The sequence below is a fragment of the Aquitalea palustris genome (genome assembly GCF_003693445.1).
GTDB lineage: Bacteria > Pseudomonadota > Gammaproteobacteria > Burkholderiales > Chromobacteriaceae > Aquitalea > Aquitalea palustris.
On the sequence record NZ_RFAR01000051.1, the window covers coordinates 1 to 55,663 of the forward strand.

55 protein-coding genes (1 of these 55 cut by a window edge) are annotated in these 55,663 nt (G+C 60.6%); 37 read left to right on the top strand and 18 right to left on the bottom strand.

Going from position 1 to position 55,663, the window contains the following annotated elements; translation table 11 throughout:
* Positions 1-96: 96 nt before the first annotated feature.
* The 3 genes from EAY64_RS12215 to kynB form a co-directional block, all read right to left on the bottom strand.
* A complete protein-coding gene (locus tag EAY64_RS12215) occupies positions 97-1,473 on the bottom strand; it encodes an amino acid permease (protein WP_059287532.1) in 1,377 nt (458 codons plus the stop codon).
* Positions 1,474-1,603: 130 nt separating this feature from the next.
* Entirely contained in the window at positions 1,604-2,854 is a 1,251-nt protein-coding gene (gene kynU / locus EAY64_RS12220; protein WP_103525036.1) for a kynureninase, read from the bottom strand.
* Entirely contained in the window at positions 2,854-3,522 is a 669-nt protein-coding gene (gene kynB / locus EAY64_RS12225) for an arylformamidase (RefSeq protein WP_103525037.1), read from the bottom strand. Before kynB ends, kynU begins: the two co-directional genes overlap by 1 nt.
* A gap of 132 nt (positions 3,523-3,654) precedes the next feature.
* On the opposite strand from kynB, the gene EAY64_RS12230 reads away from it, so the two are divergent.
* From EAY64_RS12230 to arfB, 4 genes are all read left to right on the top strand, one after another.
* Positions 3,655-4,125: an Lrp/AsnC family transcriptional regulator gene (locus EAY64_RS12230; protein ID WP_059287363.1), complete on the top strand. Its 471-nt coding sequence runs from the start codon at positions 3,655-3,657 to the stop codon at positions 4,123-4,125.
* Between the two features lie 165 nt (positions 4,126-4,290).
* On the top strand, positions 4,291-5,535 hold the full coding sequence (locus EAY64_RS12235; protein ID WP_103525038.1) for a nitronate monooxygenase: 1,245 nt from the start codon (positions 4,291-4,293) through the stop codon (positions 5,533-5,535).
* A gap of 137 nt (positions 5,536-5,672) precedes the next feature.
* Complete coding sequence (locus EAY64_RS12240; RefSeq protein WP_103525039.1) at positions 5,673-6,248, top strand: hydrolase; 576 nt, start codon at positions 5,673-5,675, stop codon at positions 6,246-6,248.
* Positions 6,249-6,252: 4 nt separating this feature from the next.
* Entirely contained in the window at positions 6,253-6,660 is a 408-nt protein-coding gene (arfB, locus tag EAY64_RS12245; protein ID WP_103525040.1) for an alternative ribosome rescue aminoacyl-tRNA hydrolase ArfB, read from the top strand.
* Between the two features lie 19 nt (positions 6,661-6,679).
* On the opposite strand, the gene EAY64_RS12250 is transcribed toward arfB, so the two are convergent.
* Both EAY64_RS12250 and infA read right to left on the bottom strand, forming a co-directional pair.
* Positions 6,680-7,879: an EAL domain-containing response regulator gene (locus EAY64_RS12250; RefSeq protein WP_103525041.1), complete on the bottom strand. Its 1,200-nt coding sequence runs from the start codon at positions 7,877-7,879 to the stop codon at positions 6,680-6,682.
* A gap of 371 nt (positions 7,880-8,250) precedes the next feature.
* Positions 8,251-8,514, bottom strand: coding sequence for a translation initiation factor IF-1 (gene infA, locus EAY64_RS12255; protein ID WP_059286936.1), 264 nt, complete (start codon positions 8,512-8,514; stop codon positions 8,251-8,253).
* 697 nt (positions 8,515-9,211) lie between these two features.
* Here infA and EAY64_RS12260 point away from each other — a divergent pair.
* Together EAY64_RS12260 and EAY64_RS12265 are read left to right on the top strand one after the other, a co-directional pair.
* Positions 9,212-10,735: an amino acid permease gene (locus EAY64_RS12260; protein WP_103525042.1), complete on the top strand. Its 1,524-nt coding sequence runs from the start codon at positions 9,212-9,214 to the stop codon at positions 10,733-10,735.
* A gap of 195 nt (positions 10,736-10,930) precedes the next feature.
* Positions 10,931-11,626 (top strand): MarC family protein, encoded by a 696-nt coding sequence (locus EAY64_RS12265; protein WP_226034160.1) that lies wholly within the window; start codon positions 10,931-10,933, stop codon positions 11,624-11,626.
* A gap of 106 nt (positions 11,627-11,732) precedes the next feature.
* Here EAY64_RS12265 and EAY64_RS20400 read toward each other — a convergent pair whose 3' ends face one another.
* The 3 genes from EAY64_RS20400 to EAY64_RS12275 are packed head-to-tail and all read right to left on the bottom strand — an operon-like array spanning position 11,733 to position 13,080.
* Positions 11,733-11,897 (bottom strand): hypothetical protein, encoded by a 165-nt coding sequence (locus EAY64_RS20400; RefSeq protein WP_158604685.1) that lies wholly within the window; start codon positions 11,895-11,897, stop codon positions 11,733-11,735.
* The gene (locus EAY64_RS12270) at positions 11,894-12,493 is read right to left on the bottom strand and encodes an acyl carrier protein phosphodiesterase (RefSeq protein ID WP_103525044.1); all 600 of its coding nucleotides are present in this window, start codon (positions 12,491-12,493) and stop codon (positions 11,894-11,896) included. The genes EAY64_RS20400 and EAY64_RS12270 overlap by 4 nt, the downstream gene beginning before the upstream one ends.
* Positions 12,490-13,080 (bottom strand): HutD/Ves family protein, encoded by a 591-nt coding sequence (locus EAY64_RS12275; RefSeq protein ID WP_158604687.1) that lies wholly within the window; start codon positions 13,078-13,080, stop codon positions 12,490-12,492. Before EAY64_RS12275 ends, EAY64_RS12270 begins: the two co-directional genes overlap by 4 nt.
* Positions 13,081-13,288: 208 nt before the next feature.
* Here EAY64_RS12275 and yiaY point away from each other — a divergent pair, with 208 nt between their 5' ends.
* Positions 13,289-14,419: an L-threonine dehydrogenase gene (gene yiaY, locus EAY64_RS12280; protein WP_103525045.1), complete on the top strand. Its 1,131-nt coding sequence runs from the start codon at positions 13,289-13,291 to the stop codon at positions 14,417-14,419.
* 57 nt (positions 14,420-14,476) lie between these two features.
* Here the strand turns inward: yiaY and EAY64_RS12285 are convergent, their stop codons facing one another.
* Positions 14,477-15,400: a LysR family transcriptional regulator gene (locus EAY64_RS12285; protein ID WP_103525046.1), complete on the bottom strand. Its 924-nt coding sequence runs from the start codon at positions 15,398-15,400 to the stop codon at positions 14,477-14,479.
* A gap of 92 nt (positions 15,401-15,492) precedes the next feature.
* On the opposite strand from EAY64_RS12285, the gene EAY64_RS12290 reads away from it, so the two are divergent.
* On the top strand, positions 15,493-16,269 hold the full coding sequence (locus EAY64_RS12290) for a sulfite exporter TauE/SafE family protein (protein ID WP_199052548.1): 777 nt from the start codon (positions 15,493-15,495) through the stop codon (positions 16,267-16,269).
* A 75-nt stretch (positions 16,270-16,344) separates the two neighbouring features.
* Here EAY64_RS12290 and EAY64_RS12295 read toward each other — a convergent pair whose 3' ends face one another.
* Together EAY64_RS12295 and EAY64_RS12300 are read right to left on the bottom strand one after the other, a co-directional pair.
* The gene (locus tag EAY64_RS12295) at positions 16,345-16,653 is read right to left on the bottom strand and encodes a YMGG-like glycine zipper-containing protein (protein WP_113024031.1); all 309 of its coding nucleotides are present in this window, start codon (positions 16,651-16,653) and stop codon (positions 16,345-16,347) included.
* Between the two features lie 287 nt (positions 16,654-16,940).
* Positions 16,941-17,273, bottom strand: coding sequence for a DUF2249 domain-containing protein (locus EAY64_RS12300; RefSeq protein ID WP_103525048.1), 333 nt, complete (start codon positions 17,271-17,273; stop codon positions 16,941-16,943).
* A gap of 151 nt (positions 17,274-17,424) precedes the next feature.
* Here EAY64_RS12300 and EAY64_RS12305 point away from each other — a divergent pair, with 151 nt between their 5' ends.
* Genes EAY64_RS12305 through EAY64_RS12325 form a run of 5 tightly spaced genes read left to right on the top strand, consistent with a single transcriptional unit; the run spans position 17,425 to position 21,272 of the window.
* Positions 17,425-17,748, top strand: coding sequence for a helix-hairpin-helix domain-containing protein (locus EAY64_RS12305; RefSeq protein ID WP_103525049.1), 324 nt, complete (start codon positions 17,425-17,427; stop codon positions 17,746-17,748).
* A 6-nt stretch (positions 17,749-17,754) separates the two neighbouring features.
* Positions 17,755-18,390 carry a paraquat-inducible protein A gene (locus tag EAY64_RS12310; RefSeq protein ID WP_103525050.1) on the top strand — a complete coding sequence of 212 codons (636 nt, stop codon included), beginning with the start codon at positions 17,755-17,757 and terminating at the stop codon, positions 18,388-18,390.
* The gene (locus tag EAY64_RS12315; protein WP_103525051.1) at positions 18,372-19,013 is read left to right on the top strand and encodes a paraquat-inducible protein A; all 642 of its coding nucleotides are present in this window, start codon (positions 18,372-18,374) and stop codon (positions 19,011-19,013) included. Before EAY64_RS12310 ends, EAY64_RS12315 begins: the two co-directional genes overlap by 19 nt.
* A complete protein-coding gene (locus EAY64_RS12320) occupies positions 19,006-20,664 on the top strand; it encodes a PqiB family protein (protein WP_103525127.1) in 1,659 nt (552 codons plus the stop codon). The genes EAY64_RS12315 and EAY64_RS12320 overlap by 8 nt, the downstream gene beginning before the upstream one ends.
* Positions 20,661-21,272 carry a PqiC family protein gene (locus EAY64_RS12325; protein WP_103525052.1) on the top strand — a complete coding sequence of 204 codons (612 nt, stop codon included), beginning with the start codon at positions 20,661-20,663 and terminating at the stop codon, positions 21,270-21,272. Before EAY64_RS12320 ends, EAY64_RS12325 begins: the two co-directional genes overlap by 4 nt.
* Here the strand turns inward: EAY64_RS12325 and EAY64_RS12330 are convergent.
* Complete coding sequence (locus tag EAY64_RS12330) at positions 21,269-22,774, bottom strand: amidase (protein WP_103525053.1); 1,506 nt, start codon at positions 22,772-22,774, stop codon at positions 21,269-21,271. The genes EAY64_RS12325 and EAY64_RS12330 overlap by 4 nt on opposite strands.
* Positions 22,775-22,996: 222 nt before the next feature.
* Between EAY64_RS12330 and EAY64_RS12335 the strand changes: the two genes are divergently transcribed.
* The 4 genes from EAY64_RS12335 (at position 22,997) to EAY64_RS12350 (ending at position 27,455) form a co-directional block, all read left to right on the top strand.
* Positions 22,997-23,950 carry a DMT family transporter gene (locus EAY64_RS12335; RefSeq protein ID WP_103525054.1) on the top strand — a complete coding sequence of 318 codons (954 nt, stop codon included), beginning with the start codon at positions 22,997-22,999 and terminating at the stop codon, positions 23,948-23,950.
* Between the two features lie 459 nt (positions 23,951-24,409).
* Positions 24,410-25,138 carry a pseudouridine synthase gene (locus tag EAY64_RS12340; protein WP_103525055.1) on the top strand — a complete coding sequence of 243 codons (729 nt, stop codon included), beginning with the start codon at positions 24,410-24,412 and terminating at the stop codon, positions 25,136-25,138.
* 100 nt (positions 25,139-25,238) lie between these two features.
* Positions 25,239-26,180 (top strand): alpha/beta fold hydrolase, encoded by a 942-nt coding sequence (locus tag EAY64_RS12345; protein ID WP_158604689.1) that lies wholly within the window; start codon positions 25,239-25,241, stop codon positions 26,178-26,180.
* A 216-nt stretch (positions 26,181-26,396) separates the two neighbouring features.
* Complete coding sequence (locus tag EAY64_RS12350; RefSeq protein ID WP_103525057.1) at positions 26,397-27,455, top strand: hypothetical protein; 1,059 nt, start codon at positions 26,397-26,399, stop codon at positions 27,453-27,455.
* Here EAY64_RS12350 and EAY64_RS12355 read toward each other — a convergent pair.
* Both EAY64_RS12355 and EAY64_RS12360 read right to left on the bottom strand, forming a co-directional pair.
* Entirely contained in the window at positions 27,447-27,827 is a 381-nt protein-coding gene (locus EAY64_RS12355; RefSeq protein WP_103525128.1) for a putative zinc-binding protein, read from the bottom strand. The genes EAY64_RS12350 and EAY64_RS12355 overlap by 9 nt on opposite strands.
* A gap of 56 nt (positions 27,828-27,883) precedes the next feature.
* Complete coding sequence (locus EAY64_RS12360) at positions 27,884-29,101, bottom strand: alkaline phosphatase family protein (protein WP_103525058.1); 1,218 nt, start codon at positions 29,099-29,101, stop codon at positions 27,884-27,886.
* Between the two features lie 55 nt (positions 29,102-29,156).
* Between EAY64_RS12360 and EAY64_RS12365 the strand changes: the two genes are divergently transcribed.
* Complete coding sequence (locus tag EAY64_RS12365; RefSeq protein ID WP_324255867.1) at positions 29,157-29,525, top strand: YkgJ family cysteine cluster protein; 369 nt, start codon at positions 29,157-29,159, stop codon at positions 29,523-29,525.
* A gap of 238 nt (positions 29,526-29,763) precedes the next feature.
* Here the strand turns inward: EAY64_RS12365 and EAY64_RS12370 are convergent, their stop codons facing one another.
* Positions 29,764-30,945, bottom strand: coding sequence for an acetyl-CoA C-acetyltransferase (locus EAY64_RS12370; RefSeq protein WP_103525060.1), 1,182 nt, complete (start codon positions 30,943-30,945; stop codon positions 29,764-29,766).
* 84 nt (positions 30,946-31,029) lie between these two features.
* Positions 31,030-32,733 (bottom strand): PHA/PHB synthase family protein, encoded by a 1,704-nt coding sequence (locus EAY64_RS12375; protein WP_411267232.1) that lies wholly within the window; start codon positions 32,731-32,733, stop codon positions 31,030-31,032.
* Between the two features lie 446 nt (positions 32,734-33,179).
* On the opposite strand from EAY64_RS12375, the gene EAY64_RS12380 reads away from it, so the two are divergent.
* The 3 genes from EAY64_RS12380 to EAY64_RS12390 are packed head-to-tail and all read left to right on the top strand — an operon-like array spanning position 33,180 to position 35,484.
* Entirely contained in the window at positions 33,180-33,833 is a 654-nt protein-coding gene (locus EAY64_RS12380) for a fumarylacetoacetate hydrolase family protein (RefSeq protein WP_103525062.1), read from the top strand.
* On the top strand, positions 33,830-34,237 hold the full coding sequence (locus tag EAY64_RS12385; protein ID WP_103525063.1) for an RNA-binding S4 domain-containing protein: 408 nt from the start codon (positions 33,830-33,832) through the stop codon (positions 34,235-34,237). The genes EAY64_RS12380 and EAY64_RS12385 overlap by 4 nt, the downstream gene beginning before the upstream one ends.
* A gap of 56 nt (positions 34,238-34,293) precedes the next feature.
* Positions 34,294-35,484 carry an MFS transporter gene (locus EAY64_RS12390; RefSeq protein ID WP_103525064.1) on the top strand — a complete coding sequence of 397 codons (1,191 nt, stop codon included), beginning with the start codon at positions 34,294-34,296 and terminating at the stop codon, positions 35,482-35,484.
* Here the strand turns inward: EAY64_RS12390 and EAY64_RS12395 are convergent.
* Positions 35,468-36,250: a helix-turn-helix transcriptional regulator gene (locus EAY64_RS12395; protein WP_103525065.1), complete on the bottom strand. Its 783-nt coding sequence runs from the start codon at positions 36,248-36,250 to the stop codon at positions 35,468-35,470. The genes EAY64_RS12390 and EAY64_RS12395 overlap by 17 nt on opposite strands.
* 231 nt (positions 36,251-36,481) lie before the next feature.
* On the opposite strand from EAY64_RS12395, the gene leuC reads away from it, so the two are divergent.
* From leuC to EAY64_RS12475, 16 genes are all read left to right on the top strand, one after another.
* Entirely contained in the window at positions 36,482-37,888 is a 1,407-nt protein-coding gene (gene leuC / locus EAY64_RS12400; RefSeq protein ID WP_103525066.1) for a 3-isopropylmalate dehydratase large subunit, read from the top strand.
* A gap of 21 nt (positions 37,889-37,909) precedes the next feature.
* Positions 37,910-38,062: an entericidin EcnAB gene (locus tag EAY64_RS12405; protein ID WP_103525067.1), complete on the top strand. Its 153-nt coding sequence runs from the start codon at positions 37,910-37,912 to the stop codon at positions 38,060-38,062.
* A gap of 25 nt (positions 38,063-38,087) precedes the next feature.
* Positions 38,088-38,726, top strand: coding sequence for a 3-isopropylmalate dehydratase small subunit (leuD, locus tag EAY64_RS12410; protein ID WP_103525068.1), 639 nt, complete (start codon positions 38,088-38,090; stop codon positions 38,724-38,726).
* A 15-nt stretch (positions 38,727-38,741) separates the two neighbouring features.
* Entirely contained in the window at positions 38,742-39,302 is a 561-nt protein-coding gene (locus EAY64_RS12415) for a pyridoxamine 5'-phosphate oxidase family protein (RefSeq protein ID WP_103525069.1), read from the top strand.
* A gap of 19 nt (positions 39,303-39,321) precedes the next feature.
* Positions 39,322-39,606: a hypothetical protein gene (locus EAY64_RS12420; RefSeq protein WP_059285084.1), complete on the top strand. Its 285-nt coding sequence runs from the start codon at positions 39,322-39,324 to the stop codon at positions 39,604-39,606.
* A 70-nt stretch (positions 39,607-39,676) separates the two neighbouring features.
* Positions 39,677-40,741 carry a 3-isopropylmalate dehydrogenase gene (gene leuB / locus EAY64_RS12425; protein WP_103525070.1) on the top strand — a complete coding sequence of 355 codons (1,065 nt, stop codon included), beginning with the start codon at positions 39,677-39,679 and terminating at the stop codon, positions 40,739-40,741.
* Between the two features lie 142 nt (positions 40,742-40,883).
* Entirely contained in the window at positions 40,884-41,990 is a 1,107-nt protein-coding gene (gene asd / locus EAY64_RS12430; protein WP_103525071.1) for an aspartate-semialdehyde dehydrogenase, read from the top strand.
* 136 nt (positions 41,991-42,126) lie between these two features.
* The gene (locus tag EAY64_RS12435) at positions 42,127-43,128 is read left to right on the top strand and encodes an aspartate-semialdehyde dehydrogenase (protein ID WP_103525072.1); all 1,002 of its coding nucleotides are present in this window, start codon (positions 42,127-42,129) and stop codon (positions 43,126-43,128) included.
* A 198-nt stretch (positions 43,129-43,326) separates the two neighbouring features.
* Positions 43,327-45,669 (top strand): motility hub landmark protein FimV, encoded by a 2,343-nt coding sequence (locus EAY64_RS12440; RefSeq protein ID WP_500784350.1) that lies wholly within the window; start codon positions 43,327-43,329, stop codon positions 45,667-45,669.
* 149 nt (positions 45,670-45,818) lie between these two features.
* Entirely contained in the window at positions 45,819-48,494 is a 2,676-nt protein-coding gene (locus EAY64_RS12445) for a type IV pilus assembly protein FimV (RefSeq protein WP_147456220.1), read from the top strand.
* A 224-nt stretch (positions 48,495-48,718) separates the two neighbouring features.
* Positions 48,719-49,507 carry a tRNA pseudouridine(38-40) synthase TruA gene (truA, locus tag EAY64_RS12450; protein ID WP_103525075.1) on the top strand — a complete coding sequence of 263 codons (789 nt, stop codon included), beginning with the start codon at positions 48,719-48,721 and terminating at the stop codon, positions 49,505-49,507.
* A gap of 1 nt (position 49,508) precedes the next feature.
* Positions 49,509-50,132: a phosphoribosylanthranilate isomerase gene (locus tag EAY64_RS12455; protein ID WP_103525076.1), complete on the top strand. Its 624-nt coding sequence runs from the start codon at positions 49,509-49,511 to the stop codon at positions 50,130-50,132.
* Entirely contained in the window at positions 50,119-51,321 is a 1,203-nt protein-coding gene (gene trpB / locus EAY64_RS12460; protein WP_103525077.1) for a tryptophan synthase subunit beta, read from the top strand. The genes EAY64_RS12455 and trpB overlap by 14 nt, the downstream gene beginning before the upstream one ends.
* Positions 51,322-51,339: 18 nt before the next feature.
* On the top strand, positions 51,340-52,128 hold the full coding sequence (trpA, locus tag EAY64_RS12465; RefSeq protein WP_103525078.1) for a tryptophan synthase subunit alpha: 789 nt from the start codon (positions 51,340-51,342) through the stop codon (positions 52,126-52,128).
* 82 nt (positions 52,129-52,210) lie between these two features.
* On the top strand, positions 52,211-53,080 hold the full coding sequence (gene accD / locus EAY64_RS12470; protein WP_103525079.1) for an acetyl-CoA carboxylase, carboxyltransferase subunit beta: 870 nt from the start codon (positions 52,211-52,213) through the stop codon (positions 53,078-53,080).
* Positions 53,081-53,198: 118 nt separating this feature from the next.
* A complete protein-coding gene (locus tag EAY64_RS12475; RefSeq protein ID WP_103525080.1) occupies positions 53,199-54,599 on the top strand; it encodes a D-2-hydroxyglutarate dehydrogenase in 1,401 nt (466 codons plus the stop codon).
* 466 nt (positions 54,600-55,065) lie between these two features.
* Here the strand turns inward: EAY64_RS12475 and EAY64_RS12480 are convergent, their stop codons facing one another.
* Positions 55,066-55,663 carry the 3' portion of an ATP-binding cassette domain-containing protein gene (locus EAY64_RS12480; protein WP_103525081.1) on the bottom strand. The gene runs 1,319 nt beyond the window's last position, so only the last 598 of its 1,917 coding nucleotides appear in the window; its start codon lies off the right edge, out of view — the gene reads right to left on this strand; the stop codon is at positions 55,066-55,068.

A 55,663-nucleotide genomic window follows, 5' to 3' on the forward strand; every position in this document is an offset into this window, starting at 1 on the left:
GAAGAAGTGCTGCGCCGCCTGCGCGCCTGAGCGGTTTTCGGCTGTGCAAGTCAAAAAGCCACCCTGCGGGGTGGCTTTTTGCATGCTGGCGTCGGCCTAGTTCTGGCTGACCAGGCGTGGCTGGCGCACAAAGCGGTATAGCAGCACCAGCAGCAACAGGAAGGGCAGGCCGAAGGCCAGCGTCAGGCGGAAGACATCGGTGAAGGCGGTGGTGAGCAGGATGGCCAGCATCAGCCCCAGTCCCATCAGGGTGGAAACCGGAAAGCCGGGCAGGCGGAAAGCCAGCGGCTGGCTGCCATGGCGCTGGTGATGGCGGCGGAAATGCCAGTGGGTGAGGAAGATCATCATCCAGGTAAACAGCGCGCCAAACATCGACAGCGACATCATCAGCGTGAAGGCCTGCTCGGGAAACAGCACAAACAGCAGGGTGGCCAGCGCAATACCGCTGGTGGACAGCAGCAGCGCGTTGAGCGGAATGCCGTGGGGGTTCAGCTTGCCCAGGCTGGCCGGGGCATCACCGGCGCGCGACAGGCTGAACATCATGCGGGTGGTGATGTAGAGCTGGCTGTTCATGGCGGACAGCGCGGCGATGATGACGACAAAGTTGAGAATGCCCGCGGCGTAGGGAATGCCCAGCACCTGCATCACGGTGACAAAGGGGCTGCTGCCCTTGTCCAGTCCGTCCCAGGGGACGATGGTCAGGATCAGGGTCAGCGACAAGAGATAAAACACCAGCAGGCGCACAATGGTGGCGCGAAAGGCGTGGCGCACCGCCTGCTCCGGGTGTTCCGCCTCACCGGCGGCCACGGCAATCATTTCCACGCTCAGATAGCTGAAGATGGAAATCACCACCGCCACCCACATGCCCCACCAGCCGTGCGGGAAAAACCCGCCATGGCCGGTGAAGTGCCGGGTGCCATAAGCCGGATTGCCGCTGCCCCACACCATATAACTCCCCAGCAGGATGAAGCCGACGATGGCAAAGATCTTGATGGCGGAAAACCAGTATTCCACGGTGCCAAAGGCTTTGACGCTCATGGCATTGACGCCGATCAGCACGCCGGAAAACAGCAGGATCCAGATCCACGACGGCGTGTCGGGGAACCAGTACTGCATGTATTCGGCCACTGCCGTGACTTCGGTGCCCACCGCCATGACGATGCAGGTCCAGTAGCTGTAACGCACCAGAAAGCCGGCCAGCGGGCTGATGTAATGTTCGGCAAAAGCGCCAAACGAGCCGGATGTGGCATGGGCGATGGTCATCTCTGCCAGGCAGCCCATCAGCAGCAGGGTGATCAGCCCGCCGATGGCGTAGCTGAGCAAGACACTGGGGCCGGCAAAGCCGATGGCAAACTTGCTGCCGAGGAACAGGCCGGTGCCAATGGCACCGCCGATGGCGATCATGCTCATTTGCCGGCCACTCAGCCGGCGTTGCAGGCCGCTTTCGCGTTGCTGGATCTGTTTGAAGCTCATGTCTTCTCCTTATCTTCCTTGGTGGGACGGCGCATTTCTCTTGGACGTGGGGCGTCCTGGATGCGCTCGGCTCCCGTGATGGTGTGCGGCTGGGTGAAGGCCGCCCACCGGGCGGCGGGCGGGAATGGGCTCAGGTCACCGCGTGACGCTGCTTGAAGCGCGGCTGGTCCCAGCTGGCGCTGTCCAGGATGTCGCGCAGGATGTCCACGGCATCCCAGATATCGGCATGGCTCAGATAGAGCGGGGTGATGCCAAAGCGCAGCACCTCTGGCTCGCGGTAGTCACCGATCACGCCGCGGTCGATCAGCGCCTGCATCACCGCATAGCCCTCGGGGTGGCGGTAGCTGACATGACTGCCGCGCTGTGCATGCGCGCGCGGGGTGATCAGCGTCAGCGGATGCTGGCTGCAGCGCTGTTCCACCAGCTGGATGAACAGGTCGGTCAGCGCCAGCGACTTTTGCCGCAGTGCCGCCATGCTGGTTTGCAGGGTGGCGTCCAGTCCGCACTCCACCAGCGACATCGACAGGATGGGCTGGGTGCCGCACAGAAAGCGGCGGATGCCCTGGGCCGGCTGGTAATCCACCGCCATGTCAAACGGGCGCGAGTGGCCCCACCAGCCGGACAGGGGCTGCCAGAAGGCATCCTGATGGCGCGGGGCCACCCAGATGAAGGCCGGTGAGCCGGGGCCGCCATTGAGGTATTTGTAGGTGCAACCCACGGCAAAGTCGGCGGCACTGCCATTCAGGTCCACTGGCACGGCACCGGCGGCGTGGGCCAGGTCCCAGATGGTGAGTGCGCCATGCTGATGCGCCAGGGCAGTGACGGCGGCCATGTCATGCATGGCACCGGTGCGGTAATTGACGTGCGACAGCAGCAGCACCGCCACATCGTCACCCAGTGCCTGTTGCAGCGACAGCGTGTCGTCGATCAGCCGCATTTCATAGCCCTGCTGCAGCAGGTCCATCATGCCCTGGATCATGTACAGGTCGGTGGGGAAGTTGTCGCGCTCCGAGACAATCACCTTGCGCTGCGGTGCACTGGCTTGCTGGATGCGGATGGCGGCCGCCAGCGCCTTGAAAATGTTCAGTGAAGTGGTATCGGTGATCACCACTTCGTCGCTGCCGGCTCCGATCAATCCGGCCAGCTTGTTGCCCAGCCGGCGCGGCAGCTCGAACCAGCCGGCAGTGTTCCAGCTGCGGATCAGGCCCTCGCCCCATTCCTGGCGCAATACCTGCAGGCTGCGCGCCTCGGCGCTGGTGGGCAGTACGCCCAGTGAATTGCCATCCAGATAGATCACGTTTTCCGGCAGGGCAAATTGCTGGCGCAGGGCGGCCAGTTGATCCTGGCGGTCGGCGGCCAGGCAGTCTTCACGGGTGAGCATCAGTCTCTCCTTGCGGTGGTGGTGCTGGTTGTCGGGGACGGGATGGTGCGCAGCACGGCGCGTACCGGGCTGGCATCCAGATTGATCAGTTTCAGTGGCAGGGCAATCAGCTCGTAGTCGCCTGCTGCGATCTCGTCCAGGTAGAGGTTTTCCAGAATGGCCATGCCGTGGCGGGCGACTGCGTGATGGGCGGCCAGCGTCTTGCTGTCTGCCGCATCCAGCGAGGCGCTGTCCACGCCGATCAGCCGCACACCCTGCTGGCCCAGCCAGTCAATCAATGCCGGGTCCATGGCGCAGAATGCCGGGTCCCATTGTTGGGGAAACTGCCGGTAACTGCGGATCAGCAGCCGTGGTGGCAGCGGGGCCGGCTGGTCTGCCAGCGCCTGCTGCAGTCTGGCCAGGCTCAGTAGTGGCGCTGCATCCAGGCAGTGCACCACGCGGCAGGGGCCAAGATAGGCATCCAGCCCGACCAGGCCGATGGCTAGGCCGTCCGCCTGATAATGCAGCGGGGCATCGGCATGGGCGCCGCTGTGGGGGGACAGGGTCAGCCGAGCCACATTGACCGGGCAGTGTGCATCCAGCTGCCAGGCCGGGCTTTCCTGTAACGCGGTATCTCCCGGCCACACCGGCATACCGGCATGCAATGGCGGGCTGATGTCATACAGCATGCTGCTCTCCATGGATTGGGCAATTCATGTTAGCACCGTGATTGTTTTGAAAAATTGCAAGTTCAACTTGTGAATTGGTGATATTTCGCAGAATATTCGACAGGAATGATTGAGTAAGAAAGGAAGTTGCAAATGCAGCTGGATGCCATTGATATGCGGATTCTTTCCGCGCTGCAGCACAACGGCCGGCTCAGCAATCAGGACCTGGCCGACCAGGTGGCGCTGTCACCCTCGGCTTGTCTGCGCCGGGTACGCACGCTGGAGGAGGGCGGGCTGATTCGCGGCTACCACGCCGAACTGGATGCGGTGGCGCTGGGCTTCGAGCTGGAGGCCATCGTGCAGGTGTCGCTGGATCGCAGCCGCGATGACTGGCATGGCGAGTTCTTGCTGCAGATGCAGGCCTTCGAGGAGGTGACCGCCGCCCATGTGGTGGCCGGGCCCTGCAATTACATCCTGCATGTGCGCTGTCGCAGCCTGCCGGCGTTTTCCGATTTCATCGTCGACAAGCTGAACAAGGTGCCCGGCATGCGCGATATCTGTTCCTTCATCGTGCTGAAAACCGTGAAGGACACCCGTGACCGGCTGCCGCTGGCCGGGGGCTGAGGCGGGAGCGTCACGGTAACAAAAGCCTTGTATGCTTGAGTGGAGGCCGCTACGGCCCGCTGGTCCGCCCGACTTACCTTGGCTGCGAGCAAAAACTCTAAAAAAATGGATTTTGTGCAAAGGGATGGGGGATAATGCCGCCCAGCCAAACTGAGGTTCATCAAAATGAAGTGTGTTGACGATTTCCGCCTGCGTCTGGGCAAGCAAGAGCTGGTTCCCATCATGGTCGGCGGCATGGGTGTGGATATCTCCACCGTGGCCCTGTCGCTGGAAGCGGCCCGTCTGGGCGGCATCGGTCATATTTCCGATGCCATGGTGCCGACGGTCACTGACCGCCGCTTCAATACCAAGTTCGTCAAGGACAAGCTCAAGCAGTACAAATTCAATGTGGAAAATGCCGACAAGTCCGTGGTGAAGTTTGACCTGGACATCCTGGCTGAAGCCACCAAAATGCACGTTGGCTCCGCCATGGAAGCCAAAAAGGGCGATGGGCTGATTTTCATCAACTGCATGGAAAAGCTCACCATGAATGCGCCCAAGGAAACCTTGCGCGTACGCATGCAAACCGCCATGGATGCCGGCATCGACGGCATCACCCTGGCCGCCGGCCTGCATCTGGGTTCGTTTGCGCTGATCGAGGACCACCCGCGTTTTCGTGATGTAAAGCTGGGCATCATTGTTTCGTCGCTGCGCGCTTTGCAGCTGTTCCTGAAAAAGTCCGCCCGTACCGGCCGCCTGCCGGACTACGTGGTGGTGGAAGGCCCGCTGGCTGGCGGCCACCTGGGTTTCGGCATGGACTGGGCGCAGTATGATCTGGCCACCATCGTCGCCGATATCCACGCCTGGATGCAGGCCGAACAGCTGGATATCCCGCTGATTCCGGCTGGCGGCATCTTCACCGGCAGCGATGCCGTGGGTTTCCTGGAAAACGGTGCCAGTGCCGTGCAGGTGGCCACCCGCTTTACCGTCACCAGCGAATGCGGTCTGCCGGAAAAAGTGCAGCAGGAATATTTCAAGGCAACGGAAGACGATATCGAAGTCAACCAGCTGTCGCCCACCGGCTACCCGATGCGCATGATCAAGTCCTGCCCGGCCATTGGCGACGGCATCCGTCCCAATTGCGAGGCTTACGGCTATCTGCTGGATGCCAATGGCAGCTGTGCCTACATCCAGGCCTATAACCGCGAAGTGGCGGCCCATCCGGGCGAGCGCCGCATCAAGGTGATGGACAAGACCTGTCTGTGCACCCACATGCGCAATTTCGATTGCTGGACCTGCGGTCAGTACACCTATCGCCTGAAAGACACTACCCGTCGCAAGGAGGATGGCAGCTACCAGATCCTCAGCGCCGAGCACGTGTTCAAGGATTACCAGTTCAGCAAGGATGGCAAGGTCGCCCTGCCGGATTGATGTCGCACACCGACCCGGTCTGGCTGGACCGGTAGTGGAACATGGCGAAACGCTACGGCGCTTCGCCATTTTTCTTGTTGAAGCGGCGCTGGCAGTAGTATTGTCGGAGCCTGTCTTGTCACTGTTTGAGGACTGCCATGCCGGACCGTTTTGATCCCGCCACCACCGCCCTGATCCTGATCGACCTGCAGCAGGGCATTCTCGGTTTTGCCAAACAACCCTATGACACCGAGCAGGTGCTGGAGCGCTCGGCGGCCCTTGCGCGGGCATTTCGTGCCGCTGCGGCGCCGGTGGTGCTGGTGCGGGTGGGCTGGTCGGCCGACGGTGCGGATGCACTGAAGCTGCCGACCGATCTGCAACCGCCAGCCACGCCAGTGCCGGACAACTGGCTGCAGCAGCCGGCCGAGCTGGAGGTGGCGGCCAGTGACATCCAGATCATCAAACGGCAGTGGAATGCCTTTTATGGCACGGAGCTGGATTTGCAGCTGCGTCGCCGTGGCGTGCGCACCGTGGTGCTGGCCGGTATCTCCACCCATATCGGGGTGGACTCGACGGCTCGGGCCGCCTGGGAGCGTGGCTATGCCGTGGTGCTGGCGGAGGATGCCATGAGCTGCCCGTTGCTGGAGTGTCACCAGTTTTCCGTGCAGCATATCTTTCCGCGGCTGGGTCGGGTACGCAGCACGGCCGAGGTGCTGCAGGCGCTGGTCGTCTAGCTGCATGGGGCGTGAAGATTGCCGCATCGACCCGCAGCAGGTCGAGCTGACGGCCATCCGTGCCCAGGGTGCGGGTGGTCAGAACGTCAACAAGGTGTCGTCGGCCATTCACTTGCGTTTCGATGTCATGGCTTCCAGCCTGCCCGAGCGCGTCAAGCTGCGGCTGTTGGCGCTGGGCGATGCCCGCCTGAGCAAGGAGGGCGTCATCATCATCAAGGCGCAGCAGCACCGCACACAGGAGCTGAACCGTGCCGATGCGCTGGCGCGGCTGCAGGCCATGGTGGATGCGGCCGCGCATGTGCCCAAGGCCAGGCATGCCACCCGGCCTACTTATGGCTCGAAACAGCGCAGGCTGGAGGGCAAGTCGCGGCGCAGCGGCATCAAGGCCTTGCGCGGCAAGATCGCGGATTGATACGGCGGGGCAGTGGGTCTCAGGCGCGCCGGCTATGCTGGCAGCTGGGAATGATGTGCTTGCCCAGTTCATCCGCCGGTACCGGCCGGCACAGCAGAAAGCCTTGCAGCTCGATGTCCGGGTGCTGTGCGCACAGATAGTCCAGGTCCTCGGTATTGTCGATGCCCTCTGCCACCATGCGCAGGCCCAGTTCGCGGGCAATATTGGCCATGCCGGAAATGATGCTCTGGCTGCGCGCGTCGCGGTGGATGTCCTTGATCAGGATGCGGTCGAACTTCAGCTCGGTCAGCGGCAGGTTCTTGATGTGTTCCAGCGTGGTATGGCCGGTGCCAAAATCATCCAGCGACAATTCGAAACCACGCATGCGCAGCCGCAGCAGGGTGGCCAGGGTGTGGCCGAAATTGGTGAAGGCCATGGTCTCGGTGATTTCCAGCACGATGCGGTCAAACGCCAGCCCACGCGATGTCACCTGCTCGACCAGCCAGTCGAGAAACTCGCGGTCATCCAGCAAGCGCCGTGACAGATTGATCGACAGCCGCAGCTGCTGCATGTTGGGCTCGCGGATCAGCATGTCCAGGCTGGTTTGCACGATGCGGTTGGTCAGCAGCGAAATAAAGCCTTCGTGTTCCAGCATGCCGATGAACTGATTGGGCCCCAGTATGCCTTGCTGCGGGTGACGCCAGCGCGCCAGCGCCTCGATCTGCACCGCACGACCCTGACGCAGATCGTAAATCGGCTGGTAAAAGGCGCAAAACTGGTTGTGGGCCAGCCCGGTGATGATGTCGATCAGCGGCAGGCTGCTCTTGCTGTCGCCGATGTCCTGCTGCACATCGAGCAGGCGGGTGATTTCGGTCAGGAACAAATCATCATCAATGGGCTTGGCCAGGTGGCCGATGCCGGTGAAACCCAGCTCCTGGGCGGCGCGCACGCTGTTGGACAGTAGTTCTGGCGAGTGGCCGCTGATTAGCAGCAATGATGGAATGTGCGGTTGGCGCGACAGTTGCTCCACCAGTTCGATGCCATCCATGCCTGGCATGTTCAGATCGGTGATGACCAGGTCCAGTTTGGGAATCTTGCGACTGAGCTGAAAAGCCCAGCTGCCGTCGGCAGCCTCGTGTACCACGGTATTGGGTATTTGCAGGCAGAGCGCCTTGAGCAGGCTGCGCTGACTGCTGCTGTCTTCAGCGAGCAGGATTTGTCTTGGAATCTGGATGGTCATGGCTGACGCACTGTTCAGAAGGGTATGTCTCAATCTAAGCAGGTGTCATGCATTCTTGCCAGTGGAAAAATCGATAAATCGTGTATTTGTAAATTCTTATTATGAATTTAACCAGATTTTACTTTGAATGAATTGCGATTGGCTGGTGCAGTGCACAAAGGGCAGGAGCAAGCGGCTGAAGGCCGGGACAAGGGTCCGGCGGCCGGGCAGCCGTCAAGCGGTCACCTGCCGCAAAGCGATGGACCGGGCGGTCATCACTTCCGGGGCAGTGTGCTGCGATATGATGCCGGGCCGAATGGCCGGCGGGCAAGGCAGGAACTGACTACGCGACCCACAGGTGGGGCTGAGTGGCCGCGAGGCGACTCAGCTTATCAACGACGCTTGAAGTGGTGCGGTGCGCCGCCGCCAACCGGAGCGGTCGGATGACGGAAGTTGATGCGACCCTTGGTCAGGTCGTAGGGAGACATTTCCACGGTCACGCGGTCGCCAACCAGTACGCGAATACGGTGCATCTTCATCTTGCCCGAGCCATAGGCCAGGATTTCCACGTTGTTGTCCAGACGCACGCGGAAGCGCGATTCCGGCAGCATTTCAATGACAACGCCTTGCAGCTCGATCATGTCTTCTTTGGACATTAACGATTCCTTTCAGTGTAACGGGTGGGCCAATAGCCCATGCGGCAGTCCCTCACGGAGCGCCGCACGATCTGTGATAACAGATTGCTTCTATCGATAACCAAGCAGGTAAGACAGGTAGCACACAGTAAAAATGTGCCGTTACCAAGGCAAGGCAGACGGATTGAACCCCGTGCTGGGGAACGGTCCGGAAGGAGGCAGGGCGCATTATACGGCTAAATGGCTGATTTGTCAGTAGAAATGTAGGCGGAATTGCCTTGCCCCCTTGTTGCGCGATGGCAATGACTAAAAACACTTATGCATCCGCAGCTTAGCGCTGCTGCCCCCTGTTGCAAGACGCGCAGTCCGGCATGCCCTTGGCGCTGAATTGGCCACGGCGCAGGGCTGGGGGCGGGCTCCGTCCGGGGATGGCGCGTGATGCCGGGGGCAGGGGATGGCGGCCACTGGCAGCGGCATGCATGTTGGGCCGCTCACGCGTCTTGATCAGTACCGGGGCGGCAGGGCGGCAAATGGTGATTGTTTGACTTTTGTCATTAAAAGAAAATTCACTATTCATATTCTTACAATTCAATACAAAAATAGGCTGGATTATTCTGTTCTATGCTGACATCCTGTACGGTTTCGATCATTACCCTTTGCTGATATTTTGTTTCAGGCATGGGGAGCACAAGTTGGAAACTCTGCAGTAGGACAGACTATGGAAAATAATCGAGAGGGCGAAGGACTCCGACGCAGCCTGCAGGCGCGTCACCTGTCCATGATCGCCATTGGCGGCTCCATCGGCACCGGGCTGTTTCTGGCCTCGGGGGCCACGGTAGCCACTTCCGGCCCGGGCGGTGCCTTGCTGTCATATGCCCTGATCGGGCTGATGGTCTATTTCCTGATGACCAGCCTGGGCGAGATGGCCGCTTTCATGCCGGTGTCCGGTTCTTTTCAGGTATATGGCTCACGTTTCGTTGACCATTCCTTTGGTTTCGCCCAGGGCTGGAACTATTGGTATAACTGGGCGGTAACCATTGCCGTGGAGCTAGCCGCCGCATCCATCGTGATGCATTACTGGTTTCCGCACGTGCCCGGTGTGGTGTGGAGTGCGCTGTTCCTGGCCATCATCTTTGCCCTCAACTACTTCTCGGTGAAGGGCTTTGGCGAGGCGGAGTTCTGGTGTTCCATGCTCAAGGTGATCACCATCATCGCCTTCATCATCATCGGTTTCATGATGATCTGGGGCATCATGTTCCACCCGGATAACAGCCGTTATGCGCCGGGGCTGAATGTGTTCATGCATGGCGACGGCCCCTTTGTCGGCGGCATGGCCGCTTTTGTCAGCGTGTCGATGATTGTCGGTTTCTCTTTCCAGGGCACCGAGCTGATCGGCGTGGCGGCAGGGGAGTCCAGCCACCCGGCCCAGACCATTCCGCGCGCGGTGAAGCAGATTTTCTGGCGCATCCTGATGTTCTACATGCTGTCCATCCTGATCATCGGCTTCATCCTGCCGTATAACGACCCGATGCTGCTGAAGAACGATGTGCAGGACGTGGGGGCCAGCCCCTTCACCCTGGTGTTCAGCCGTGCCGGTCTGGCTTTGTCGGCCAGCCTGATGAACGCGGTCATCCTGTCGGCCATCCTGTCGGCCGGTAATTCCGGCATGTATGCCTCTACCCGCATGCTGTATGTGATGGCCAAGAACAAGATGGCGCCGGCCTGGTTCGGCCAGCTGTCGAGCAGTGGCGTACCGCGCAATGCCCTGTATGCCACCACGGTGATTGCCGGTCTGTGCTTCCTGACTTCGCTGTTCGAGAGCAATGCTGTCTATCTGTGGCTGCTGAATTCTTCCGGCATGACCGGTTTCATCGCCTGGCTGGGCATTGCCATCTGCCATTACCGCTTCCGCCGTGCCTATGTAAAACAAGGCTATGATCTGGCCGATCTGCCCTACAAGGCGCGCTGGTTCCCGCTGGGGCCGCTGTTTGCCTTTGCCTTGTGCATGCTGATCATGCTGGGGCAGAACTATGCCGCCTTCACCAGTGCCAAGGTGGACTGGAACGGTATTGTCGCCACGTATATCGGCATTCCGCTGTTCCTGCTGCTGTGGCTGGGCTACAAATGGAAGCACGGCAGCCAGCTGATTCCGCTGGACAAGATTGCGCTGGCCGAGGCGCACGCCCAGCTCAAGCGCGACGAGCTGGCTGATGGCCGGCTGGCGCAGCAAACCACCGGTTGATCGCTGGTCTTGCCTGCCCTGCAACGGCCCGGCCTGACCGGGCCGTTGTCACGTGTGCGCGCTGCACCGCCACGGGCGCTCAGGCAGTGCTGTGTCTGCGGCGCAGGCAGGCTACAATCGCCGCACTGCGCCGCCACTGGCAGACCCCATCACCGCATTGAGGGTGCATACCCGGAGAACAATAATATGGCCTTGATGTCACTTTTTTTCAGCAAGTATCTGTTTGTGCTGGCAGCCTTGCTGCCCATCATCAATCCGCCCGGACTGGTGCCCATCTTCATTTCGATGACGGCGCGCAATAGCAAGCAGCAGCGGGCCTTCCTGGCGCGGCGTATTGCCATGTACTGCTTCCTGTTGCTGCTGGGCAGCATGTATGTGGGTAGTTTCGTGCTGGAGTTTTTCGGAGTGTCGCTGCCGGTGGTGCAGTTGTCCGGCGGCCTGCTGATTTCGCTGGCAGCCTGGCGCATGCTGAATGACAACCCGGCCGAGAGTACCCAGCCTTCCAGCGAACCGGTACGGCAGGAAAACCGTGACGAGCTCAAGCAGCGGGCTTTTTACCCGCTGACCTTTCCCTTGACCGTGGGGCCGGGGTCGATTTCGGTATCGATCACCGTGGGTGCATCGCTGACAGTAACCGGCAAGCCGATGATCAAGTACATGCTGGTGCCCATGGCCAGCCTGGCGGCCGTGCTGTCGCTGTCGGTGCTGGTGTATATGTGCTACCGCCATGCCGACAAGCTGCTGGGTTATCTGGGCCAGACCGGCTCGGTGGTGTTCCTGCGGCTGTCGGCCTTCATCCTGATGTGTCTGGGGGTGCAGATCATGTGGGAAGGGGTGGAGCAGCTGTTTGTCGAGCTGATCCAGAATAATGCCGATCTGCTCCGCCATTAACAGTGGCCGCCAACCCCTGCTGCCCTTGCTGCTCAAGCCGCGCTGCGGCTGAGCGCAAGGGAAGGGCGGCGGGGGCAGGCCGGGGCGGGCTTAAGCCTGTGCGGTGCTAGTCCTGCTCCTGCCCATTCTTGCTGCGCCGTTGCTTGGCCAGGCGACTGGAATAGTTCAGCCACTGCCGTAGTTGAGCAAAAGAGGGACTGCGGCGCAGCCCCACGGCGCCGACTGCGGCAATGGGCCGGATCGGGTTGACTGGCTTGATGTCTTTGCTCATGTCAGTTTCTCCGCTTGCGTAATGAACAGGGCGGTCTGCCGCTGTAAGTGGGGGTAAAACGCCAGAAAGTCTGCTTCCAGCGCGACATATTGTTGCAACAGATCATCAATGCCGGCGGCAACCGGATTGTCCCGCTGGATGCGATGGCGGGCAAAGCCGCGCAGCACGCTGGCAATACCTGCGGTGTCGGCATAGGACAGCAGCCAGTCTTCAGCCTGCATGCGCGGTAGCATGTCCAGCAGGCGTGGTGGCAACCACTGGCGGTGATGTTGCAGTTCGGCGTAGCTGCGGCGGGTAAAAGCGGCCAGTGGCATGCTGGCAAATGCGCCCCAGTGCCGCGCCAGAAAATGATCGTAAAAAATATCCACCAGGATGCCGGCATAGCGCCGCCGTTCCGGGGCAATGCGCGTCTTGCTCTGCAATACCAGCGGATGACTGTCGGTATAGCTGTCGATCTGCCGGTGCAGGGCCATGCCTTGTTGCAGAGCCGGCGGCAGGTGGCTGGCATGGGCTGGCTTGATGAAATCACCCAGCAGATTGCCGACGCGGGCACTGGCATCGTCCGGGGCCAGGTGCAGGTGGGCCAGGTAATTCATGCCGCTGACAGTCGGTTCAGCCTCACTACAATCACCCGCACCGCCGCACTGCTGCGCAAGGTCAGGCCGATGGCCAGTTGTTGCAGCAGCGCATCCTGTGGCTGCAGGCGGCAGCTGCGGCCATCTTCGCGGCTGATTTCCAGCTCGGCGCCGGCAGCCAGCAATACCAGCAATACTTCATCATCGCTTTGCAGCTGGCGCTCGCCGTTCAGGGTGAAGTCTTCCACTTGCTGCAGATAGCGGCCACGCCGGGTCATGACATTGAAATCGGTGACCGGGCCTTCGGTCAGCTGGCTGCTGATGCTTTCTTCGCCGGCAAAGGCCAGCGGCAGGCTGAAGGCATCCAGCCGTACTTCGCTACCGTCTTCGCGTTGCAATAGCAAGGCCGCGCCCTGCAATAACAAAAGCTGGCGGTCGATGCCGGGGAAGCGGGAGAAATCGCCATCACTGGCCACGCTGGCGATGCTGATGCGGTAGTCGAAGTTGTCCAGCGTGGCATCCGGCGGCGCAATCAATACCTGGCGGGTAATGCCTCCACCGTTTTTCCAGGGCGTGGCAGGGTAGTGGCGGGCGTGCAGGATCTGCATGGCAAGCTCTGGCAAGGTAAAAAAACGATTATCCACCGATGGCCGGCTGTGTGCATCTTCGCTTTGAGCCAAGGCGGGCAAGCCCTTGTTATGATGAAGATTTGTAGTGCCGGCACTACAAATCGGCGTGCTTGATCTGCCGCAATATGCCATTCCACTGTCGTGCCAAGATGAAGTCAAAGCTTGAACCCACCACGAGGAGATCATCATGGCCATCAGTGCATTCTTCATTCCTTCCGTCAATCTGATGGGAGCTGGCTGTCTGCAACAGGCAGTCGACAGCATGCAGGCGCAGGGCTTCAAACGCGCGCTGATCGTGACCGATGCCGGTCTGGTCAAGACCGGTCTGGCGGCGAAAGTCAGCACGCTGCTGGCTGCGGCGGATATCCAGTCCGTGGTATTTGACGGCGTGCATCCCAATCCGACCTGCGCCAATGTCAATGCCGGCCTGGCTTTGCTCAAGGAAAAACAGTGTGATGTGGTGATTTCGCTGGGTGGCGGTTCGCCGCACGACTGCGCCAAGGGCATTGCCCTGGTGGCCGTCAATGGCGGCAAGATCCAGGACTACGAGGGCGTGGACAAGTCGGCCAAGCCGCAGCTGCCGCTGGTGGCCATCAATACCACGGCCGGTACCGCCAGTGAAATGACCCGCTTCTGCATCATCACCGACGAATCGCGCCACATCAAGATGGCCATTGTCGACAAGCACACCACGCCTATCCTGTCGGTAAACGACCCGGAAACCATGGCCGGCATGCCGCCTTCGCTGACCGCTGCCACCGGCATGGATGCGCTCACCCATGCCGTCGAGGCTTATGTGTCGACCATTGCCACGCCGATTACCGATGCCTGCGCGCTCAAGGCCATCAGCCTGATCGTGGCCTTCCTGCCGCGTGCCGTGGAAAACGGCCAGGACATGGAAGCGCGTGAACAGATGGCCTATGCCCAGTTCCTGGCCGGCATGGCTTTCAACAATGCCTCGCTGGGCTATGTGCATGCGATGGCGCACCAGCTGGGTGGCTTCTACGACCTGCCGCACGGCGTGTGCAATGCGGTGCTGCTGCCGCACGTGCAAGTGTTCAACAGCAAGGTGGCCGCAGCGCGGCTGGCTGATGTCGGAGTGGCATTGGGGGTGAAAGCCAGTGCAGAAGAGGCGATTCAGGCGATCCGCACCCTGGCGGCCAAGGTGGGCATTCCGGCCGGCCTGACCCAGCTGGGCGTGAAAGAGCAAGATATCCCGGTACTGGCCACCAATGCCCTGAAGGATGCTTGCGGCTTTACCAATCCGCTGCAGGCCAGTCACGAAGAGATCTGCGCCATCTACCGCGCAGCCATGTAAGCAGGGGTTAGTCTGCTGTAGTGAACAGGGCCGGCTTTGCCGGCCCTTTTGCATGCATCATGGCGCTGGATGATGGCCAAAACCGGCCGCCTGGGCCGCGCTGCGGATGGCGTCCAGCACCAGCCTGGCCTTGCGCGGTATGCGCCGGCTGGCAAATACCGCATGCATCTGCGCATCTTCGCCGCGGCTGGACACGATGCGATAGTCCGGGCACAGCCGCAGCAACTGGCCTCTGGCCACCAGTGGTTCGGCCAGCCAGTCGCCCATGCGTGCCACGCCCCAGCCGGCCAGGGCCGCCTGCAGCACGGCATTGCCGGAACTCACCCGATGGCTGGCATTCAGGTTGAGGCTGAGCTGATGCGTGTCCGAGACAAAATTCCAGGCTTTCAGGATGCGCGGCGCAGCATGAATCAGGATGGCGTGTTCGGTCAGCTCTTCAGGCTGTAGCGGCAGGCCGCGACTGGCAACATAGGCCGGGCTGGCATATAGCCGGCGTTGATAAGGCCATAGCGGAAAGCCGATCAGCTCGCTGGAGGTGGGGTAGGCACCACGAATGCTGAAGTCCAGCTTTTCGCGGATAGGCTCCAGAATGGTGTCGCTGTACAGGATGTCAAAACGCAGCTGCGGATTGTGTTCTGCCAGCTGCTGCAGGATGGTCGGCAGGAAATGGCTGGCCATCACCTCTGGTGCAGAAAAGCGCAGCCAACCACGTGGCGTGCTGCCCAGCGCCGCCAGGTCGTCTTCCACTTCTTCCTGTAATTGCAGCATCTGGCGTGCGGTATCGTAATAGGTTTCGCCGGCCATGGTCAGGCTGACCTGTTTTTGCGAGCGGGCCAGCAGACTGCTGCCCAGGCTTTCCTCCAGCGCCTGGACGGCGCGGGTGGCGGTGCTGGGTGAGGTGCCCAGCTGACGCGCCGCCGAGACGAAGCTCTTGCGTTCCACCACGGCGCAGAATACCTGCAGCTCCCATAACAGCTTCATTGATTTGGCCTTAATTGCAGGAATTGCAATACGGTATTGCAAGCATGCAGCCAGGGCAAGCCCTACAATGGCTGCATTATCAGGAGGCAGTCATGTTGTTGACCTTGGGATTTCTGTGTTTCTTTTCTTTCATGGCCGGTCTGATCGATGCGGCCGTTGGCGGCGGCGGGCTGATCCAGACGCCGGCGCTGTTCAATTTCCTGCCGCAATACTCGGCCGCCACGCTGTTTGGCACCAACAAGATGTCCTCGGCGGTGGGCACCTTGTCGGCAACGCGATCTTATCTGCAGCGGGTACGCCTGCCGTGGAAACTGGTGATTCCGGCGGCCATCACCGCCTTTATCATGTCCTTTGCCGGCGCAGCCACGGTGAATGCCATTCCCAAGTCGGTGATTCGCCCGCTGGTATTGGTACTGTTGGTGCTGATGGCCATGTATACCTTGTGGAAAAAGGACTTTGGCAAACTGCACAAGCCGGTGACGATAGGGCGGCGCGAAATGGCGGTGGGCATGGCCATTGGCGGGGCCATCGGTTTTTATGATGGCCTGTTCGGACCGGGTACCGGCAGCTTCCTGATCTTCCTGTTCATCCGCTTTTTCGCCTTTGACTTCCTGCATGCCTCGGCTGCAGCCAAGGTAGTCAATCTCACCACCAATGTGGCGGCGCTGGCCTTTTTCATTCCCACCGGCAATGTGCTGTTCCAGTACGCCATTCCCATGGCCGGCTTCAATGTGCTGGGCGCGATGACCGGTTCCTGGGTAGCCATGAAAAAGGGCGCTGGCTTCGTCCGTATCCTGTTCCTGTTGCTGACCACGGTGCTGATCGGCAAGCTGGCCTGGGACATGCTGCAACCCTGGCTGCATGGCTGAGCCATATCCAGCCGGTCATTCATGTAAAAGACCACGCCAGGCGTGGTCTTTTGTGTTTGGGCGATATCGCGGTGATCAGCGGTGCTGGTCCCAGCCATGATGATGGCCGTTGTCGTGGTGGTGGCGATGATGATGGCGACGCCCTTCATCACGCGCCGGTGCTGCCGGTCGGTCTTCGTGCTGGTTCTTGGTGGTGATGGCCACGCCGGTAGCACCACCCACCGCGCTGCCGATGATGGCGCCATTACGGCCACCCACCGCATTGCCGACTGCTGCACCTGCTGCACCGCCTACTGCACCGCCAAGAATCGCATCCGTTGTCGAGCTGGCCTGAGCTGCGCCAGCTGCCAGTGTGATGGCAATAATCGAAATCCACTTGTTCATTTGCATGATTTGCTGCTTTCACTGAGTAAGTGGCGGCAGTCTAGGCAGGGCAGGGCAAAACGGACAAGCCGTGAAATGTTAGCAAGTATTGAAAAGCGTTTGCCTGCTAATGATCATGGAATTGCCCGGTGCATAATTACGGCTAATTATCTGTTTTAAATGGATTTTATATTCCACATTAAAATGGTGGGTTTATAACAATCTGTTACAGAGTCGGGCCGGGTAAATGCACGGACCCTGCAACAGCCATTGTCATGCCGCTTGGACACAGCTTGTCGATGCGGGTATTACTGGCCGGAGCAGCCACAACCGCCGCCGCCACCGCCGCAACCACCGGCGTTGGCTGGCGCAGCTTCTTGCTGTTGACCCAGGCTGATCTGGAATTCGATCACGATCATCTCCGGCAAGCGGTCAACATAGCGATAGCTGATCTGCCCGGCATAGCGCTGGCCAATCTGCTCCAGCAGAGGTAGCGGATCGTGATCGTTGACGAAGCGCATGATTTCGCCATCGTGCAGGCTTTCCAGTGCCGCGAAAATGGCAGCGTGGCGAAAGCGCTTGGCAATACCGCGAGCATCAAACAGGTAGCTGGTATTCAGTTGAGGGGATAGTGTAGTCACGTTGATCTTCCGGCTTGAGGGAGTGAAGCCAGGATTTTGTCGTAGTCTGGCGGCAGGCCTCCTTGAGGCAGGATAAGAAAATCTGCCCCGCAAGCAGTGCAAGCATCCGCTGTTGTTTTAAGATGTCGGCATTATCGTGAGGAGAACAGGCATGCACCCTGCACGCTGCCCGCCAGCCAGCGAGGCCGTTAATTTGTTGCAGCTGCCTAATGTCGGACCAGCCATGGCAGCGGATTTAAACTTGCTGGGGTATGACAGCCCGCAATCGCTGCGCCAGGCTGATCCCTATGCGCTTTACCAGGCCCTGTGCCAGCAAACCGGCCAACGGCATGATCCTTGCGTGCTGGATGTTTTCATCGCACTTACGCATTACTTGCTGCAGGATCAGGCCCTGCCGTGGTGGCATTTCACGGCGCAGCGCAAGGCCGAGCTTGCCAGCAGGGCTGTCGGCCCCGCATGGCCGCTTGTACAATAGCCAGCCATGACGAACTCTCTCGTTTCCCCGGCAGATTCACCGGTACTGGCCTGCCACGAGTGTGATCTGTTGCAAACTGCCCCCACGCATGCCACCCACGGCGTCTGCTGCAGTCGCTGCGGCTGCCAGCTGCTGCCCGGCCCCGGCTATCAGCCCGCCACTTCGCTGGCCCTGGTGCTGGCCGGTCTGCTGGTCTTCATCCTGGCCAATGTCTTCCCGGTAGTCGGGCTGGAAGCCGGCGGCGTGCGCACCGCCACCACCTTGCTTGGCACCGCCTGGCAACTGACCCAGCAACAGATGCAGCCGGTGGCGCTGCTCATCCTGCTCACTGGCGTGCTGTTGCCCGGCCTGGAGCTGCTCTGCCTGCTCTATTTGTTGCTGCCGCTGTCGCTGGGTCGTGCGCCGCGTGGCTTTGCTGCCGTGATGCGACTGGTGCGCATTCTGCATCCCTGGGGCATGGTGGAGGTTTTTCTATTGGGTGTGCTGGTGTCGCTGGTCAAGCTGGCCCACATGGCTGCTGTGCATCCCGGCATCGGCCTGTGGTCGTTTTTTGCCCTGATCCTGTTGCTGGCCAGTAGTGCCAGTCGCTTTGATGCCGGCCTGCTATGGGAGCGCTACCACGCATGTCGCACCTCCCGCTGAAGACGGCCGCTCGCCACGGCATGTGGAGTTGTCATGGCTGCAGTCTGTTGTGCCGTCTGCCCGCCGGGGCAGACCAGGCCGCCTGGCATTGTCCGCGTTGCGGCGCAGCGCTGCACCGGCGCAAGCCGCATAGCCTGCAATACGCCTGGGCCTATCTGATTGCCGCGATAATCTGTTATATCCCGGCCAATCTGCTGCCCATCATGCTCACCGACATGCTGTCCGGCACTCAGCGCGACACCATCATGAGCGGGGTGGTCTATCTGTGGCAGGGTGGTTCCTGGCCGCTGGCGCTGGTGGTGTTCATCGCCAGCGTGCTGGTGCCCTTGCTGAAGATACTGTCCATGCTGCTGCTATTGCTTACCGTGCACTGGCGTTCGCGTTGGGCGCCGCGCCAGCGTACCCGGCTGTACCGCTTGCTGGAGGTGGTGGGGCCGTGGTCGATGCTGGATATTTATGTGGTTGGCTTGCTGGTGGCGCTGGTGCAGTTGCAGTCGCTGGCCACCATCAAGGCCGGGCCGGGAGCGATTGCCTTTGGTGCGGTCGTGGTGCTGACCATGCTGTCGGCCATGCATTTTGATCCCAGACTGATCTGGGATGTTTTCGAGGATGATGATGAGTGACAAACACACGCCGCAGACCGCGGATGAAGGTCTGCCCGCCCACCCGGAGAGCGTGCCGCTGGCCGTGGCCGAGCGTCGTCGCCCCAGCCGCTGGTCGCCTTCGCTGGTCTGGCTGATTCCGCTGGTCGCTGCGCTGATTGGCGGCTATCTGGCGGTGCAGGCCGTGCTGTCGCGCGGGCCCACCATTACCATTACCTTCCGCAGTGGCGAAGGGCTGGAGGCCGGCAAGACCCGCATCAAGTACAAGGATGTGGAAATCGGCGAAGTCACCGCGGTACGCATCAGCCCGGACAGCAAGAATATCGAGGCCACCGCTCAGTTGAGCAAGGAGGCCGAGCGCTTTCTGGCACGCGACAGCCGTTTCTGGATCGTGCGGCCGCGCATTGCCGGGGGCAGCGTGTCTGGCCTGGGCACGCTGTTGTCCGGTGCCTATGTCGGCATGGATGCCGGCAAGAGTAGCGAGATGAGCCAGCACTTTACCGGGCTGGAAGTGCCGCCCATTCTTACCGGCGACCTGCCGGGCCGCCAGTTTGTGCTCAAGGCTTCCGAGCTGGGTTCGCTGGATATCGGCGCGCCGGTGTATTTCCGGCGCGTGCCGGTGGGGCAGGTGGTGGCCTATCAGCTGGACAAAAAGGGCCATAGCGTTGATATCACCGTGTTCATCAACGCTCCCTATGATCACTTTGTCACCGAAGACAGTCGTTTCTGGCACGCCAGCGGAGTGGATCTGTCGGTCTCGGCCAATGGCCTTAAAGTCAATACCCAGTCGCTCAGCGCCATCCTGCTGGGTGGGGTGGCCTTTGAAACGCCGGTCACCGTGCAAGAGGGCAAGCCGGCTGCGGCCAGCAGCACTTTCTCCTTGGCCAATACCCGCGATCAGGCCATGCAGTCACCAGACCACGAGGTGGTCCCGCTGCAACTGAAATTCCAGCAATCGGTACGCGGCCTCACCGTGGGCGCCCCGGTGGACTTCCGCGGCATCATCATCGGCGAAGTCACCGCCATCGGCATGGAATACGACGCGCCACGCAAGGACTTCAACATGCTGGTGGATATCCGCATCTACCCCAGCCGTTTGCTGAGCATGTCGCGCAATATGGATGAAACCCGGCTGCATCAGATGAAACTGGACAAGATGGTCGAGCATGGCATGCGGGCGCAACTGCGCTCCGGTAGTCTGCTCACCGGTCAGCTGTACGTGGCGCTGGACTTCTTCCGCGACGCCAAACCGGCACAGCTGGGCCACAGCCAGGGCGTGGACGTGCTGCCCACCATTCCGGGTGATCTGGAAGAACTGCAAGGCGTGCTGCAACGTATCGCCCGCAAGCTGGACAAGGTACCGTTCGACAGCATAGGCCAGGAGCTGGATGGCACCATCAAGGAACTGCATGCCACGCTGAGCAGCGTCCGCCAACTGGGCGACAGCCTGGATGGCAAGGTCGTCCCGCAAACCGTGCAAACGCTGCAGCAGCTGCAACGCACGCTGGATGCCGCCAACCAGACCCTGCAGGCCAATTCACCGCTGCAGCAAGATGTGCGCAAGGCGGCGCAGGATGTCAGCGATACCGCCCGCAGCTTCCGCGCGCTGAGTGATTATCTCGACCGCCACCCGGAAGCGCTGATCCGTGGCAAGCAGGAAAACAAACCATGAGCAAGAACACCCTTATCCGTACCGCAAGTGGCCTGCTACTGGGGCTGGTCCTGGCCGGTTGCAGCTCGGCCCCGCTGCATTACCACCAGTTGCAGGCCGGCCTGCCTGCGCTGGTCGTGCCGCAGGCCGGAGCGGTGATCCTGGTTGAAGCGGTCAGCCTGCCCGCCGGAGTGGACCGGCCGCAGCTGCTGCTGCAAGACAGCCAGGGCCAGCCCCAGCTACAGGAGCAGCACTACTGGACGGCCAGCCTGTCGCGGCTGCTGACGCAGGCGCTGGCGGTGAATCTGTCGCACCAGCTGGGGCTGTCCAGCGTGTATGCTGCGCCGCAACTGAGCCTGGCGCGGCCCGAACTGAGTGTGACGCTGGATGTCAGGGAATTCCGCCTGCAGCCGGGAGCCGGGGCTACGCTGGCGGCGGCCTGGCGCATCACGCGTCCGGGCAGCGATGCCAGCTTGCTGCAAGGCTATTTCAGCCAGCATCAGGCCGTGGCCAGTAGCGAACAAACTGCGCTGGTGGCGGCACAGCAGGTGTTGCTGGACGGGGTGAGCAGCCAGATTGCCGAGGCGCTGGCGGCGCATCCGGCGTGGTTGCGCCACGCAGCAGGCTAGCCCTGGTGTAGTGGCGGACGACGCTGGAACCAGGGCTGTGCCTGTTCCAGTTGCGCTGCCAGCTGCAGCAGTAGGGCCTCCTTGCCGTAACCTGCCACCATCTGGGTGCCGATGGGCAGATTGGCGTCATTCCAGAACAGTGGCACGCTCATGGCTGGCTGGCCGCTCATATTGAAGGGAATGGTCCAGCCGATGTACTCCATCAGCTTGCGCGAGTGCTCGGGCACCAGCCGGCTCAGTTTCAGCGTCCAGTCCCAGCCCAGATGCCCCAGCAGCAGGGTGGACAGCGATTGTTCGAAACGCGAGGTGGCCAGTGCGCCGATGGCTGCCGGTGGCTGATTCAGCACCGGCGTCACCAGCACATCGTAGCGCTGATGGAATGCCTGCATGATGCGGCCCTGGCGCAAGGCAAAGTCACGCATCCAGGCAAATTCGCCTGCTGACAATAGCTCGCCGTAACGGGCCAGTGTCCAGCTGTCGGCCTCGACCAGACGGAAATCAGCCTTGCGCCCGCATAGCCGCTGGCTGTTGCGCATCAGGCAGGCCAGTTCGCCGCAAATCATCACCAGCATGGCGTGACACATTTCATCGGCACTGCCCAGTGGCGGATGGGCTTCTTCCACTTCATGACCCAGATCGCGCAGCAGGCGCAGGCTGTGACTCAGTGCGGCCTCGCCATCGGCATGCAGCTTGCCACCCAGAAACGGCTGGCGGGTAAAGGCTATGCGCAGCTGACCGACGGGTTGTTGCAGGCTGGCCAGAAAAGAGGCCTCTGGCGCTGGGCAATGATAGGCGTCGCCTGTATCAAAGCCCTTGCACAGGATGTCCAGCATGGCTGCACTGTCGCGCACGCTGCGGGTCAAGGCGTGTTCACTGGCATAGCCTTGCCACAGTTCGGAAGTATGCGGGCCACAGGGCGAGCGGCCACGGCTGGGCTTCAGACCAAACAGCCCGCAGTTAGATGCCGGGATGCGGATGGAGCCACCGCCGTCGCCGCCATGGGCAATGGGTACCATGCCGGTCGCCACGGCTGCCGCCGAGCCACCGCTGGAGCCGCCACAAGTCCGGCTGGTATCCCAGGGATTGCGGGTGGCACCGCTGAGCCTGGATTCGGTGTAGGGATAAAGACCGAATTCCGGCGTGGTGGTCTTGCCGGCGAAAATCAGCCCGGCCTGGCGGTAACGACGGATCAGTTCACTATCTTCGGTGGCGACATGGTGCTGAAACAGGTGGCTGCCGCTACGGGTGGGGCAGCCCTGGATGTCGGCCTGCAAGTCCTTGATCAGGATGGGCAGGCCGGCCAGGGGGCTGGCAGCAGCGCGTTGCGGCTGGCGGGCTGCTTGTTCATCCAGGCGCAGCAGCACGGCATTGACCGCCGGATTGTGCAAATCCATCCGCTCCTGCGCCGCGCGCAATAAATCGGCAGTGCTGATCTCACCCTTGGCCAGCAGGGCGGCCAGCGCGATACCGTCGTGATTTTCGTATTCTGGGAAAAAGGCCATGGAGATCACCGGTTGATGCAATCCTGAGAGCATAATCGCTTCTGGCTCATGCTCCAATACGGCTTGGTCGGATTGAATTGCGCATAAATTTATTTGTGTGAATTAAAAAATCATTTATTTAAAAAAATAAGGTTTATTGTGCTTTTAAATTGATTTAATTGGCAATGATATTTAAGTGGCTTTGGGTAAAATTTCTGCTGTCACCCATTTCGCTACATCATCATGTCCCATCCAAGTCCCCGGTCTTCCCGCAGCGCTTATCTGCTGCTGGTACTGACCATGCTGCTGTGGTCGACCAACTTTGTCATTGCCCGTGCCATTCATGGCCAGATCGGTCCTTTCGGTTTGGCCTTCGGCCGCTGGGCAATTGCCTTGCTTTGTCTGCTGCCGTTCGGGCTGCCGCGCCTGGCCCGCGCCTGGCCTTTGTTGAGGCAACAGTGGCAAAAGCTGCTATTGCTGGGTGTGTTCGGAATCGGGCTGACCAATACACTGGTCTATGTCGCGGTACGTAGCACCACGGCCACCAACGCCGTCATTCTCAATAGCGCCACGCCGATGATGGTGCTGGTACTGGGCTCGCTGTACTTCCGGCAGCGGCTGAGCCGGCGTCAGTGGGCTGGCATGGGCCTGGCACTGGCAGGGGCCTTGCTGATCGTACTCAAAGGAAATCTGCTGGGCATGAGTCATTTCCAGTTCAGTAGCGGCGATCTGCTGGTGCTGGCTGCCGGGCTGTGCTGGGCGGTGTATACGCTTGGCTTGCGCACGCTCCGGCCCGGGCTGGACCCGCTGGTCATGATGATGGTGCTGCTGCTGGTGGGCGAGGTACTACTGCTGCCGGCTTTTGTAGAGGAAACCTGGCAGGCCGGCGGCTTTCACCTGCTGTCCGGCCCGGTGATGGGCTGCTTGCTGTATCTGGGCATTTTCCCTTCGGTGCTGGCTTTCCTGATGTATAACCGCGCCATTGCCCAAGTGGGTGCGGCCAAGGCGGCGGCTTTTCTCTATCTGATGCCAGCCTTCGGTGCCCTGCAGTCCATCCTGCTGCTGGGAGAGGATTTGCGTTGGTATCATGTGGCTGGCTTGGCCGCTATTTTCTCGGGCATTGTGCTCGGTTCTCTCAGCCGTGGCACGGTTGCTGCCACTGCACGCCGGTCGACAGAACTGTCAGCTGCCAAATAATGTGGTTTTGACTACGGATTTTTACGGATGGTTAAAAGTGTTGGCAGCGACTAAAGTTAGTTCTGTTGGCAGTGCCCGTACTTATTGGATCTCCTGTAGTACCTGCCAACCTTCTTTTTGCTTGTTGTTGAAGTACCTCTGGCTTTTGTTCCTCTTCAGTATTGGCTATAGCTCGGCCCGGTGAATCTTCCCCGACTCACCGGGCATTTTCTTGCCCGCCGTCATCCCCTGGTTTTAATTTTACACTGCCATGCCTGATGCCGAATGATGTCGCCGTCAGTACCCAGCCCTGCTGGTGATGAGCTGATTCGGCGTAAATCATGGTCAGTCGGCGGTCTATCCCCTACAATGACGGCAGATCAACAGCGGCTGTGCCGATGGCGGCATGCAGCGGACGGGAATGGCCCGTAGCGGCATGACACCCGGCGCTACCCGCTTTTTTTATTACAGGATTATCCAATGGAACCCGTGCGCCTTTCCAAGCGTATGGCCGAGCTGGGCATCTGTTCCCGTCGCGAGGCGGACAGCTATATCGAGCAAGGCTGGGTCAAGGTAGACGGCGAAGTGGCCGTGCTTGGCCAGAAAGTGCTGCCGCACAACACCATCGAAGTACTGAAGAAGGCGCAGGATGCGCAAGCTTCCCGCGTCACCATTCTGCTGAACAAGCCGATGGGCTATGTCTCCGGCCAGGCAGAAAAGGGTTATCAACCGGCGGTAACGTTGGTGAAGCCAGACAATCACTGGATGGAAGACCCCAGCAAGAAGCGCTTCATTCCTGCCCATCTGCGTGGTCTGGCCCCGGCCGGGCGGCTGGATATCGATTCGGTCGGCCTGCTGGTGCTGACGCAGGATGGTCGTGTCGCCAAGCACATCATCGGCGAGAACTCCGAGGTGGAGAAGGAATACCTGGTTCGTGTGACCGGGGAGCTGGACGAGCGTGGCCTGGCCCTGCTCAATCATGGTCTGTCGCTGGATGGCGAAGCGCTGAAGCCGGCTGAAGTTGCCTGGCAGAACGAAGACCAGTTGCGCTTTGTCCTGCGCGAAGGCAAGAAGCGCCAGATTCGCCGCATGTGCGAGCTGGTAGGCTTGCGCGTGGTGGGGCTGAAGCGTATCCGCATCGGCACCATCAAGCTGGGCAATCTGCCCACCGGGCAATGGCGTTACCTGCGTGACGACGAGATGTTCTGAGCGCTGGCATGTCTCGGGCAAACACGGCGACAGATGGTCGCCGTTTTGCATGGTGGCGGCTGACTTGGTTTTGTAAGGCGGGCATGACATGATCACTGCCATGAACGCCTATCTCATTCCCTTGTTGTTGGTGCTGGCTGCCGTGGTGCTGGCCTGCTGTTTTCCTTCTGCCACCGGCCAGTACATGGTCCGGGCCTATTTGCGGCTGGCCGGTTTTCGCAGCCGTCGATTATTGCTGCAGCAGGGTGGTGAGCTGGCTTTTCTGGAGGGCGGGCAGGGCAGCAGCGTGTTGCTGATTCACGGTTTCGGCGGGGATGGTCCGGCTAGTTGGGGGAGGGTGATGGCCGGACTGGTCCGGCGTCACCATGTGCTGGTGCCGGACTTGCTGTGGTTCGGTGGCAGTCATGCGGCCGGCGCGCCTTCGCTGCTGGCGCAGGCTGATGCGCTGGAGGCGCTGATTCGCGCGCGCATCACTGGCCCGGTGCAAGTGGTGGGCTTGTCCTACGGCGGCTTTGTTGCGCTGGAGCTGGCGCGGCGTTTGCCGCAGCAGGTATCGCAGCTGGTGATCATGGCCTCGCCTGGCATGGTGTATACCCCGGAAGATCAGCAGGACTTGCTGGCCCGTGCACGGGTGGCATCGGCCGAGCAGCTGTTCGTTCCGGCCGATCCACAGGGTGTGGCGCGCATGATGGCGATGGTGGGTAGCCCGCTGGCCCGGGCACCGCAATTCTTGTTGAAGGATGTCTGGCAGTTCTATTACCGGGACCGCGCACCACAGCTGCGGGCGCTGATGCAGGAGCTGGCCAGCCGGCAGGAGCAGCATCTGGAGCGCTATTCCCAGCCATTGGCGATGCCGGTTGCCGTGGTCTGGGGCTCCCAGGACGAGATTTTTCCGCTGGATATTGGTCAGCGCTTGGCGCTCTTGCTGGATGCGCCGCTGATTACCATTGACGGTGGCACCCATGTGCTGCCAGTGGTGTTTGCCGTGCAGACACTGGCGGCTTTGCAAGACATTTTGCAAGGCAGTTCGCCACAAGTTTGATGCTGCGCTACAGCACACCGGTAAAATCCTGGCATGCTGTATCAGGCCGCTCTGCTCGGCCTGCGGTATTGGGCTGGCTGATGTTCTGGCTGCCTGCGCCGCCTCTTCCCGCCTGTGCCGCAGCAGGCAACAATCCTGAATGTGCGGGAGCATGATCATAATCCGCTACTACAGGCCCTGCTCTGGCCTGTAGTCTGTTGTGAAGGGAGTTTGCCGATGTTCGATTGGCTATGGCAAAAACTGGAGCTGGATGCGGCGTCCCGGCAGCGCAAGGCCACCTTGTTGCAGGCCATTGAGGCCGTGGTGGATGGCAGCGATGCCCGTTTGCGGCTGTTGTCTGGCTATCAGCAGCGCTTGCTGCCCGGCATGCGGCGTTCGCTGGACTATCTGGCCAGCCTGCCTTGGCAGCGCATTGAGCCGGTTGAGTTGTCCTTGCGCGGTTTTGCGACCGACCGGCGCCTTGGCCTGCTGTTCTCCAGCCCGCTCAGCCTGTTGCTGTTTCTCAAGAGCAGTGCCGCACTGGAAGACTTCTTCCTGTCAGCCAGCAAGGGGGATGATGCCTGGGCCATGATGAGCATGAGCCGCAGCGAGACAGCCCGTTTTGGCATGACCGAGCACAACGGTGAAGTGCGCAGCGATGTGGCACAGCTGGTGGTCAGTTTCGATCAGCACCGCTTGATGGATCCGTCGGCAAATCAGGAAGACTTGCAACAAAACGTCAGCCAGCGCGGGCTGGCGGTGCTGGTAGCCGTCATTGGCCGACGCCTGCGCTTGATGCAACAGATGCGCCTGGATCTGCAAAGCGAGTTGGAGCAGGTGCAACTGAAACTGCTGACGCTTTCGCGGGGCGGCGGCAAGGTGATTGATGCGACCGGCAATGTCTCTTCCGGCGCGGCAAGCCTGCCTGCGGATGAGCCAGGTTTGCGCCAGCGGGAGGCTGCGTTGCAGCAGCAGTTGCAGCCGCTGGCCAGCCTGGCCGAGCTGGGGGGCATACTGGATGTGGTGTGCCAAGTGCTGGAGCAGCCGGCAGTGTTTTTCCGTATCGAGGCGGAAACCATCTATCTGAACCGCATGGGCGTACGGCATGAGCGGCCGGATGCCGACGACGTGACCGCCCTCAGCTACGAACACGTGGTGCTGGGTCAATTGCAGCCGGTCTCCCGTGCCATCATGCCGGTACATGTCAATCGCCAGCAATTGCGCGAGCTGGAACAGCAGTTTGCCGACGAACTGGCCAGCCTGCAGCAGCAACAGCAACAAAGCGGCTTATTCTGATGGCGCTTTGGCCAGGCTGTTGGCAAGTGCGCTGAGCATGGGCCAGATTTCCTCGGCCTGCTGAGCGGCATAAGCCTGATGCTTGTGCTTGATGACACCCAGTTCTGACAGCAGCAAGGTGTGGTCTGCTGTGACGTCCACCCGTTGCAGACAGGCCTGGACGCAGGCGAGTCGGCAGCCATCCAGTGCCAGCACCGGCCGGCCGGATTGCGCCAGTCTGACCAGTGTGGCCACACCTCCGCCCACCCCGGCGATGCAGGACATCTCGGCCAATCCCACGCGGTCCAGTCGCAGGGCAAGATCATTGGCCATCTGCGCGGCACTGGAGCAGCCGGAGCAGGCATAGACCAGGGGAAGATTCGGCTTTGTCATGCCCCATTGTGCGTTGGCCATTCTGCCTGTGCTATTCGCCGCAGGCAGAATGAGCACTAATCCTTCCGGGGTAGGCGCAGGATGAGCGGCACACTCATTTCCGCTGCGGTCACGCCACCATGCTGACCGGGCAGATAGAGCGGTTTCTCCTGGGGCAGCGTATCGCGAATGCTCCAGTCTTCCTTGGCCAGCAGGCAGACCTCACCAATTCGCTGCGCCAGTTGCGGATGCTGCGGTCCGGGACCGAATGCGCCGCCAGTCAGCAGCCTTTTACTTTCGATCACCCAACAGGCGTGGCCTATTTGCTGTTGTGCCAGGCTGATGAAGCGCTCCTGCAAACCGGGCCTGAGATGGCAAAACACCGCCCGGCGTTCGCCGGACAAAGGTTGGGCCAGCATGGCATAGAGCGCGGGGAACGCCTCGTCCAGGCTGATCTGCCGCTCAACTGGCGTATCGACAAAACCATGATCAGCCGTGGCCAGCAAGGCGCAATCCGCCTGGTCGGCAATGGCTGCCAGGCTGGCAAATCCCTGGTCAATCTGCGCGAACAGCGTGCGGACCGCCTGGCTTTGCGTGCCGTGACGGTGCATCAGGCTGTCCAGTTGCGGCAGATACAGATAGTGGAAGCCTGGCCTTGTTTCCGTTTGCAGGCTGCTGGCCAGCAGCGTGAAAGCCTCGTCCATGCTGCGGTAGCTGCGGCGATGGGCCGAGCCGGCATGGTGCAGGCTGTAGGGTGAGTCGGCAATGTAGTGCGGCTGCAGTATCTGCACCCGCCGGCCAAATTGTGGCAGCAAGGGCGGGCACACCAGCAAGCGTTCGGACAGTTGCTGCGGAGTGGACGTGCTGTCGGCCGGGTGGCGCACGGTGAGCGGCAGCGGTGCGACGATTTCTGCTGGTGCATTGCTGCTACTATCGCTGTACAGATGCCAACCCACCAGACCATGGCTGGCGGGGGACTGGCCGGTCATCAGGCTGGTAATCGCCGCTGCGGTGGTGGCCGGAAAGACTGAGGTCAGCGTGGCAAGCTGGTGTTGGTACAGCTGGCTGTGCGGCCCCAGTCCAGCCAACTGCTGGGTGCCCAGTCCGTCGATCAGGATCAATACCACATGGCGATGCCGGCCAATACCGGCCAGCCATGGTGGGCAGAGTTCCGGCATGCCGGTTTGCGGGCCGCCCAGTTCGCTTGACAGGCTGGCGGTCAGGTTGAGCAGGCTGCTGCCGTGGTAATCGGGCCAGTGGCTGCCGGGGCTGAGGGTAGAAAGCAAGGAGGGCATGCAAGGCTCGCAAGGCTGCTGAATTTCCCCCAGCTTACAGGCATACTGTGGCCTCTTGAATTCTCTGTTTCCCGCCATGTCCTCATCCGAGCAAAACATCTGTCAGCGCTGCGGCGCTTGTTGCGCTGCATTTCGCGTCAGTTTTCATCATTCCGAACTGGATAGTGAGCCGGGAGGGCGGGTGCCGGCGCGGCTGGCGGACGAGGAAACCCGCAGCACGGTGCGCATGCGTGGTACTGATTATGCCCGCCCGCGCTGCATTGCCCTGATCGGCCGGGTGGGGGAGTCGGTCAGCTGTGGCATCTATAGTGAGCGGCCTTCTCCCTGCCGCGAATTCGGTGCGCGGGCCAGCATTGGAATCTACGAAGAAGCATGTAATCGGGCGCGTGCCCAGCATGGCTTGCCGCCATTGCAACTGGACTGAAGACTGGTGATGTTGCGCTAGGAAATTTCCCGACCCCATCTATGCTGAAGAAACCTTCCAGACAGTATTGCAGAGTGGATTGTCTGGTGGTGTGAAGTCTCCACCTCGGTCAGCCAGCAGGGCGGTTGACCGAACCTGCCCCGGCCAGTGTGCCGGGGCTTTTTTGCGGGTGGGCCATCCATGAAAAAACCGGGCAGTGCGCCCGGTTTGTTGGTACGGCAAGTGCAGTTTATATGGCTTACGGACGTTCCACTGCCAGTGCAACACCCATGCCGCCACCGATACACAGGGTAGCCAGGCCTTTCTTGGCATCCCGACGCTGCATTTCGTGCAGCAGGGTAACCAGTACGCGGCAGCCGGATGCGCCAATCGGGTGGCCCAGTGCAATGGCACCGCCATTGACATTGACCTTGTCGGCAGACCAGCCCAGTTCACGCGCTACACCCAGTGCTTGTGCAGCAAAGGCTTCGTTGGCTTCCACCAGATCCAGCTGTTCTACCGTCCAGCCGGCTTTTTCCACGGCCTTGCGAGTGGCGGCAACCGGGCCGATGCCCATGATTTCCGGGGCGCAGCCGGTGAGGGCGTAACCACGGATCACCGCCAGCGGCTTCAGGCCCAGTTGGTCGGCCTTGGCTGCCGTCATCAGCATGACGGCGGCAGCGCCATCATTGATGCCGGAGGCGTTGCCGGCGGTCACGGTGCCATCTTTCTTGAAGGCCGGACGCAGTTTGGCCAGGGTCTCGGCCGTGGTGCCGGCCTTGATGTATTCGTCGGCATCAACGGCTACCGGATCGCCCTTGCGCTGCGGCACCAGTACCGGAACGATTTCGTCCTTGAACTTGCCAGCTTTCTGGGCGGCTTCAGCGCGGTTTTGCGAGGCCAGTGCCAGCGCGTCCTGCTCTTCGCGGCTGATGCCGTATTTTTCGGCCACGTTTTCGGCAGTGATGCCCATGTGGTACTGGTTGTAGGCATCAGTCAGGCCGTCGGCCACCATGGTGTCCACCAGTTGGGCATTGCCCATGCGGAAACCATCACGCGAGCCTGGCAGGATGTGCGGCGACAGCGACATGCTTTCCTGACCACCGGCAATCACGATTTCGGCATCGCCATTGGCAATGGCCTGGGCAGCCAGATGCACGGCGCGCAGGCCGGAGCCGCACACCACATTAAGGGTGGAGGCCGGGGTGGAGATGGGCAGGCCAGCCTTGATCAGGGCCTGGCGGGCCGGGTTCTGGCCGGCACCGGCGGTAAGTACCTGACCCAGAATCACTTCGCTGACATCTTCCGGCTTGACGCCGGTCTGGGCCAGCAGGCCCTTGATGACGGTCGCGCCCAGTTCCGGAGCCGGAACCTTGGCCAGTGCACCACCAAAGCTGCCTACGGCAGTACGCAGGGCTGCAACAATTACGACATCTTGCATAGTTAATTCTCCGTTATGGTTTTGGGGTGGGGTGGCCCCTGTCTGGAGCCAGTGCCCGGCGTTCATGCGCCGGGCATCAGGTGATTATTGCAGGCTGGCTACCGTGCTGGGCATGGCCTTGGCCAGGACGTAAGTGCCAGGTGCAGCCACCAGCGCCGGGAATTCCTTGCTGCCGGCAGTCTTGGGGGCGGCAACCTTTTTGCCAGATTGCGGAGCAAGCCAGTTGTCCCAGTCTTTCCACCAGCTACCCGGGCGGCTTTCCGCAGCTTCCAGCCAGGCTTCCGGATCCTCCGGCAGATTCTCATTCACCCAGTAGTTGCGCTTGTCCTTGGTGACCGGGTTGATGGAGCCGGCGATGTGGCCGGATGCGCCCAGCACGAAGCGGCGCGACGGGGCACCAGTCAGGTACTTGATGCCGGAGAAGGCCGACTTCCACGGTACGATGTGGTCTTCGCGTGCAGCGAACACGTACAGCGGAATGTCCAGCTTGCTGATGTCGATGGGCACGTCGCACAGGGTGATGGCATTTTTCTTGACCAGCGCATTGTTCAGGTAGAACTGGCGCAGGAAGAAGGTATGCATCGGCAGCGGCAGGTCGACTGCGTCGTTGTTCCAGTACAAGAGATCGAACGGTGCCGGGGTCTTGCCCATCAGGTAGTTGTTGACCACATAGTTCCACACCAGATCGTTGGCGCGCAGGCTGGCAAAAGTACGGCCGATCTCCTTGCCGCTGATGATGCCGCCGTGGGCCAATTTGGCCTCGCGGCTCTGTACCAGCTTGTCATCGATGAAGACCTTGATCTCGCCCGGATCTTCGTGGTCGATCAGCGAGGTCATGAAGGTGGCGCTGTCGATCAGCTTGAGACCCCTGGCCTGCATCACGCACAGCGAGGTATTGAGGATGACGCCACCGACACAGAAGCCCAGTGCGTTCATGCTGGGCTGCTTGGTGATTTTCTTCACGGTTTCCGCCGCCGCAATCACGCCCTTCTCGATATAGCTTTCCCAGGTGAAATGCTTCATTTCCGGGACGGCAGAACGCCAGCTGATCAGGAAGACCTTGTAACCCTGGGCGACAAAGTGACGCACCATGGAGTTGTCCGGCTGCAGGTCCATCAGGTAGTACTTGTTGATGCAGGGCGGTACGATCAGCAGCGGTTTTTCGTACACTTCGGTGGTGGTCGGCGTGTACTGGATCAGTTCGATCAGCTCGTTGCGGAAGACCACTTCGCCAGGGGTGGTGGCGATATTCTTGCCGATCTCGAACTTGCTTTCGTCCGACATCGAGATATGTCCCTTCTGGAAATCGTCGGCCATGTTCTTCATGCCTTCCACCAGGCTTTCGCCCTTGGTTTCCAGCGCCCGCTTGATCACTTCCGGGTTGGTCAGCATGAAGTTGGTGGGGGCCATCGCGTCCAGATACTGACGGGTGGCAAAAGCCAGCTTTTCCTTGGATTCTTCTTCCAGCTGGGATTGGTCGACCAGCTCGGTCATCCATTTGGATGTTTGCAGATAGCTTTGCTTGAGGAAGCTGTAGAAGGGATGCTCATTCCATTCCGGGGCGGCAAAGCGGCGGTCACCAGCCGGAGCTGCCGGGGCAGCGCCTACGGCGGGAGCCTTCTGGCCCAGAAACTGCATCCACATATTCATCTGCTGCTGGTACAGATTGGTTTGCATGGCCAGCAGCTGATTGGTGTTGTTCACCATCTGGTTCCAGGCGCCGGAAATCGGATTGGCTGCCGCGTCCAGCGGCATGCCTGCGGTCATCGAATTGACAAACTGCTGCATCCACTGCTGATTGGCCTCGGAGAGGCTGGAGAAGAAGCTCTCCAGGGAAGTGGTCGTGTCCTGAGTCAAGGTAAATCTCCTTAACATGCCGTGAGAGGTGGATGGATACGTCCTGCCCTGGCTGGTCGGGGGTGCCGCCGCCAGGGGGTACTCGCTGACTGTAACAGGACTGTATGACATTTTCACCGGGTGAAGGTAGCCCGGATGGAAAAAATCCACAGCGAGGGAAGGGCTGTTGCGGCAATGCACAAATCATGTCCATGTCCTTAACCCAACTGCCGTAAAGCCTGCCCCCGGCTTGCAACAGCCGGCAGTACCGGCAGAAACGGCAAAGTGCTGCATGCTAACAGAGTACACAATGAAAATGACAAAAGGATAAGTATTGCATTGCCCCAAGCGGGGTCACATCTGGGATAATCGACGGCCTGAACCGGGAGAATTTCACTATGGCAGTGGTCAGACTGAATGGTGTCGAGCAGCGTGTCGACAATATTTTCTGCATCGGGCGCAATTACGCCGCCCATGTGGCCGAACTGGGCAATCAGCTGGAAGAAGAACCGCTGGTGTTTCTCAAACCCAGCTCGGCGCTGACGCTTGGCGGACAGGCGATCAGCCTGCCGGCTTATTCTGCTGATGTGCACCATGAGTGCGAGCTGGTATTGCTGGTGGGCCGAGGTGGGCGCGATATTGCCGAGGCTGATGCGCTGTCGCATATCGCGGGTTATGGCATCGGGCTGGATCTGACCGCCCGCGATGTGCAGAGCGAAGCCAAACAAGGCGGCAAGCCATGGACCAAGGCCAAGGGTTTTCGTCATGCGGCCTGCGTGTCGGATTTTGTCGCGGCTGAGTCAGTTGCTGCCGGTCAGCCATTTACCTTCAGCCTGCAAGTTAACGGTGTCGTCCGCCAGCGTGGGGATACCAGCCTGCTGCTGTTTCCGCTGGCCACCATCATCAGTTATCTGTCGCATGTCTATGGGCTGAGCGAAGGTGACCTGATCTACACCGGCACCCCGCAGGGTGTGGCTGCCTTGCAGCCGGGAGATGTCGTGCAGGCGCAGCTGGATGGTCTGGTGACTGCCGACTGGACGGTGGCAGCATGAGCCGACAAACCCAGGCGGAAGACGACGACAAGGTACGGCTGGACAAATGGCTGTGGGCTGCCCGTTTTTACAAAACCCGTCAGCTGGCGCACGAGGCGCTGGAGCTGGGGCGGGTGCTGGTGGGCGGCGAGCGGGTCAAGGCTTCGCGCATTGTGCGTGAGGGCGATGAGTTGCTGCTGCGTATCAACCAGCTGGAATATCATGTTATCGTGTTGCAACTGGCCACACAGCGTCGTCCGGCCAAAGAGGCGGTGCTGTTATACCGTGAAGACGAGGCGGGACGGCAGGCACGCGAGGAGCGCATGCTGCTGCTCAAGGCCGAGCATGCCAGTTTTCCGCATGGCGATGGCCGCCCCACCAAGAAAGCCCGGCGCGATATCTCGCGCTTCAAGGGCACCCTGTAATCCCAAGCGCACCATGCCTGGCTGGCATGGTGTGTTGCCTGTCTGATTGTGGTCTGATGTCTGCTCCATCTGCTGTTTCCGCTGTTGCCACCCCTTCGCTGCGACCGTTTGCGCTGTTCTATTTTGCCTATTTCGCCTTTCAGGGCTTGTTCGGGCCGTTCTGGGGGCTGTACCTGGAGTCTTTGTCTTTCTCTGCCTTGCAGATTTCCGTGCTGATGGCCCTGTCCACGCTGGCACGTATTGCCGCGCCCGGTTTCTGGGGTTGGCTGGCCGACCGCCAGGGGCGTCGCCGGGCGATTATCATCAGTACCTCGCTGTGTTCGGCGCTGGCTTTTGCCTTTGTCGGCCTGGGGCAGGGCTTCTGGAGGATTTTCATCAGCCTGGCGGTGTCGCACTTTTTCTGGGCCGGCGCACTGCCACTGGTCGAGGCCAGTACCGCCTACCTGACACGGGCACAGCCGGGGCGCTATAGCCGGGTGCGGGTATGGGGGTCCATCGGTTTTGTCTGCCTGTCCATGGTGGGCGGTTATGTGCTGGACCTGATCCATCTGGCCAATCTGCCGTGGGCGTTGTTGTGCTTGCTGGTGCTGATTGTACTGGCTGGCTGGCTGGTGCCGGATGTGGCCGGGCAGCGCCAGCAGGCCGCTGCTGCACCCATCTGGCACACGCTGCGCCAGCCCAAGGTGCTGGCCCTGTTTGGCTGCTGTTTCCTGATGGCGTATGCCCATGGGCCTTACTACACCTTCTACTCGATTGGCCTGCGCCATGCCGGCTACGACAAGGGTGCCATCGGCCTGCTGTGGTCGGTGGGGGTAATCAGTGAAATCCTGGTATTCCTGTTGATGCCCCGCATCATGGGGCGCTTTTCGCTGGAGCGGCTGATGCTGGCGTCCTTGCTCACTGCGGTGCTGCGTTTCCTGCTGATTGCCACGGTGGTCGACCATCCGGCATGGGCTGTACTGGCGCAAAGCATGCACGCACTGACTTTCGGCCTGCATCACGCAACATCGGTGGGGCTGATTCACCGCTTCTTTGCCGAACAGCACCAGGGGCGGGCGCAAGGGCTGTACATCATTGCCTCCTTTGGCATTGGTGGCAGCACCGGTGGGCTGGTTGGCGGTGTGTTGTGGCCACATGGCGGCATGTTGCCCACCTTTGGCATGTCGGTGCTGGCGGCAGCGTTGGGTGCGCTGCTGTGCTGGCGCTATTTGCGGCCACAGGCGGTGCGGTTTACTGCAGCAGCATGATGAGCTTCAGTTCGGGCGAGGCTGCCAGATTGAGCGTCAGCTGCTGATAGATCAGTCGGCCGCGCTGCGGATGGTTGAAGGCGCGCTCACCCCCTTCACGGCCCTGTACATCGTGCTGTTGCCACAGACTGTCGAATTCCGCACTGCCCAGGCGCAGCGTCTCCACCCATTGCTGGATGGCGCTTTCTTCCAGCCGTTCGCCGGCATCGGCGCGAAATTCCGCCACCATGCGTCTGGCCCGGGTCGGCCAGTCTTCCACCAGCTGACGCGAGTCTGGCTGCAAGAACATGAAATCCAGCAGATTGTGCCGCGCCAGCGGCTGGTCCAGCCAGCCATAGAACAAATCCTGCGCCAGGGCATTCCAGGCCAGGGCATTCCAGTTGCCATCCAGTACATAGGCGGGTGATGCAATGACGTTGACCGCCGCAACCAGTGTTTCGCGGGCTTGCGGATTGCGCTCGGCCGGCCGTTCCTGCGGGTTTTTCAGTCCGGCCAGCTTGAACAGGTAATCGCGCTCGGCATGGGTCAGCAGCAGGGCATCGGCCAGCCGTGACAGCGTGGGGGCTGATACCGACTGACTGCGGCCTTGCTCAATCCAGGTCAGCCAGGTGGGGCTGATGCCGCACAGTGCCGCTACCTCCTCGCGTCGCAGGCCCTTGGCGCGGCGTCGGCTGCCTATAGGCAGGCCAGCCTGTTGCGGGCTGACCCGTTCACGGTGGGCGCGGATGAATTCGCCCAGCGGGCTGGTGGTCTTGCTGCTGCTCATGTGCTTTCCCCTGAAGACAATCTCAACGTGGTAGTGCTAGTACTAGTATAAATCCTTATCTTGTACTAGGAAAAAAGCTGAGACATGATGTCAGGCAACAGCAGCCAGCATGACTGCTGCCAGCTGCGCGAGCCCGGTTTCATCCGCCTTGTAGTGCCTGCTGGCAGCGTGACAGAATGACTGCAAATCCGGCAAACCGGCGGCGCTGCCGCCATCAACGAGCAGGAAGCCATGACAGCACAAACTCTTTACGACAAGCTCTGGTCCAGCCATGTAGTGCGGGAAGAGGCCGACGGCACCGTACTTCTCTATATCGACCGCCACCTGGTGCACGAAGTCACCAGCCCGCAAGCCTTTGAAGGCCTGAAGCTGGCCGGGCGCGGCCTGTGGCGGGTTGACTCGGTGGTGTCCACTGCCGACCACAACACCCCGACCGATCACTGGGACGAAGGCATCAAGGATCCGATCTCGCGCCAGCAGGTGGAAACCCTGGACGCCAATATCAAGTCCTTCGGTGCGTTGGCTTACTTCCCGTTCAAGGACAAGGGCCAGGGCATCGTGCACGTGATGGGGCCGGAACAAGGCGCCACCCTGCCGGGCATGACCGTGGTCTGTGGCGACAGCCATACCTCCACCCATGGTGCTTTCGGTGCACTGGCACACGGCATCGGCACCTCGGAAGTCGAGCACGTCATGGCTACCCAGTGCCTGGTAGCCAAGAAATCCAAGAACATGCTGGTGCAGGTGAATGGCCCGCTGGCTGCAGGCATCACCGGCAAGGATGTGGCACTGGCCATCATCGGCAAGATTGGCACCGCTGGTGGTACCGGTTACGCCATCGAGTTTGGTGGCGAAGCCATTCGCAGCCTGTCGATGGAAGGCCGCATGACCTTGTGCAATATGGCTATCGAAGCCGGCGCTCGTTCCGGCATGGTAGCGGTGGATGAAAAAACCATCGACTACGTCAAGGGCCGTCCGTTTGCACCAGGTGGTGCTGACTGGGATGCCGCTGTGGCCTACTGGAACACCCTGCATTCCGATGAAGGCGCGCACTTCGATGCGGTTGTCGAGCTGGACGCCAGCGATATCAAGCCGCAAGTGACCTGGGGTACTTCCCCGGAAATGGTGACCGACATCGACGGCAGCGTGCCGGACCCGGCCGCCGAAGCCGACCCGGTCAAGAAGGGCAGTATTGAACGCGCGCTGGCCTATATGGGTCTGACCGCCAATACCCCGGTGAAAGAGATTCCGGTCGACATCGTGTTTATCGGCTCCTGTACCAATTCCCGTATCGAAGACCTGCGCGAAGCTGCTGCGGTAGCACGTGGCCGCAGCAAGGCCGCCAGTGTGAAGCAGGTGCTGGTGGTGCCGGGTTCCGGTCTGGTGAAGGCGCAGGCGGAGGCCGAAGGGCTGGACAAGATTTTCATCGCGGCAGGTTTCGAATGGCGCGAGCCGGGTTGCTCCATGTGTCTGGCCATGAATGCCGACCGCCTGCAGCCGGGTGAGCGTTGTGCCTCTACCTCGAACCGCAATTTCGAAGGCCGTCAGGGGCAGGGTGGGCGTACCCATCTGGTGAGCCCGGCCATGGCTGCCGCGGCGGGCATTGCCGGCCATTTTGTCGATATCCGACAGCTTTAATTCTGCGAAAGGACCATCCCCATGAAGAAATCGCTACTCATTCTGGCAGTGGCATGCCTGCTGTCTGCCTGCCACACCATGCATGGCATGGGGGAGGATCTGAAAGACGGCGCCCATGCCGTAGGCCATGGCGTACAGAAGGCCGGTGAGGCCATCGAAAACGTCGCCCACTAGGGTGACATGATGCGGAAAGAATTCCATGAAAGCATTTGAAAAACTGGCCGGGCTGGTATGCCCGCTGGATCGCGCCAACGTCGATACCGATGCCATTATCCCCAAGCAGTTTCTGAAGTCGATCAAGCGTTCCGGCTTTGGTCCCAATCTGTTCGACGAGTGGCGCTATCTGGATCACGGCGAGCCGGGCATGGATAACAGCGTGCGCCCGCTTAACCCGGACTTTGTACTCAACTTCCCGCGCTATGCCGGTGCACAGGTATTGTTGGCGCGTGAAAACTTCGGCTGTGGTTCCAGCCGCGAACACGCACCATGGGCGCTGGATGATCAGGGCTTCCGCGTGGTGATTGCGCCGAGCTTTGCCGATATTTTCTTCAATAACTGCTACAAGAACGGCCTGCTACCGATTGTTCAGCCGGCCGAGGTGGTGGATCAGTTGTTCCGCGAATGTGAAGCGCAGGAAGGCTATACCCTGACCGTGGATCTGGCGGCGCAAACCATCACCACCCCTACAGGGCAGGTGTTCAGCTTCGACATCACCGAGCACCGCAAGCACTGTCTGCTGGGTGGCCTGGATGAAATCGGCCTCACCTTGCAGCATGCCGAGCAGATCAAGGCCTACGAGGCGGCGCGCCGTCAAGCACAGCCCTGGTTGTTTGCCTGACAAGAGGACCGCCCAATGGGACAGCGTTACCCGGCACTGAATGATGGCCATGTCCGTTTCATCGAAGAGCAGCACCTGTTTTTCGTGGCGACAGCCATGGCGGACGGTCGGGTCAACCTGTCCCCCAAGGGCATGGACGCCTTGCGGGTACTGTCGCCGGAGCGGGTGCTGTGGCTGAATGTCACCGGCAGCGGTAATGAAACGGCGACACACCTACAACACAACCCGCGCATGACTCTGATGTTCTGCGCCTTTGCTGGCAAGCCGTTGATCCTCCGCCTGTATGGTCAGGCCAGGGCCATTCACCAGGGCGATGCCGAGTGGGAGGCGCTGGCGGCCTTGCTCCCCGCCTTGTCCGGTGCGCGCCAGCTATTTGACCTGACCGTGGAGCTGGTGCAGTCATCCTGCGGCATGTCGGTGCCATTCATGGATTACCAGGGCGAGCGCGAACAGCTGAATGACTGGGCGAAAGCCAAAGGCCCGGAAGGCATTCGGCAGTACTGGCAGGACCGCAACCAGACCAGTCTGGATGGCGTGGCCAGCGGAATTGTGGAAAAGAGTCGCCTGCAGCGCTGACGGGGAGGGGGAGCACAAAATGCGAGCCAACATGGGGTTTCTGTATCGCCATCTGCTGCTCACCTTTGTCCTGCTGGGCCTGAGTTTTTTAATGTTTGGCGCAGCCACCGTCAATCTGGCCATCTTGCTGAACCTGAACATCCATTTGTGGCTGGATGTAGGCTGGCAGGCTGCCATGGATGGGGCCCTGAGCCAGTTATTGCAACTGCTGGGGCTGGGGTATGCGGCCATGCTGATGTATATCGTGTTCAAATGCTGTGAGCGGGTGCTGGTGGAGAGCCTCACCCGGCGGCATGACAATTAGACGGAGTGGGCAGTGCCGGGCCACCCCCGGACTTGTCCGTCAATAATCCAGGGATAAAGAAGGAATCATCATGAAAATCGCCGTATTGCCGGGTGACGGCATTGGTCCGGAAATCATTGCCCAGGCTCGTCGCGTGCTGGACGTGCTACGTCAGGATGGCCTGCCGATCGAGCTGGAAGAAGCCCCGCTGGGCGGTGCCGGCTACGACGCCTATGGCGTGCCATATCCGGAATTCACCCAGAAGCTGTGCCGCGCAGCCGACGCCGTATTGCTGGGCGCCGTAGGCGGCCCGCAATATGACAAGCTGGATCGCCCGCTGCGCCCGGAGCGCGGCCTGCTGGCCATCCGCAAGGACCTGAACCTGTTTGCCAACCTGCGTCCGGCCATTCTCTACCCGGAGCTGGCCAATGCCTCCACGCTGAAGCCGGAAGTGGTATCGGGCCTGGACATCATGATCGTGCGCGAACTCACCGGTGACATTTACTTCGGCCAGCCGCGTGGCATGGGTGTGAATGAGCAGGGCGAGCGCGAAGCCTTCAACACCATGCGCTACAGCGAAAGCGAAGTGCGCCGCATTGCCCATGTTGCCTTCGGCATCGCCATGAAGCGCAACAAGAAGCTGTGTTCCGTGGACAAGGCCAATGTGCTGGAAACCACCGAGTTCTGGAAAGAAATCATGATCGACGTGGCGCGCGAATACCCGCAGGTAGAGCTGAGCCACATGTATGTGGACAACGCCGCCATGCAGCTGGTGCGCAACCCCAAGCAATTCGACGTGATGGTGACAGGCAACATCTTCGGCGACATCCTGTCCGACGAAGCTTCCATGCTCACCGGCTCCATCGGCATGCTGCCGTCCGCCTCGCTGGACCAGAACAACAAGGGCCTGTACGAGCCCTCGCACGGTTCAGCGCCGGATATCGCCGGCAAGAACCTGGCCAATCCGCTGGCGACCATCCTGTCCGCCGCCATGATGCTGCGCTACACCTTTGGCCAGGAAGAAGCCGCCGTGCGCGTGGAAAATGCGGTCAAGACCGTGCTGGCCCAAGGCTATCGCACCGGCGACATCTTCGAGGCTGGTTGCGAGAAGGTCAGCTGCTCCGGCATGGGTGACGCAGTGGTGGCGGCGCTGTAAAAAAAACTTCACCCGGATAGGGTTGACCCCATTGCCTCCTGCGCTATCGCGCTGCACAATGGAGTAATAAAAATACTTGGCCCGCTAACGCTTGCGTTGACGGGCCAATCGCAACTTTAGAGACAGATCCCAGGAGAAACCCGTGAAAGTAGGCTTTGTAGGCTGGCGTGGCATGGTTGGTTCCGTGCTGATGCAACGTATGCGTGAAGAGAACGATTTCGCTGTCATCAACGAACCGGTGTTTTTCACCACTTCCAATGTCGGCGGCAAAGGCCCGGACATCGGCCGTGACGTACCGGCATTGAAAGACGCCAAGAACATCGACGAACTGAAGGCCATGGATGCCATCGTCACCTGTCAGGGCGGCGACTACACCAGCGACATCTACCCGCAACTGCGCGCCGCTGGCTGGACTGGCTACTGGATCGACGCCGCTTCCACCCTGCGCATGGCTGACGATGCCGTCATCGTGCTGGACCCGGTCAACCGCAATGTGATCGATGCGGCACTGGCCAAGGGCGTGAAAGACTATATCGGCGGCAACTGTACCAACTCCATCATGCTGATGGGCATGGGCGGCCTGTTCCGTGCAGGTCTGGTGGAGTGGGTGTCCTCCATGACTTACCAGGCAGCTTCCGGCGGTGGTGCCAACCACATGCGCGAACTGCTCAAGGGCATGGGCGTGGTTCACGCTGCCGTGGCTGACGAGCTGGCTACGCCGTCCTCCGCCATTCTGGACATCGACCGCAAGGTGGCTGCTGCCATCCGCGAAGACGTACCGACCGAATTCTTCGGCGCGCCGCTGGCTGGTGGTCTGATCCCGTGGATCGACAAACAGCTGGACAACGGCCAGTCCAAGGAAGAGTGGAAGGGTCAGGCTGAAGTCAACAAGATTCTGGGCAACGAAGCCGCCATTCCGGTGGATGGCCTGTGCGTGCGCATCGGCGCCATGCGTTGCCATAGCCTGGCACTGACCATCAAGCTGAAAAAAGACCTGCCGCTGGCTGAGGTCGAAGCCATCATCAAGTCCGGCAACGACTGGGTGAAGTGGGTGCCGAACGATCGCGAAATCAGCGTCAAGGAACTGACCCCCGCTGCCATTACCGGCGGACTGGAAGTCGGTGTTGGTCGCGTGCGCAAGCTGAATATGGGTGGCGAATACCTATCCGCCTTCGTGATCGGTGATCAACTGCTGTGGGGTGCCGCCGAACCGCTGCGCCGCATGCTGCGTATCCTGATCGAGCGCTGATTCGGCTTGAAATTGTTGTAAGGCTTTAACCGGACTGTCGCCGGAATCGACTACACTGCAAAGGGCGCCTTAACGCGCCCTTTGCTTTTGGCTGAGGTACAATCAGCCTTTTCCAAGAATGTAAGGATTTATTCGGATGATGCAGCTTGCTGTGGTAGGTGCCGCTGGCCTGGTTGGCCAATCTGTTCTCGAACTACTGGCCCAGCGCCAGTTCCCGGCGGAGCGGGTGTTTGCCGTGGATGGCCCGGAGCATGAAGCGTCTACCGTCAGCTATGGCAATCTGGAGCTGGATATTCGTCAGCTGGACGAGTTCGGTTTCGAGAATGTGGCGCTGGCCATTTTTGTTGCCGGTGACAGCGTGGCGCGGGAATACGTACCGCAAGCGCGTGCCGCTGGCGTCACCGTCATCGATTTCAGTTCGGCCTTCCGCCTGGATGCCGAAGTGCCGCTGGTAGTGCCGTCGATCAATGGCGACCAGCTGCAGGATCTGGAAGCCGGTGCACTGGTTGCCGTTCCCAATTGCACGGTTACCCCGCTGGCCATGGCGCTGCGCCCCTTGCTACCCTTGCAGCCCAAGCGTCTTACCGTGGCGACTTACCAGTCGGTTTCCGGTAGTGGTCAAAAGGCACTGGAAGAACTGGCCGAGCAAACCACCGCCCTGTTCTCGCAGCGCGAATCGGAAAATACCGTATTTGAAAAGCGTATCGCCTTTAATGTGCTGCCGCAGATCGGTGCGCTGGATGAGGACGGTATGGCTGAGGAAGAGCGTTCGATCGCGCTGGAATTGCGCCGCCTGTTGCAGCAGCCGCAATTGCCGATTGAGGCCACTGCTGTACGTGTGCCGGTATTCTTCGGACATTCCTGGGCGGTCAGCCTGGAAGTTGCTGCCGATATTGATCTGGTACAAGTCAAAAATCGCCTGGTGGCGGCAGGATTGCAATGCGTCACGGCCGATCAGCATGGCGGGCATATTACGCCGATGGAAGCAACCGGTAATGATGGAGTATGGATCAGCCGCCTGCGTAAAACGGGTAATACCATTCAATTCTGGCTGGCGGCAGATAATGTCCGCGTTGGCGCCGCATTGAATTGCGTGCTGGTTGCTGAGTCCATGTATAAAGCAGGCGTGTTTGAATAAATGTAAAGCCCCGGTTCATCCGGGGTTTTGTTGTTATGTAATCTAGCTAAAAGCTTGGCTAGGGCCTAAGATGGCACTAGTTGCCAGCTCTTTGCCTGCGATGGGCAAGCCGAGCGAATAAGATCAAGATAAATAAGTGCCGGAAGGTAGACTGTGAATAATCAGGCAAAATTCAAGCTGAGCGTACTGGCTGTCGCCGTGGTTTGCTCGGCAAATGTATGGGCCGGACTTGGCAGGATCAATGTGCGATCCTTCCTGGGGGAAACCTTTCACGCGGACATCGAGCTGACCGGGGTGCGCTCGAATGAACTGGAAGGCGCACGCGTCGGCCTGGCCAGTCCAGATACCTTTCGTGACCTGAATGTTGATTATGCCAGCACCATGTCGGCGCTGCGTTTCCAGCTGGCGCCCTCGGCACGCGGTGCCATTATTCGCGTCAGTTCTGCAGTCCCCATCAATGATCCCTACTTGCGCTTTGTGGTAGAGGCCAAAACCAGTACCGGCCGTTCGGTGCGCGAATATACCGTGCTGCTTGACCCGGCCAGCTACAATGCGCCGCAATCCAAATCCATCGTGCAGGATGTACCGCAATACGCCGATGAAAACCTGTCCAGCCGCTATCAGGGCAAAGCGGGCAAGGCCAGCCACAATGCTGGCCGTGGTGTGTTGCAGACCCGCTCCGGCTCTACCTTGCGCGGCATGGCCGCCAAGGCCGTCCCGCCGGGTGCCACGCTGGAACAGACCATGGCCGCACTGGTGCAGGCCAATCCACATGCTTTCAGCGATGGTAATCCCAGTGCGCTGAAATCGGGTGTTACCCTGAAGATTCCACCTGCCGCCAAGATCAAGTCGCTGTCTTCGGCGCGGGTCAATGCCATCCTCCATCCAGACGGCGCGGCTGCGCCGGCTGGAGCGGATGCCAAGCCGCAAGCGCATGGCGGGGGTGGGGATGTCCTCAAGGTGCTGCCGCCGGATGCCCCGGCCGGGCAGTCGAATCCCAAGCTTTCCGTACTGGAACAGCAGGTCTCTGCGCGTGAACAATCACTGAAGGATGCGGAAGCCCGCATCTCGGCCCTGGAGCAGCAGCTCAAGGCCATGCAAAGCGGCAAGCCGCAGGCCTCCCAGCCGCAGGCCGAGCCGGCAGCTGCAGCAGCAGCAGCCGCGTCGATCCCCGCCATGGAAGCGCCGCCACAGCCGGCCAGCATGCCGGTTGCCGAAGCCGCTCCCGCAGCAAAACCAGCCGTGGTGCACAAGCCGCTGGTGCCGCCGCCACCACCGCCCGAACCCTCCATGCTGGATCGCCTCATCGACAACCTGCCGCTGGTTGCCGGTGGTGTGGGCGGGGTCGGCCTGCTGGGTTTGCTGGGAGCGCTAATTGCCCGCCGCCGCAAGGCAGGCGCCGCTTCTTCGCTGCAGCTATCCACCCAGACGAATAATGCAGTGCTGGGACGTGGTGCAATGGGCGGTGGGCCGCACACTGTCAGTGGCGGTCACTCCTTCATGACCAATTTCACCCAGGCATCCGGTGATATCGATGCAGCCGAAGTCGATCCGGTCGCTGAAGCCGAGGTATACATGGCCTACGGCCGTGATGCGCAGGCCGAAGAAATCCTCAAGGACGCACTGGTCAAAGATCCGTCACGCCAGGAAGTACGTCAGAAACTGCTTGAGCTGTATGCCGCACGCCCGGATGCCGCCAATTTCGAAATACTGGCTCGCGAGTTTCATGCCACTACCGATGGCAAGGGCCAGGCCTGGGCCAGGGTGGCTGCCATGGGGCTGGGTATTGATCCGGCCAATGCGCTATATCAGCTGCCGGAAGATGCCACCCCGGTGGAAAGCACGGCTGCTGTTGACGACGGCATCATCGATCTGGATCGCGAACTGTTTGGCGATCTGCAGGCTGAGACGCCTCCGCCAGCACCGGTAGCCGAAGCAGAGCCGGCAGCAGACCCCTTGCGTGCAGCCTTGTTCGAAGAAGATGCCCCTGTATCCGCGCCGGCAGTGGCGGATGCCAATATGCTGGATTTTGATCTGGATGCCGAACTGGCAGCCGCGCCGCTGGCCGAGCCTGTCGCTACCCCAAGTCCGGCCGAGCCGGCTGCAGCCGACACCAATTTGCTGGATTTCGATTTCAACCTGGATGGGCTGGCTGCTGAAATGGCTGCCGACAATCATGGCCAGCCGGAAACCGGCACCCTCGAGTTGCCGGCTTCTGCTGCCAGCACGGATGGCTTCGAATCGCTGTATGAAGACATGGTGGCAGCCACGCCGGCTGCTGTGCCGGCTGAGCCCGTTGCGCCGGCAGCGACTGCTGCCCCGCTGGCGGCTCCCGCACCTGCACCTGAACCTGCACCGGTTGTGGCCGAAGGCATGACCCTGCTGGATGATCCATTATCCACCAAGCTTGATCTGGCCAAGGTTTATCTGGACATGGGCGACCGTGATGGTGCCCGCGAAGTGTTGCAGGATCTGGTTGGAGAAGCACAAGGAAGTTTGAAAGAGGAAGCCCAGGCTTTGCTTACCAAAATCAGCAGCTGATGCTGAGCTTGTCGATCAGGTCCAGTTTTGTGATGCCAGCCGCGCTGTTTTGCAATATTGTCGGTTTTACTATTGAATGGCACACGTTTTAGCCGGGTAGTTCATTAGCAATAAAACCTGCCTAAGCAGGAATCGGGGAAGTCCAGATCATGGCTTCAAAACATAGCATGACCTTGCTCGCCATCTTGATGGCCGGCATGGGCTCTGCAGGATCGGCCTTCGCCGGCCTGGGGCCGATTCATGTCCTGTCTTCGGAAGGTCAGCCTTTTGAAGCGGAAATTCCCGTGGTGGACGAAGATCCACAAGGGAATGTGCTGGTCAGCCTGGCTGATCGCAACAAATACCCGCTGGTGTCGACTTACAGCCAGTCCGCGCCGGTGCTGAAATTTTCCGCCATTCGCAAGCCGGATGGCGGTATTCAGAAGATTCTGGTCAAAGGGCCCAGCCATTTCGATGAAGCGTTACTGCGCTTTGCCGTGGAAATGAGCTGGCCAGCCGGCCGTCTGGTGCGTGAGTTCGAGGTCGATTACCTGAGGGATGGTCCGCCGCGCAAGGACAAGCAGCCGGTTCATGATGACACGGTCAAGAAAAACGTCGTTTCGCCAGACCAGATGCCGCGGCTGAGCAGCCTGGGCCTGGGTGAGCTCAAGGTGAAATCCAAACTGGGTGAGCCGCTGGTGGCCGAGCTGGAGTTGTTTGGTACGGCAGTCAAGCAGACTGACAATGTCAGGGTGGCACTGGCTGCGGATACCCTGCAGGGCGCGCCCAGCGGTGAGCAGTTGCAGCTGATTGCCTCCATCTCGCACCAGATCAGCAAGTCGCCAGCGGGTAAATCCATCCTGCTGCTACGCAGTAGTCAGCCGATGAATGATCCGGTACTGGCTTTCCGTCTGGAAGTGGGCGCCGGCAATGTCCATGCGCAGAAACATTACAATCTGCTGCTGGATCCCAATGGCTATACCGTAGAAGAGCGTGCCATCGACTCCGTTGGCCTGCGCAAGAGTGCAGGTGCCTCGGAGAAGGTGCAGCCCTTGAAGGTATACCGGGTTCTGCATGGCGATACCCTGTCGCTGATTGCCTCCAGAGTAAAAGGCGGTGGCAGCCAGGCGGACATCGCCAAGCGCTTGTATCGCAGTAATCCGGATGCTTTCATCTCTGGTGATGTTAACCGCCTGCGTGCTGGTGCTGCGCTGAAATACCCTGCCGACTGGCGCCTGGCTGCAGGCAATGCCCAGGCTGCAGCCGAACAGCCTGCTGCGGTGCAAGAGCAGCCGGTGCCGGCAGCCAAAGCCCCCGCCAAGTCCGATGCCGTCACCACCAGCAAGCAGATGAGCAAGCCGGTGGCCGAAGCTGCCCATCCTGCAGCGAAACCGGCAGCCTCTGCACCCCAGGTGAGCGCAGTCAAGGCGGTAGCCGCGGGTGGGGGGGCTGACACGGCCCAGGAAGATCGCCTGAAAACCATCCTGCAAAAGCAGGACCAGGCCTTGCTGCAGGCCCAGCAAAAGGCGCTGGAGCTGGAGCAGAAAATCCGCAATCTGCAAATTGCCAAAGCCGCAGCAGCCAGTACGGCTGCTGGTGAAGCCCGCGTAGTGGCCAGTCAGCCCGCGCTGGCTGTGGTGGCCAGTCAGCCGGCAGCAGCCGTGGCTGCTGTCGCCAGCCAGCCTGCAACAGCTGTTGCATCGGCACCGGCAGCACAGCCAGTTAAGCCGGCCGAGCCGGTTCATCCGCCAGTCAAGGCTGCTGCACCGGCACCAGCCAAGCCCGCTGCGGAAGCGGCCCAATCGTCATTCCTGGTGGATGATGTACTGGACAGCCTGCGCAATAGCGGTGCACTGATGTATGGCGGCGCTGCCGCTGCTGTTGGCCTGGGGGCCTTGCTGGTGGCGCAACGCCTGCGGCAGCGCAAGGCTGCCGAGTCCGCTGGCAAGCCCGCGGGCAAGCCGGCTGCAGATAATGCTTCCATGCTGACCATGGGGCCGTTGACCACACTGATGAGTGGCATCAAGCGTGGCGAAGGTATCGATCTGGCCTCGGTTGACCTGATTGCCGAGGCTGAGGTTTACCTTGCTTACGGTCGTATCGACCAGGCGCTGGAAATCCTGCGCGAAGGGCTGGTGCGTGAACCGATGCGGCAGGACCTGCGTTACAAACTGCTGGAAGTGCTGGCCATGCAGCCGGACAAGGACGGCTTCATTGCCGAGGCGACCACGGCACGGGGTATTTTCGGCAAGGACAGCACCCTGTGGATGCGGGTGTGCGAACTGGGCCGTACGCTGGCTCCTGAGCATCCGCTGTTTGATGCCAAGCCGGTACCGGCAGCATCGCCGCTGGACCTGGAACCAGTGCGCGTCAATTCTGCGGCCGCCGCGCCAGCTATCGCTGCCGAGGCGCTGCCGGAACATGTGCCGCCGCTGGATCTGGCTGCCGAACTGGGTGCGCTTGAGCCCGAGCCGGAAGCGCCGCTGGCCATGGATTTCCTCGACAAACCACCTGCCGGCCCTGCGCCGCTGCCACCGGCCACCGAGTCCAGTCCGGCTTTGAGTGGTCTGGATGCGTTTGCTTCGCTGGGTGAGCAGGAGCTGGAAAATGCGGTCAAGCAGGCGCCAGAGCCAATGTTGAGCATGGATTTCCTGTCTGATCTGCCGGAGTCGGTCAAGGTGGATCCGCCGCCACCAGCGCCGCCATCACCGCCAGTGGCTGCCACCGCGCAAGGCAAGGCGCAGTCCGAGGCCAATGACAAGATGGAACTGGCCAAGCTTTACCTGGAAATGGGTGACAAGGAAACGGCAGAAGCCCTGATGAAGGAAGCCGGCCAAACCGTCTAGTACTTGCCGACAGGCCGTAGCAAGCGGGGGAGCTGATGCTCCCCCGTTTTGCATTGGGCGCGGCTATGGCTGATTTTTCTGTGGCAGCAGCCGCTGGCCAGCAGGCGGATCATGCAAGACGGCATGGCGTAAACCCCGCCGGATAGGGTAGAGTTGTCGTTTTAGCGTCCGTTGTTGCCGGCCAAGGCTGCGGCGGCGGACGATGTTGCAAGCAAGGTGTGGGCATGAGAATAGCGCTCGGCATCGAGTATGACGGCCGGGCCTTTTCCGGCTGGCAGACTCAGCCGCATGGCAATACCGTCCAGGACAGATTGAACCAGGCTATAAGCCAGATCGCCGGACAAGACATTACAACCCTGGCCGCAGGCCGTACCGATGCTGGCGTGCACGCCGCCATGCAGGTGGTGCATTTCGACAGCCAGATTACGCGCCCGCTCAATGCCTGGGTGCGCGGGGTCAATGCCCATCTGCCGCCCGAGGTGGCCGTAGTGTGGGCGCGCGAGGTAGACGAGGGTTTTCACGCCCGCTTTTCCGCTTTTTCGCGCTCCTACAGCTATTTCCTGCTGACGCATCCGGTTCGTCCCTGTCTGCTGGCAGGCAAGGTAGGCTGGTATCACCAGCCGCTGGATGTCGAGGCCATGCGTCAGGCTGCTGCCGTATTACTGGGCTCGCATGATTTTTCCAGCTTCCGTGCGGCGGAATGCCAGGCGAAAAGCCCGGTCAAGAACCTGCAGCAACTGGCCATCAGCGAAGAGGGTGGGCTGATCCGTTTCGATCTGCTGGCCGATGCCTTCTTGCACCATATGGTGCGCAATATCGTTGGTGCACTGGTTTATGTGGGCAAGGGTAGTCTGACTACGGCTGACCTTGAAGCTTTGCTGGCCGCAGCGGACCGCACCCGTGCGCCGCCTACCTTCATGCCGGACGGGCTGTACCTGACCGGGGTCGGTTATCCGGAACAGTACCAATTGCCATCGCAGGCCGAGCCGGCCCGCCTGGCGCTGTGGAGATGATGTGAGCATCAGAATCAAGATTTGCGGCATTACCCGGCCCGAGGATGGCGCAGAAGCCGCCCGCTTGGGCGCAGATGCCATCGGCCTGGTGTTTTATCCGAAAAGCCCGCGCAATGTCAGCCTGGTGCAGGCGCAGGCGGTGATTGCCGCCTTGCCGCCTTTTGTCAGTGTGGTGGCGCTGTTCGTCAACCCGGAGCGCGAGTGGGTGGAAGAGGTGCTGGCCGCGTGCAGCATCGACATCCTGCAATTTCATGGTGAAGAGGCGGCGGCATTCTGCCGCTCTTTCCAGCGCCCCTATCTCAAGGCGGTACGGGTGAAGCCCGGACTCGACCTGACAGCGGCAGCCGCCGAATACCCGGACGCGCGTGGCTTGCTCACCGACGCCTTTGTCGAAGGCGCGCATGGCGGCACCGGTACTACCTTTGACTGGACTTTACTGCCAGCAAACCTGCCCCTGCCGTTGATTTTGTCCGGCGGGCTGGACGACCAGAATATCAAGCAAGCCGTGGCCGCAGTGCGGCCGGCGGCGGTGGATGTTTCCAGCGGTGTGGAAGCAGCCAAGGGAATCAAAGATGCTGCCAGAATGGCAGCGTTCATATCAGGAGCAAGGCATGGAGCGGTATGATCTTCCGGATGCAAACGGCCACTTTGGACCGTATGGTGGCGTCTATGTTGCCGAAACCTTGATGGCGGCACTGGACGAACTCAAGAACGAATACGAGCGCGTCAAGGCCGATCCGACTTTCTGGGAAGAGTTTCGCCACGAGCTGAAACACTATGTGGGCCGCCCCAGCCCCATCTACCATGCCAAGCGCTGGTCGGAGCAACTGGGCGGTGCGCAGATTTTCTTCAAGCGCGAAGATCTCAACCACACCGGCGCGCACAAGATCAGCAATGCCATCGGCCAGGCTTTGCTGGCCCGCCGCATGGGCAAGAAGCGGGTGATTGCCGAAACCGGTGCCGGTCAGCATGGTGTGGCTACCGCTACCGTGGCTGCCCGTTATGGCATGGAATGCTTTGTCTACATGGGTGCCGAGGACATCAAGCGCCAGTCACCCAATGTCTTCCGCATGAAGCTGCTGGGTGCCACCGTGGTGCCGGTGGAGTCCGGCTCCAAGACCCTGAAAGACGCGCTGAACGAAGCCATGCGCGACTGGGTGACCAATGTCGACAGCACCTTCTACATTCTGGGTACGGCGGCCGGTCCGCACCCCTATCCGATGATGGTGCGCGACTTCCTGTCGGTGATCGGCGAGGAATCCAAGGAGCAGATGCCGGAAGTGGCCGGTCGTCAGCCGGATGTGGTGGTGGCCTGCGTCGGTGGCGGCTCCAACGCCATCGGCATGTTCTATCCCTATATCAATGTGGACGGTGTGCGCATGGTGGGTGTCGAGGCCGGTGGCCATGGCATTGCCAGCGGCATGCATGCTGCGCCGCTGTCCGGCGGTGCTGGCGTGGGCGTGCTGCACGGTGCCAAGAGCTATCTGATGCAGGATGCCAATGGCCAGGTTGTCGAGACCCACTCGGTATCGGCCGGTCTGGATTACCCCGGTGTTGGCCCGGAGCATAGCTATCTGAAGGATATCGGCCGCGCCGAATACGTCGCCATCGACGACAAGGAAGCCTTGTCGGCCTTCCACGATTGCTGTCATCTGGAAGGCATCATCCCGGCACTGGAATCCAGCCATGCGCTGGCCTGGGCTGCCAAGGTGGCACCGACCATGGCCAAGGACAAGGTGATTCTGGTGAATCTGTCCGGTCGTGGCGACAAGGACATCAATACCGTGGCCGGTCTTGCCGGTATCACGCTCTAACCAGGCTAAGGAAGGCTTATGTCACGTATTGCTGCATGTTTTGCTGCCCTGGAGGGCAAGAAAGCACTGATCCCGTTTATCACTGCCGGTGACCCGCATCCCTCGCTGACCGTTGCGCTGATGCACGGCCTGGTGGATGGTGGTGCCGACATCATCGAACTGGGGGTACCGTTTTCCGATCCGATGGCCGATGGCCCGGTGATCCAGCGTGCATCCGAACGTGCGCTGGTGCACAAGGTAGGCCTGCGCGATGTGCTGGCCTTGGTAGCCGAATTCCGCCAGACCAATACCACCACCCCGGTGGTGTTGATGGGCTATCTCAACCCGGTGTTTGTCATGGGCTATACCGCCTTTGCCGAACAGGCTCACGCTGCCGGTGTGGATGGTGTGCTGACCGTGGATTGCCCGCCGGAAGAAGCGGCAGAACTGTCGGCGGCGCTGATCGCGGCGGATCTGGACCCGGTATTCCTGATTGCACCGACCACGCCGGAAGCGCGGGTGCGTGAAATCGCCCGCCATGCCCGTGGTTATGTCTACTATGTGTCGCTGAAAGGCGTCACCGGTGCAGGAAATCTGGACATTGACGATGTAGCGCGTAAAATTGCCGCCCTTAGAGCACATATTCAGGTTCCCATCGGCGTAGGCTTCGGCATTCGCGATGCCGCCACCGCCAAGGCCATCTCCGTGACGGCCGATGCCGTGGTGGTGGGGAGCCGTCTGGTGCAGGAAATCGAGGCGGCTACAGAACAAACCGCCAAAGAGCGGTTGACCCGTCTGGTGGCCGAATTGAAGGCTGCCATTCTTTAAGGACACGCAAACGGGGTGACAACACCCCGTTTTACTGACAACCCGGCTTACCCGGCCGGGTTGTGTTGAGCAAGGAGTCAGCATGAGCTGGTTGAACAAGCTCCTGCCGCCGAAGATCAAGCGCGATTCCCGCGCTGACAAGCCTTCAGCGGTACCGGAGGGGCTGTGGAGCAAGTGCCCGGCATGTGAAGCCGTACTGTATTACACCGACCTGGAGAGCAATCTGCAGGTTTGCCCGAAATGTAATCATCATCATCCGCTGAATGCCCGTCAGCGGCTGGATGTCCTGCTGGATGACGAAGGCCGCCGTGAAATCGGTGCTGAGGTCAAGCCGGTGGACATCCTCAAATTCAAGGATGGCAAGCGCTATCCCGACCGTCTGGCTGCCGCACAAAGCAGCACCGGCGAAGACGATGCGCTGGTGGTGATGCAGGGCAGCATCCATTCCATGCCTGCTGTCGTCGCTGCTTTTGAGTTCCGTTTCATCGGCGGCTCCATGGGCTCGGTAGTGGGTGAGCGCTTTGTGCGCGGCGTACAGGCTGCCATCGAGGCCAAGGCACCGTTCATCTGCGTGGCGGCATCCGGTGGTGCACGCATGCAGGAAGGCCTGAATTCGCTGATGCAGATGGCCAAGACCAGTGCTGCGCTGCAGTTGCTGACCGATCATCAGCTGCCTTTCATCTCGGTACTGACTGATCCCACCATGGGTGGCGTTTCTGCCTCCTTCGCCTTCCTCGGCGATGTGGTGATTGGCGAGCCGGGTGCGCTGATTGGTTTTGCCGGTCCGCGTGTGATCGAACAAACCGTGCGCGAAACCCTGCCGGAAGGCTTCCAGCGTTCGGAATTCCTGCTGGAAAAGGGTGCCATCGACATGATCGTCGATCGCCGCGAACTCAAGCGCAAGATTGCCGAACTGGTATCCATCCTGCAAAAGCAGGCTGCTGTTGCCTGATTCTTGCTGACAGTCACGATGTGATGCAGGCCGCTTACCTTCCCAAGGTAAGCGGCTTTTTTATTTGTTTTGCCGCGTGCTATGGTAGCCGCTGCCACTTTTCTGTCTGGATCTTGTCGTGCTCACCTCGCCCCAACTTTCTGCCTTGCAAGCCATCATTCCTGCCGAGCGTATTCATTGCGATGCCGATTCGCTGGACCGTTACGGCCAGGACTGGACCCGCTACACCAGGCCACAGGCCGCGGCAGTGGTGTTCCCGCTCAGTATTGAGGAAGTGCAGGCCGTGGTGCGCTGGGCCAATGCGCAGGGTGTTGCCATTGTGCCGTCCGGCGGTCGTACCGGCTTGTCCGGCGGTGCCGTGGCAGCGCAGGGCGAGGTGGTGTTGTCCTTCGAGCGGATGAATCGTATCGACCAGTTCGACCCGCTGGCGCGTACCGTACGCTGCCAGGCGGGCGTGGTCACGGCTGCGCTGCAGGCCTTTGCCCAGGAGCAGGGGTTGCTGTATCCGGTGGATTTTGCTTCCAGTGGCTCCAGCCAGATCGGTGGCAATATCGCCACCAACGCCGGCGGCATCCGCGTGGTGCGTTATGGCATGACCCGCGACTGGATTGCCGGCCTGACGGTGGTAACCGGCAGCGGTGAGCTGCTGCAGTGCAATCTGGGGCTGAACAAGAACAATAGCGGCTATGACTTCCGCCACCTGTTCATCGGCTCCGAAGGCACGCTGGGGCTGGTGGTGGAGGCCACGGTGCGCTTGTGTGATCCGGCACCGCCCTCTGCGGTATTGCTGCTGGCCGTGCCGCAATTGCCCGACATCATGGCGGTGTTCCATGCCTTTCGCAGCCGGCTCACCTTGCAAGCCTTCGAGTTTTTCTCCGATCAGGCCCTGACCCATGTGTTGGCAGCGAGGCAGGCGCAGCCACCACTGGCGGAGCGGCAGCCTTTTTATGTGCTGCTGGAGTGCGAATTGCCGCCATCGGCGGACGATGCGCCGGTGCTGCAGGCGTTTGAGCATTGCCTGGAGCAAGGCTGGGTGGTGGATGGTGTGCTGGCGCAGTCGCAGCAGCAGGCCAGGGCGCTGTGGCGCTTGCGCGAGGGCATCAGTGCTGCCATTACGCCGCGTACACCCTACAAGAACGACATCGCGGTGGTGATCAGCCGGCTGCCGGATTTCGTGTCGTGGCTACAAGCCTTGCTGGCCCGTGATTACCCGGATTTCGAAGTGCTGTGGTATGGCCATATTGGCGATGGCAATCTGCATATCAATGTGCTGAAGCCTGAAAGCTGGGAACTGGAAGAATTTCGTCATGCCTGTGAGGCGGTTAACAAGCAGGTATTTGCTCTGGTAGCCGAGTTTGCTGGCAGCATGTCGGCCGAGCATGGCGTAGGGCTGTTGAAGCGCGATTATCTGGGGGTAACGCGCAGTGCTGCCGACATTGCACTGATGCGCGGGGTCAAGGCGGTATTTGATCCCAATAACATCATGAATCCGGGAAAGTTGCTGCGCCGCGCAGGGTAGGCTGTTACTGCTGGGTGGAGCGGTGCCTGGGCTGCCATCTTGCTGGCATATATTTTTTCATAATGGTTGCTGAAAAAATAAAGATAAGCAGAATATTTCCATTAATATCAATGACTTGTGTTTAATCTTTGCAATCTGGCAGGCAGGGAAGTACCCAGGACAGATAATCAGTAGCCAACTTGACCTATTCTGCCTTTTTAGTGAGCAGTTTCGGCAAGTTGTTAAGGTAAAAAGACTTTTTTTATTTGTTCAGTACTTATCCACAGAGTTATCCGCTGATTGCTGTGGATAATTGCCGCCGGCGGCAAGAGGCATGGGTCGGTGGCACCGGCCCAGCCGCGCTGGTGGCAAGCTTTAGCGCCGCCAACCAAAACCTGTTGCGGCCTTGCGCCTCCTGGCCGTACTGCTGCTACTGTTGGCGTCGGCGCGCCTTGCCCCAGCGGTGCAAGGCACTTGTTAGCCGCGTTTAGTCCGCGCTGTCCATGCTGTTTTCCAGCGCTTCCAGTTCTTCTTGCAGCAGCATCCAGTCTTCCTCTACCTGGGCCAGTTCGCTGCTGACCACACCCAGCCGTTTGACCGCCTCGGCCAGCTTGCTTTTGTTGGCATCCGAGTAGGCTTCTTCGCCAGACATGAAGGCGTCCAGCTGGTTTTTTTCGCTGCTGAGCTGTTCCAGCTGCTTTTCCAGCTTGGCGAGCTTGCTCAGTAGCGGCTTTTTCAGTTGGGCCAGCTTTTGTCGGGCTTCGGCTTCCTGCCGCTTCTGTTCCTTGCGGTTGACCGCCTGGGCGTCGCCGCTGGACGGTTTGCCGCTTTCTGCCAGCTGGGCCAGCCGCCACTGGCGATAGTCTTCCAGATCGCCGTCAAACGGGGTGACCGTGCCGCCGCTGACCAGCCAGAACAGGTCGGTGGTGGACTCCAGCAGGCTGCGGTCGTGGGAAACCACGATCAGCGCACCGGAGAAGTCCTGCAGGGCCAGCGTCAGCGCGTGGCGCATTTCCAGGTCCAGATGGTTGGTCGGTTCGTCCAGCAGCAAGAGATTGGGCTTTTGCCAGACGATCATCGCCAAT

What these genes read in the sequence shown, in the direction of transcription:
- EAY64_RS12215 (WP_059287532.1), bottom strand. Translation starts at nt 1,473, where the DNA reads ATGAGCTTCAAACAGATCCAGCAACGCGAAAGCGGCCTGCAACGCCGG.
- kynU (WP_103525036.1), bottom strand. Translation starts at nt 2,854, where the DNA reads ATGCTCACCCGTGAAGACTGCCTGGCCGCCGACCGCCAGGATCAACTG.
- kynB (WP_103525037.1), bottom strand. Translation starts at nt 3,522, where the DNA reads ATGCTGTATGACATCAGCCCGCCATTGCATGCCGGTATGCCGGTGTGG.
- EAY64_RS12230 (WP_059287363.1), top strand. Translation starts at nt 3,655, where the DNA reads ATGCAGCTGGATGCCATTGATATGCGGATTCTTTCCGCGCTGCAGCAC.
- EAY64_RS12235 (WP_103525038.1), top strand. Translation starts at nt 4,291, where the DNA reads ATGAAGTGTGTTGACGATTTCCGCCTGCGTCTGGGCAAGCAAGAGCTG.
- EAY64_RS12240 (WP_103525039.1), top strand. Translation starts at nt 5,673, where the DNA reads ATGCCGGACCGTTTTGATCCCGCCACCACCGCCCTGATCCTGATCGAC.
- arfB (WP_103525040.1), top strand. Translation starts at nt 6,253, where the DNA reads ATGGGGCGTGAAGATTGCCGCATCGACCCGCAGCAGGTCGAGCTGACG.
- EAY64_RS12250 (WP_103525041.1), bottom strand. Translation starts at nt 7,879, where the DNA reads ATGACCATCCAGATTCCAAGACAAATCCTGCTCGCTGAAGACAGCAGC.
- infA (WP_059286936.1), bottom strand. Translation starts at nt 8,514, where the DNA reads ATGTCCAAAGAAGACATGATCGAGCTGCAAGGCGTTGTCATTGAAATG.
- EAY64_RS12260 (WP_103525042.1), top strand. Translation starts at nt 9,212, where the DNA reads ATGGAAAATAATCGAGAGGGCGAAGGACTCCGACGCAGCCTGCAGGCG.
- EAY64_RS12265 (WP_226034160.1), top strand. Translation starts at nt 10,931, where the DNA reads ATGTCACTTTTTTTCAGCAAGTATCTGTTTGTGCTGGCAGCCTTGCTG.
- EAY64_RS20400 (WP_158604685.1), bottom strand. Translation starts at nt 11,897, where the DNA reads ATGAGCAAAGACATCAAGCCAGTCAACCCGATCCGGCCCATTGCCGCA.
- EAY64_RS12270 (WP_103525044.1), bottom strand. Translation starts at nt 12,493, where the DNA reads ATGAATTACCTGGCCCACCTGCACCTGGCCCCGGACGATGCCAGTGCC.
- EAY64_RS12275 (WP_158604687.1), bottom strand. Translation starts at nt 13,080, where the DNA reads ATGCAGATCCTGCACGCCCGCCACTACCCTGCCACGCCCTGGAAAAAC.
- yiaY (WP_103525045.1), top strand. Translation starts at nt 13,289, where the DNA reads ATGGCCATCAGTGCATTCTTCATTCCTTCCGTCAATCTGATGGGAGCT.
- EAY64_RS12285 (WP_103525046.1), bottom strand. Translation starts at nt 15,400, where the DNA reads ATGAAGCTGTTATGGGAGCTGCAGGTATTCTGCGCCGTGGTGGAACGC.
- EAY64_RS12290 (WP_199052548.1), top strand. Translation starts at nt 15,493, where the DNA reads ATGTTGTTGACCTTGGGATTTCTGTGTTTCTTTTCTTTCATGGCCGGT.
- EAY64_RS12295 (WP_113024031.1), bottom strand. Translation starts at nt 16,653, where the DNA reads ATGAACAAGTGGATTTCGATTATTGCCATCACACTGGCAGCTGGCGCA.
- EAY64_RS12305 (WP_103525049.1), top strand. Translation starts at nt 17,425, where the DNA reads ATGCACCCTGCACGCTGCCCGCCAGCCAGCGAGGCCGTTAATTTGTTG.
- EAY64_RS12310 (WP_103525050.1), top strand. Translation starts at nt 17,755, where the DNA reads ATGACGAACTCTCTCGTTTCCCCGGCAGATTCACCGGTACTGGCCTGC.
- EAY64_RS12315 (WP_103525051.1), top strand. Translation starts at nt 18,372, where the DNA reads ATGTCGCACCTCCCGCTGAAGACGGCCGCTCGCCACGGCATGTGGAGT.
- EAY64_RS12320 (WP_103525127.1), top strand. Translation starts at nt 19,006, where the DNA reads ATGAGTGACAAACACACGCCGCAGACCGCGGATGAAGGTCTGCCCGCC.
- EAY64_RS12325 (WP_103525052.1), top strand. Translation starts at nt 20,661, where the DNA reads ATGAGCAAGAACACCCTTATCCGTACCGCAAGTGGCCTGCTACTGGGG.
- EAY64_RS12330 (WP_103525053.1), bottom strand. Translation starts at nt 22,774, where the DNA reads ATGGCCTTTTTCCCAGAATACGAAAATCACGACGGTATCGCGCTGGCC.
- EAY64_RS12335 (WP_103525054.1), top strand. Translation starts at nt 22,997, where the DNA reads ATGTCCCATCCAAGTCCCCGGTCTTCCCGCAGCGCTTATCTGCTGCTG.
- EAY64_RS12340 (WP_103525055.1), top strand. Translation starts at nt 24,410, where the DNA reads ATGGAACCCGTGCGCCTTTCCAAGCGTATGGCCGAGCTGGGCATCTGT.
- EAY64_RS12345 (WP_158604689.1), top strand. Translation starts at nt 25,239, where the DNA reads ATGAACGCCTATCTCATTCCCTTGTTGTTGGTGCTGGCTGCCGTGGTG.
- EAY64_RS12350 (WP_103525057.1), top strand. Translation starts at nt 26,397, where the DNA reads ATGTTCGATTGGCTATGGCAAAAACTGGAGCTGGATGCGGCGTCCCGG.
- EAY64_RS12355 (WP_103525128.1), bottom strand. Translation starts at nt 27,827, where the DNA reads ATGACAAAGCCGAATCTTCCCCTGGTCTATGCCTGCTCCGGCTGCTCC.
- EAY64_RS12360 (WP_103525058.1), bottom strand. Translation starts at nt 29,101, where the DNA reads ATGCCCTCCTTGCTTTCTACCCTCAGCCCCGGCAGCCACTGGCCCGAT.
- EAY64_RS12370 (WP_103525060.1), bottom strand. Translation starts at nt 30,945, where the DNA reads ATGCAAGATGTCGTAATTGTTGCAGCCCTGCGTACTGCCGTAGGCAGC.
- EAY64_RS12375 (WP_411267232.1), bottom strand. Translation starts at nt 32,733, where the DNA reads ATGCAGCAGTTTGTCAATTCGATGACCGCAGGCATGCCGCTGGACGCG.
- EAY64_RS12380 (WP_103525062.1), top strand. Translation starts at nt 33,180, where the DNA reads ATGGCAGTGGTCAGACTGAATGGTGTCGAGCAGCGTGTCGACAATATT.
- EAY64_RS12385 (WP_103525063.1), top strand. Translation starts at nt 33,830, where the DNA reads ATGAGCCGACAAACCCAGGCGGAAGACGACGACAAGGTACGGCTGGAC.
- EAY64_RS12390 (WP_103525064.1), top strand. Translation starts at nt 34,294, where the DNA reads ATGTCTGCTCCATCTGCTGTTTCCGCTGTTGCCACCCCTTCGCTGCGA.
- EAY64_RS12395 (WP_103525065.1), bottom strand. Translation starts at nt 36,250, where the DNA reads ATGAGCAGCAGCAAGACCACCAGCCCGCTGGGCGAATTCATCCGCGCC.
- leuC (WP_103525066.1), top strand. Translation starts at nt 36,482, where the DNA reads ATGACAGCACAAACTCTTTACGACAAGCTCTGGTCCAGCCATGTAGTG.
- EAY64_RS12405 (WP_103525067.1), top strand. Translation starts at nt 37,910, where the DNA reads ATGAAGAAATCGCTACTCATTCTGGCAGTGGCATGCCTGCTGTCTGCC.
- leuD (WP_103525068.1), top strand. Translation starts at nt 38,088, where the DNA reads ATGAAAGCATTTGAAAAACTGGCCGGGCTGGTATGCCCGCTGGATCGC.
- EAY64_RS12415 (WP_103525069.1), top strand. Translation starts at nt 38,742, where the DNA reads ATGGGACAGCGTTACCCGGCACTGAATGATGGCCATGTCCGTTTCATC.
- EAY64_RS12420 (WP_059285084.1), top strand. Translation starts at nt 39,322, where the DNA reads ATGCGAGCCAACATGGGGTTTCTGTATCGCCATCTGCTGCTCACCTTT.
- leuB (WP_103525070.1), top strand. Translation starts at nt 39,677, where the DNA reads ATGAAAATCGCCGTATTGCCGGGTGACGGCATTGGTCCGGAAATCATT.
- EAY64_RS12435 (WP_103525072.1), top strand. Translation starts at nt 42,127, where the DNA reads ATGATGCAGCTTGCTGTGGTAGGTGCCGCTGGCCTGGTTGGCCAATCT.
- EAY64_RS12445 (WP_147456220.1), top strand. Translation starts at nt 45,819, where the DNA reads ATGGCTTCAAAACATAGCATGACCTTGCTCGCCATCTTGATGGCCGGC.
- truA (WP_103525075.1), top strand. Translation starts at nt 48,719, where the DNA reads ATGAGAATAGCGCTCGGCATCGAGTATGACGGCCGGGCCTTTTCCGGC.
- trpB (WP_103525077.1), top strand. Translation starts at nt 50,119, where the DNA reads ATGGAGCGGTATGATCTTCCGGATGCAAACGGCCACTTTGGACCGTAT.
- trpA (WP_103525078.1), top strand. Translation starts at nt 51,340, where the DNA reads ATGTCACGTATTGCTGCATGTTTTGCTGCCCTGGAGGGCAAGAAAGCA.
- accD (WP_103525079.1), top strand. Translation starts at nt 52,211, where the DNA reads ATGAGCTGGTTGAACAAGCTCCTGCCGCCGAAGATCAAGCGCGATTCC.